The sequence below is a fragment of the Ewingella sp. C233 genome, assembly GCF_055407225.1.
In genome coordinates this window covers 2533478-2591148 of the sequence record NZ_JBUZRI010000001.1, presented here as the reverse complement: position 1 = coordinate 2591148, position 57671 = coordinate 2533478, and the positions used below count along the sequence as shown (strand labels likewise).

Sequence of the window (57671 nt, the reverse complement as noted above, 5' to 3'; positions counted from 1 at the left end):
TTCCTCCCTCCCTGACGCGTGCCGTACCCAAACGGCGCGCGGAATTTCTTGCCGGGCGCTATCTGGCGTCGGTGGTTTTGCCTTTCCTGGGTTATCCGCAATTTACTGTCAGTATGGGTAACGACCGCGCGCCGTGCTGGCCGAAAAACGTTCGTGGCTCGCTCAGCCATAACGCCACTACCGCACTTTGCACCGCGCAGCGTTGCGGCAATTCATCGCCTCCCGGCGGTGTGGGGATTGATGTTGAAACCCTGATGGACGGGCAGCAGGCGCTGGAGCTGTTGCCGATGATCGTTAACGGTGGCGAATATGAGCTGCTGCGCCGCCATCCGAATCTCCCACTTTCCACGTTACTGACCTTAACGTTCTCCGCTAAAGAGAGCCTGTTTAAGATGCTCTATCCGCAGGTGGGCAGACTGTTTGGTTTTGCGGATGCGCAACTGGTGGCGCTCGACGAGCAGGCGGGCCGCCTTACGCTGGAATTAGCCACCACGCTTTGCGCTGAACTCCGCGCCGGAATGCGCTTTGAGGGTGTCTACCGGCTGAGCAGTCAGGACGTTATTACCTTTTTTTATTCCTGATGCTTACGTCAATAAAAAGGGCGTCACCCGCACGGCATGACGCCCTTGTACTTTCTATTTTTCAGTTTCGCTTTCAGTTAGCCTTTCGTTTTAGAAATCGACATTCACCCCGAGCTGGAAATTACGTCCTGGCATCACGGCCAGTGCCTGATTGTAGGCATCCTGTTTGGTGTTGTCAGTCAACTGCCGGCTGCTCAGGTAATCCCAATATTTACGGTCGGTCAGGTTATACACACCGCCGTTGACTCTGACGTGCTTTGCCGCCTGCCAGTAGGCCGTCAGATCCACCATGCCGTAGCCCGGCACACGCATATAGTCGGTGGAAGAATCGGTCAGCGCCGAGCCGTTATTGGTGTAGCTCTGGCGGTTGGTTGCGGTAGCTTTCTTGCCTTTGACGAAGGTGGCGGTGACGGCTGTACCGTAAAGACCCGACGGATCATCCCATGCCATGCCGGCGATGGCTTTCATTGGCGGTACGCTGTCGAGATCCACGTATTTGTCGCCGTCATAACCCGATTTGGATTTCCCTTCGCTATACCCCAGCGCCAGCGTGGTGCTCAGGCCATTGACGCGGCTAAACCAGCTGCCGTAGTTGAGTTTGGTGCTGACTTCGCCACCGTAGATGTACGCTTTATCGCGGTTTTCAGCCTGATAAATCGTATAGATATTGGACGGTACATTGCCAAACATCGCCGGGTTCGCCGAGCGGGTATAACGGGTGTTGGCGATAAAGTTTTTGTAGGTGTTGTAGAACATGGCGGTTTTGAACGTCATGCCTTCGATCGCTTCGCCTTTCATGCCCCATTCGACGTTATTGCTGGTTTCGGTTTTCAGATCCGTGTTGCCGATCAGCGCATACTGCTGGCGGCCTGCGTAGGAGGAACCCAGATTCCATGAGCCGTATAACTGGCTGGCGTCAGGAAACTGTGCGCCGCGTTTGTATTGCAGGTAAGTCATCAGCTTCGGCGTGATGTCATACATAAAGCTGAGTGACGGCAGCACCTGGGTGTCGGTATTCGGTTTGCTATACAGCGTGCTGACTTCGGCACCGTCGAGCACCGTGCTGCCGGTGGTCAGCTCCGACAGGTTACGCGGTTTGGTCTTCTGATAGGCCACACGTACCGCCGGAACGACGGAGAAGTCATGGCCGTCGAGGTCAAACTTGATGTTGTCCTGCATAAAACCGCCCAGCGCATAAGTACGGCTGTCGGATTCCGGCTTCATGATCGAACTGTTGGTGGTGTCACCCTCTTCCTGACGGAACGGGCGCGAGGTCTGCGAAACGCGCGCGTTCAGCCCGGCGCTGAGTGCATGACGCCCCAGCGTTTTCAGCCAGCTGGTTTCGCCGCCATAGGTGTCAACGTCATAGTCGGAGTAGACCGTTTCCATGGTGGTGGCATCGGCAGGCATCTGCGTCAGGTCATGGGCCTGAGCCTGTTGGTAATACACTTTTGAGACCACGGCATCGACGTAATCGTTGAACGGCGTCCATTCATCTTTCAGGCTAAGCCCCCAGCGGCGGGTATTACTCTGCTGCCGGGCGGTACCTAAAATGGCGTTGCCCGCGTTATCCCAGCTGTCGTAATGGGTGTGGTTGACCTTCTCGTAATAATCGACCGTGCCGGTAAATTTATGCACGTCGTTGGGCTGCCAGATCCCTGACGTCATGACCGCCGTCGAGTGCCAGTTAGCCGGATAAGCATCCATTGTTCCGCTGTTATTGCGGGTCTCCTGCCCGTCGCGGCGGCTGATAGCGACCACGCCGCGCAGCGTTTCATCACCGGCTGCGGCAGTCATGCCGTTGTGCCAGCTGCGGTCGGAAGAGTCGTAATCTGACTGATAGCCGAAGTAGGTGGTTTTGTCGGGGGTCAGGTAGTCATCCGCTGATTTAGGCAGGAAGGAGACGGCACCGCCGATTGACGTGTTGGCGCGTTCTGCCGACGTCGCACCGGATTCGATCTCCACCTGGCCGTACATGTACGGGTCGATGTAATCGCGTCCGATCCCGGATGTCCCGAGGCCCGCCCGGCTGGCGTAACTGCGGCCGGTGGCGTTGGGCTGCGGGATGCCGTCGACGTCGATACCGACGCGGTTACTTTCCAGACCACGGATGTTGTAGCCGGTATAACCTGCACGGTCGAAGCCGCTTTTACCCGCTGACGAGCCGCCGCTGGATCCCGTTGCGCTGATCAGGGGTTCATAACGCATGATGGTGCCAAAATCATTGCCGCCTTTTTTCTGCATATCAGCGGCGGTGATGGTGGTTTTCGAGCCGGGCTTTTTGTCTTCTGCGACGGAGGTGACGGTCATCACTTCTTCACCGCTTTGCGCCAGATCCTGCGCCGAACGGACGACCGGTTTCTTTTTCACTGTGGCTGACGTCTGGGTTTTCCCAGCGTCAGTTTGATTATTGTCCTGTACGGTTTCCGCTGCGTTGGCATGTAAAGTCGAACTGAGGATGGTCCCCAGAAAAATAACGTTTTTGACGATTCCCTGCGCTTTAAAAGGTTTGAGCATTTTAGTTTTATTCCGCACTAATTATTAAAATATGCTCATCACTTGCTGCCTTTTTATCCGTCATCCTTACTAACGTGTGGCGAATAAAAAACAATCAGAATTTATGTTATCTGAAAGAGTTCTCAGTCCTGAGAAAGCCATTTATCCTTATAAAATATGAGTTTATTTTCGCGATGTCTCATTTGCGGCTTGTTGCGGATGATAATCGTTATCACTATAATGGCAAGTAAAATGTTATTCTGGATGCAATTTATAAACAAAACATCAACCACGTATCCGACAAGATTGATCGCAGCTCAGCGGCCACTGAAGATGACCATGCGGCTGTCTGAGATAGATATTTCAATGCACAAGTGACCCGAAGAGAGAGAAACGATGGAACAGAACCACGTAGAAAAATCGCCAACCGGTGCGCCAGTCAGGGTGAAAAACGAGCTGGCGTTTCGCCGCATTATTGTGAAGCAGGTTGAGACCATCGCCGGGTGCTTTAAGCGCATCGTACTGGAAGGGGAGCAGCTTCAGGGCTTCTCTTCAAAGGGTTTTGACGACCATACCAAACTGTTTTTCCCGGCCACGCCGGGAGACGAAGTGACGCCACCGACCGTCAGCGATGACGGCATTGTCTGGCCGGAAGGCCCGCGCCCGCAGAGCCGCGACTACACGCCGCAGAGCCGCGACTACACGCCGCTCAGCTTTAATGCAGAGAGTCAGGAGCTGACGCTCGACTTTTACCTGCACGACGGTGGCGTAGCCAGCCAGTGGGCGGAGCACGCCCAACCGGGTGACCCGCTGGTGATCGGTGGCCCGCGTGGATCGCTGGTGGTTCCTTTGACCTACGGCTGGCAGCTTTACGTGTGCGACGAGACCGGGCTGCCGGCGGTCAAACGCCGTCTGGCTGACCTGCGCGACGGCGGCGCTAACCCGCACATCACGCTGGTGGTCAGGGCAAAAAGCGCGCAGTGCGTGGAGTATTTGGATCCCGGCCCGGAAATTAGCGTCGAGTGGATCATCACCGAGGGGCGGAGCACGGAACAGGCTGACGCCGCCGTAATGAATAAGCTGCTAAGCCTGGCCTTGCCGGATGCAGATTACTTCGTCTGGCTGACCGGCGAAGGGCAGTTTGCGAAAACCATGAGCGACTATTTCACGCTGACGCAGGGCATGGACCCGACCTTTGTGCGCTCGGTGGCTTACTGGCATAGAAAACCTTAACCGGGACTGCGGCGAAAAATTCATGCTTACGCCATTTCAGCCGATACTCTTGTAATCGTCCTTTTTAAAAGAGATCGGCATGAAATACATCAGCGTTTGGGTCGTGGCTGTTAGCCTGCTGGCAGGGTGTTCTAGCATCGATAAACCGGTCGGTTCACCGGACTATCGCCCGCTCAACGCCAGCGGCGTCAGCGGGGAAGCCAGTTATACCCTGTCATTTATCGCGCCTATCGATCGTCACTCACGGGAAGTTACCTTCCGAAAAATCCACGACTTTTGCGGCGGCAAGTATGACATCACCGGTGAAAGCAACGACGGGCGCGAGGTTCACCTGTCGTTTTTGTGCGCCAGTAAACTGGCACCGCCTTCCGGCGCGATTTACATCAACCGCTCCAACGGCACTACGTGGTAACGCCCGCCGCTTAAAGTGCCGGCTGGTCAAGATAACGTGCGGCGAACAGCTGTTTCAGCTGAGTTAACTTCGGCATATCGTTGATGGCGATATACGGGTTATCCGGGTTTTCCGCCATATAGTTCTGGTGATAATCCTCGGCTGGGTAGAAGTGGTTCTGCGTTTCGATACGGGTGACCAGCGGTTTGGAAAACGCGTGGCTGTTATTGAGCTGCGTGATGTAGGCCTGCGCGACGTTGGCCTGTGACGCGTTCAGCGGAAACAGCGCCGAGCGGTATTGCGGCCCGCTGTCCGGTCCCTGACGGTCCAATTCTGTCGGGTTATGCGCCACGGAGAAAAACACCTGCAACAAGCTGCCGTAGGATATTTGAGTCGGGTCAAAGGTCACTTCGACAGACTCCGCATGGCCGGTGGTGCCGCTGCTGACGGTGCCATAATTGGCGGTTTCCGCCGTGCCGCCGGTGTATCCCACCACCACTTTCTTCACCCCTTTGACATGCTGGAACACGCCTTCAACACCCCAGAAACAGCCACCGGCAAACAGGGCGGTTTCGTTGTGAGAGGTGGCCGCGGCTTCATCCTGCGCAGGGGGAGCAATGACGACGGCCTCTTCTGCGCCACCAAATGACCAGGCGATGCTGCACCACAGCAACGCCGTGACCGCGATAAACACGCCCCAGACTCCCGAGCGGCGAAGGGACAATAAACCTGCACTGGATGTTTTCATGCTGAACCTCACTCGTGATTAACCAAAGGTGAAGGCGTAAGCCGTCACGCCGCTGTCTAAAAATTCGATGCTGAAAGTATGTTCGCCCTGATTGTCGGCCTGGCGGATTAACTGATACAGCCGCTGGTCAGTGACCACGCCGTCGCCGTCGGCTGAGATATCTGTTCCGTGCATGGCGCCGGGCGCTTTGCCATCGAGCAGGACTTTAAAACGCACTGGTTTGCCGTCTTTGCCCGGCCCTAATACCAGATGTAAATCTCTGGCCTGGAACTGATAGGCGATGCGCCCCGTTGCGGAATTGAGCTGAATACTTTCCCCGCCAATCGTCCAGCGGCCCGCCAGTCCCCATGAGTTGAGATCCAGCGCCGCAGGCAGGGTGTAATCGGCCGGGGCGTCGGACACTGCGCTTTCAGACACAAAATTCTCTGCCCGCATATAACCCAGGTAGGTCTCCGGCGAGAGTGCGCCTTGCGTATCCGCGGCCTGTTCAACGCCTTTGCCCTGCACGTCGCTTATGGACGTCGCAACATTTTTGGCGCCGGCTTCGCGCAGCAGTTGCTGGATCACCTGTTCGGACTGGGCATATTCCCCTTCACCGAAGTGCGTATGGCGGATTTCACCTTTGGCATCGATAAAGTAGTGTGCAGGCCAGTACTGGTTATTGAAGGCGCGCCAGATGCTGTAGTTGTTATCGATGGCAATCGGGTAGTTGATGCCAAGCTTCTTGGCTTCTTTGGTGACGTTACTGATATCACGCTCGAAGGCGAACTCCGGCGCATGAACACCAATGACGACCAGCCCCTGATCCCGGTACTTATCCGCCCAGGCTTTGACATAAGGCAGGGTGCGTAAACAGTTGATGCAGGAGTAAGTCCAGAAGTCGACCAGCACCACTTTGCCGCGAAGCGATGCGGCGGTCAGCGGCGGGGAGTTCAGCCATTGCACGGCGCCGTCGAGTGAAGGCATCGGGCCTTCGTCATCCAGCACCGGCATTCCCGTGGCACCGGTTTTTGCGGCCGCCGCCGGAGGATTTGCCGCGTTATTCACGCCAAATTTTGTCAGCAAGGTTTGCTCGATACCGCCGGTTGACGCGGTGGAGATCCGCGCCAGCACGCCGGTATCCAGCCCGAAGGCAATCGCCACTACGCCAAGCAACATGGCAGCGCCGAGCAGGCGACGGATCCATTCCCCGGCACCGAGCGAACGTTTCATCGCGCTGAACACTTTGCCCCCAATCAGCAGCGCCAGCGTCAGCGAGGTAACGGCCCCGGCGGCGTAGGCCAGCAGCAACAGTGTGGAGCCAACATTCGCCCCCTGAAGCGCAGCGCCGGTCAGCACCAGACCGAGGATAGGCCCGGCGCAGGGAGCCCACAGTAAACCGGTGGCGATCCCCAGTAAAAACGAGGTCCCCATCTGCGGCTTTTTGCCCACCGTCAGCGCGTTGGTCATGCGGTTACCCGCCGACACCAGCGGGTGCATCATCCGCTCACCAATGCCTGGAAACAGCAGGCTGATGCCAAAGAGCGCCATCAGCACCAGCGCCAGCCAGCGGCCATACTGATTGGCCTGCACGACCCAACCGCCGCCGACCGCAGCCAGCGTCGCGACCAGCGTAAAGGTCAGCGCCATCCCTGCCAGTAGCGGCAGGCCGGTGCGGGCGAAGGATTGGTCTGAACGGGCAAACACGAACGGCAGCACGGGTAAAATGCAGGGGCTGGCGATGGTCAGCACACCACCGAGGTAAGCCAGAATAAGGATCAGCATGGTCGTTCCTTAGTGCAGGGTAAGGGCGCGAAGTATTATTGTTTTGGGTGTTTACAGCTTTGGACGCTGCTATTGTGCCAAACCAACAAGGACTTACGAATGACGGCAGAATGACAAAAATGTCATCAATGCCTCTCTGCCTTTATTTTGCCCTGCCCGGAACCTTCTGAGATCTTATTAACGAAAAGTTTAACTCTGTCACGGATGTTTAACGTAAGGCGCTGAGCCTGTGGTTTCTATAATAACGTTGGTTTTTTTGTGGCAACTTACGCAGAGTCGTGAAGATGGGAGATGTGGTGAAACGGCGTCCACCACATGTTGGAAAAATTCGGTGAGGTTATTTAGCCAGGAGCTCTTTACGGACGATTTCTGCACCTGCACTTAAAGCATCCAGCTTGCCTCTGGCGACTGCGCGAGGTAAAGGGATCATGCCACAGTTGGTGCAAGGATAGAGTTTGTCGGCGTCGACAAACTGCAAGGCCTTTCGAAGCGTCGCGGCGACTTCTTCCGGTGTTTCAATGTTATTGGTTGCCACATCAATGGCCCCTACCATTACCTTTTTACCGCGAATAAGCTCCAGCAATTCTATTGGCACATGAGAGTTCTGACATTCCAGTGAAATAATATCGATATTAGATTTTTGCAGTTTTGGAAAAATCTCTTCATATTGTCGCCATTCGGTGCCCAGCGTTTTTTTCCAATCTGTATTGGCTTTGATGCCATAACCGTAGCAAATGTGGACAGCCGTTTCACATTTAAGCCCTTCGATAGCTCTTTCTAAAGTGGCAATGCCCCAGTCATTCACTTCATCAAAGAAGACATTAAATGCTGGCTCATCAAATTGAATAATATCGACGCCCACAGCTTCTAATTCTTTGGCTTCTTCATTGAGAATTTTAGCGAATTCCCAGGCGAGTTTTTCGCGACTCTTGTAGTGGTTATCATAGAGCGTATCGATCATGGTCATCGGCCCTGGCAGAGCCCATTTAATAGGTCGTGTGGTTTGCTGACGTAAAAACTTCGCATCTTCGACAAAAACGGATCTCTGTCGGCTTACCGGTCCCACCACCGTCGGCACGCTCGCTTCATAGCGGTTACGAATTTTAACCGTTTCGCGTTTTTCGAAATCAACGCCGCTAAGGTTCTCAATAAACGTAGTGACAAAATGCTGACGCGTTTGCTCGCCGTCACTGACAATATCAATACCTGCCTGTTGCTGATCTTCCAGACACAAACGCAGGGCGTCCAGTTTGCCGTCAATTAATTCCTGATCCTGCAATTTCCACGGGGACCAAAGCACTTCAGGTTGTGCCAGCCAGGAGGGCTTAGGTAAACTGCCCGCCGTCGATGTCGGTAATAATTTTTTCATCACAGGTGACCTTATATTTTTTAGTTAATCAAAGAACGGATTGCGCAGACCATTGTTCGAGAACAGTTTGATAGGGTTTAATGAAGTTCTCTTCAGTAAACTTCCCCTGCTCAATAGCCAGTTGGCTACGTTCTTCCCGATCGTAAACAATTCGGGTTAAAGAATAATCCTGGTAATTCAGGCTTGGCTGATACTGTTTTCCTGCTGCGGAATTAGCGTTGTAAATCTCAGGCCGGTATATCTTTTGGAAAGTCTCCATCGTACTGATGGTACTAATAAGCTCAAGATTAGTGTAATCACTGAGTAAGTCGCCAGTGAAGTAAAATGCTAAAGGCGCAACGCTATTTTTAGGCATGAAATATCGAGCCCGTAATCCCATCTTTGCGAAATATTCATCAGTCAGGGAAAGTTCATCCTGCTGATATTCGACGCCCAATACAGGATGTTCATTGCCAGTACGGTAATAGATGTTTTTACTTGAGACGCTCAGGCAGATAACGGGTGTTTTATTAAAGTTATCGTTATAAACATCAGAGCTAACGAAACGTTTAAATATATTTCCGTGCAATTCGCCAAAATTATCTGGAAAGCTAAACCCGGCTTTAGCCTTGTTGTGCTCTGGCAGTAAAACGCTAAAATCATAATCTCGTACATAAGAGGAAAAGTTATTTCCTAAAATGCCTGCGAAACGTTCGTTGGTTTTGTTATCAACAATGCTTGTTTTTAATATTTCAATGACCGGGAATGTATCAGTCTTACCTTCAATATTGATATTCAGCTGAGCCGTAATGATGTCAAGTTCAACAGAATAGCGATCCGCCGTGGGATTGTCCCAATGAGCCAGAGAATTAAAACGGTTGTTAATCATTATCAGGGTGTTGCGCAAGTTATCCTGGCGTTTCTCACCCCTTGCCAAATTAGCAAAGTTAGTCGTAATACGCGTATCTTCCGAGGGGTTGTAATTTTCGTCGAAACGAAGGCTCTTAATAGTAAATGTAATTTTTTTATTCATTGTGATCTGATGTCCCGACGTCTGATATAAAACGGTTTTTATTTCTGGTTTTTATCTCAGCCATCTTCATATTTTCTATTGTTAATAACAATGTACATTTATGCCTGAGTCATTGATTGAGGAAAAGTGATTTAATTTCATTAAACATGAGCCATATTCATGATCAGGTGTACGTTCAAAATGATGACAGAGCAGATGCACAGAGTCACCCGCTGAACAGCTGTACTAAAGCGATGAAAGAAAAGAGGGATTATTGAAGGGGTCTCTGGGTGAAGGCGGGCCGTGCAGCTCATTGCTTGCTTTCGGTCGTTTTAGTTGAGGAACTTAATCCCGATGCTCTTGAAACCGCCAGTTTACTGCGGTAGATGAGCATCATCTACCGGTAGACCGGAACTCTTTTGCAGGGTTATGCGGCAGGCAGTGTCCATAAGTACTCACGCTGTATTCATGATTTAAATCATCAATGATGATGCACCGGCATTGATACAAGTCGCCTAATGCGCTGCGGAGCACTTCGTAAGATGGTAGGGCAACCTGGCTAAAACTAACGTGTATTTCAACGTGCCTGAGCCAGGTTATTGGAATGCCATGTGTAGTGAGATGTGTCGATAATTTTTCTTTGTATGCGCTGAGTATTGAACGAGAGATTTTCCCATAGACAGTGACCTGTCCGGTTAAAAGATCAAACGTGAGTGTGTTAATGCTTTCAGCCATTGCACAGGATTTTAATCTTCCTATTGCCCAGTAACCCTCGTCATCGTTGTTACGGCTGTTGAATGAACCCACCAGGCCTGTGGCTATATTGAGTAACTCTTTTCTTCTCGCCATGTTTTCCCTTTTATTTGGCAACGCTCACAATCATCTAGGATGACAACCTCACACCTCAATATCAAATAACTGTCTCAGCGCCAATTTACTGCGTTAGGTTCTCATCACCCACCGGTAGCCGGGAACCCGCGTTAACCAACCGTGAAATTACGCCTTCAAGACCGTGACGCCTTTTTCTTCCAGGCTGTTGATCCAATTCTCATCGGTGCCGTTATCAACCACCACCGTGTTGATTAACGAGGGGCTGCCAATGACAAATGGCGATGCGGCGTTGATCTTTTCTGGAGACACCAGCACGACCGTTTCCGCAGCTCTGCCGGAAAATGCACGTTTGATGCACGCTTCTTCATAATCACCTGTGGTGAGTCCTGCTTCAGGATGAATGCCGGTGACGCCCATAAAGAAAATATCGGCATGAATGTGACCGATACCTTCAATAGCAGTCGCACCTACGGTGACGATTGAGTGCTTATACAGTCGTCCGCCAATCAAAATCACCTCGATACCCGGATGCTCTGTCAGCCCCAGCGCGATACTGGGACTGTGTGTCACCACGGTAATACACAGGTCGTGCGGAAGATACGTAATGAGCTCTGACGTTGTGGTCCCGCCATCAATAATCACCACCTGGCCTGAAGAAATTAGCTGTGCTCCTTTTTGAGCAATCCGCTTTTTAGCTTCTGTTTTTAGTGACCTACGTTCAGAAAATGTGGCTGCGGCTGAAGATGACGGCAAAGCGCCGCCGTGAACGCGTTGTAAACGTCCTTCGGCTGCAAGCTCGCGCAAATCCCGTCGAATAGTATCTTCGGAGACCTCAAACCGGATACTCAGATCTTTCGAAAGTACCTGTCCATCGGCCAAGAGTTGGTCAAGGATGAGTTGTTTGCGTTGACTGGTGAGCATGAGAGTATTCCTGCTGTTGCACGTTTTATCTTGAATATGCACGATGTTGCTGTTTATGATATTCACTCTACGTATAGGGAAGCCAGCATGCAACCAAAATGAGCAGAAATACACATCATTTAGGTTGCTTTATCACGTGGCTCTGAAGGGCATTTTATGAGGTTACAATGAATAAGAAACTGATTCTGATTGCAGGTCCATACCGCAGCGGCACTGACGGCAAACAAGAACTTATCGAAGCGAATCTCGCCAGGTTAGAAAATGCAGCGCTGGCGGTCTACCAGCGTGGACACGTCCCCGTTATCGGGGAATGGCTGGCATTACCCCTGGCGAAAGCGGCAGGTTCTGAATCTATCGACGATGAGATCGGTGAGTCTATGATCTATCCGGTCGCGCACCGGCTTATTACAAAATGCGATGCCATTTACCGTATTGAAGGCGTTTCTAAAGGGGCTGATATGGATATCGATATTGCCCGTCAGCACGGGCTAGCCATTTATACCTGTCTTGAAGACATCCCTGTAGCATGATTTTGTCTTCACACTGCCTGCAACTAGGCAGTGTGAAGTGCCGGATCAGGGCTATTGCCGACGTTACGTGTCCGCTTTAAGCCCCTTCAGGGCTCACTAAGCAATCCATAAGAATGTAATGTGCTTCTTTACGAATATGCTGATTAATAAGAGGCACAAGCCGTCTAAAATGTTCACTCGCACAATGCGCATCGAGTGCTGCATGGTCCTGCCATTCCTCTATAAAAATGAAATGTCCCGGATCCTTTTCATCAATATACAGATCATACGCAAGGCAGAGAGGCTCTCTCTTCGTTGCTGCTACCAGTTCACGGTATAGAGGGAGAACGGTTTCAATACTCTCAGGTTTTATGAAATCTTCGGCAATGACTTTTAACATTCGACACTCTTCATTAAAAACGGACAGGCGCACTATGTGGTAAGTACGTATTTTGGACAAGATTTCTTAGTGTTGTACGGACAATACGTTGGATCGCTGAAGATTATTCAGGGGGATTACCAGTACATCCCGTTAGATAGTCTGATGAACTGGTAATAGCTGAATACGCAAACTGAGGAGGGAATATGGGAAAGGACTGGCACAAAGCAGATGTTATTGCGGCACTTCATAAGGCAGGACGCTCGCTGCGCAATCGCGACTTGCGGGGCTAAGCGCATCAACATTGGCTAATACGCTGAGTCGGCCATGGCCCAAAGGTGAAATGTTGATTTCCAAAGCTCTTGGTGTGTCGCCAGCCAAAATCTGGCCAAGCCGCTATTTTTAACCCGGAGGTAAAGCCATCTTGCGAGTTGTCCGAGATAAGGCTGGCTTGATCAATAAGGCAGGTATTAAAAGGTGAATATATATTGAACGTTGCGAGTTTGGTGATTTGTTTTTTTTGCATTCAGACGTATAGCTTAATAAGTGAATATTTCTAAAAATAGATGAATTTAAATATTCCCTGCTCCCGGATTCAGAATGTTAATTTCTGAATCCGGGAGCAGGGAAATTCATCACTTCAATTCAAACGTGTATCAGGTTCACCCCGCCAGCCACACCTCTACCACATGGTTAGTCCCGTCATCGGTCAGCGGGATCATCCCGTCGGTCAGCGGTTGTTCATCCATGATGACCCGATACTCCCCTTCGCCGCGTTTAACCGTGATCAGATACTGGCTGCTGCCCTGCTGGTAAGTCAGGGTGACCTGCGGCCAGCTGGCGGGCAGGCGAGTGTTGATAGAGATAAACCCGCCGTGGCGTTTAATTCCTAGCAGCGACTCGGTGATCAGCCGGTAAGTCCAGCCGGCAGAACCAGTGTACCAGCTCCAGCCGCCGCGGCCGTTGTGCGGATCGACGGTGTAAATATCGGCAGTGATGACATACGGCTCGACTTTGTAGCGCTCAACCGCGTCGGCGTTCAGGCTGTGGTTGATTGGGTTGATAAGGCGCATCAGTTCCCATGCCCGTTCGATATCGCCCATCTCGGCGAAGGCCATTACCGCCCAGATCGCACCGTGAGTGTACTGGCCGCCGTTCTCACGCACGCCCGGCAGATACCCGCGAATGTAGCCGGGGTTCGGCCCGTCGCCGTTGAACGGCGGCGTCAGCAATTTAATCAGCCCCGTTTCATCGTCAACCAGCCGCGCATCGAGCTCTTTCATCGCTTGCTGGCTGCGCTGCGGGTCGCCCGCGCCGGAAATTACGGACCAACTCTGGGCGATAGCGTCAATCTGACACTCGTTGTTGAGGTGCGAGCCGAGCGTCTCTCCGCTGTCGAAATAGCCACGCAGATACCATTCACCGTCCCAGGCGTTATCGTGCAGATTCTGTTTGAGCGTCGCTGCCTGCTGGTGGCACAGCTCAGCAATGTCAGTGCGGTCTAGCCGTTCGGCCAGCGCCGCAAAGCGCTGAAGCACGTTGTAGAGGAAGAAGCCGAGCCAGACACTTTCCCCCTGGCCTTTGATGCCGACGTTGTTCATGCCGTCATTCCAGTCCCCGGCGCCCATCAGCGGCAGGCCGTTTTTGCCGAAGTTCAGGCCATGCCGGATGGCGCGCACGCCGTGTTCGAACAGCGTTTCATTCAGCCCGCTGGGCGTCGGCTGCTCGTAGAATGACTCCTCTTCCGGCGCCAGGAGCCGGGCTTCGATGTAGCCCACGGGCTGCTCTGCGATGCCGGTGTCACCGGTCACGTCGATGTAGTGACACATGGCCAGCGGCAGCCACAGGTAATCATCCGAGCAGCGGGTGCGCACGCCGTTACCGGATGGCGGGTGCCACCAGTGCTGGACGTCGCCTTCGGCAAATTGCCGTGAAGCACAGAGCAGGATCTGCTCGCGCATACGCTCCGGTGCAGCGTGGGTCAGTGACAGGGTGTCCTGCAACTGGTCGCGGAATCCAAATGCGCCGCCGGACTGGTAATAACCACTGCGCGCCATAATGCGGCACGCCAGCGTCTGGTAAATCAGCCAGCCGTTGGCCAGTAGATTGACCGCCGGTTCCGGGGTGGTTATCTGGATTTTATCCAGCACCTGATGCCAGTGATGGTGAATATTATCCAGTTCGCTGCGCACCGTGCCTTCATTGAGGAACTGACCAATCAGCTGCTCGGCCTCCTGCGCGTTTTGTCCCAGCCCTAAGGCGAACACAAAGGTGCGCTGATCACCGTCGATGAGGGTGGTCGCCGACTGCACGGCGCCGCAAGGATCCAGCGCCGCGCCGGTTTTACCCGACAGCCGCTGTTGCAACATGCCGGCCGGAGAGGCCGCCGAACCGTTGCGCCCAATGAATTCGCGACGGTCGCCGCTGACTGAGCAGTGGACGCCGGTTACCGCGAAGAAGCCGGTGCGTTCGGAGCCGTTACTGCCGTAGTGATTAGTCGCCAGCACGCTGCAACCGCGGTCGGCAGGGCCGGGACGGGTCACAATGTGCATGGCAGATTTGGCGCGCAGATCGGCCATGATCCACTCGACATAGCCGGTGGCTGACAGCTTGCGCGGCCGCCCTGAGTTGTTGCTCAGAGTGAGGATAAACAGTTTGACCGGCGCATGTTCGGCGACCAGCACCGTCAGCTCGCTGTCGATACCGCTCTGGCGGTGCTCGAAAATGCTGTAGCCGAAGCCGTGGCGCGTAAGGTAATCCCCGTTGCCACGCACCGGCAGCGGGGCCGGCGACCAGACTTCGCCGCTCTCTTCATCACGCAGGTAGAAGGCTTCGCCGGAGCTGTCACTGACCGGGTCGTTCTCCCACGGCGTCAGGCGGTATTCATGGGCATTCTCAAACCAGGTGTAAGCCTGGCCGCTCTCGGAAACCACCGTGCCGAAACTGGCATTGGCGATGACGTTGGACCAGGGCGCAGGCGTGTTTTTACCCTCGCCGAGCAGGATCTGATACTCGCGCCCGTCCGGCGAGAAGCCGCCGAAGCCGTTAAAGAAGGCCAGTTGTTGGGTGTCGAACTCGCGCGGTGTATGACGGTTCTCCGGCAGGTTAGGCAGTGTAACCAGCGGCGGCTGCGCGTTGTGGGGGGTCTGCAATTTCTGGTTCACCTGATCAAGCAGGCCGCCGTGACGGTCATCAATCAGGATACTCGCCACGCTCATCAGCAGGGTGCGATCCTCTGAGGTCATATGCTCGGCTTTACGCACGAAGATGCCGCCCGGTTTGTCGATGAGGCTCGACTCTGCACCGGCCGCCACGCGGCTCATGATCTCGTTGTGTAACTCCTGCTGATAGCCGCCTTGATCGTTACTGAGGATCACCAGATCGACGCTCAACCCTTTCAGGCGCCAGTAGTTGTGGGCCTGAATCAGACAGGTGACCATCAGCATATTTTCATTACTGGTCACTGACAGCAGGACGATCGGCAGGTCGCCAGAGAGCGCATAGCCCCACAGGCCGGATTGTCCGCGCCGGTTGCGGGCGAGAGTTTGTGCATCAGCACGCAATTCGGCGCTAGGGAACAGCACCGCGCTCGCCAGCCGGTTGAACAGATTGGCATCATCCTCGTTGGCGTTAATCTGGCGCAGCATCACCTGGCTGTGAGACCAGGCCATCTCAAACACGCGGTCAGCGATGTTGTGGTCGCGGTATTTCTCCATCAGCGCCAGACTGAGGTGCCGTTCTTCGGTGATGCCGTAGACCATGTCGATGATCAGCGGAATACCCGGTTTTAACACCACGCGCTGGCGGATGGCAACGATAGGATCAAGTACCGGCCCGGCGCTGTTACCCAGCGGCCCGGCGGTACGCAGTGCCTGCGGATCGGCGGCGGTCTGGCCACGTCCGATAAAGGCGGCGCGGTCGGTTTCGAACGAGGTTTCGCGGTCGGTCGGGCCGTGGATCGCCATCATGTGGAACAACCACGGACAGGCCTCACTCTCCTCACGCGGACGGCGATGACAGAGGATCCCTTCGCGATCGGCCACCAGTTCGGTCTGCATAAACAGGTTGCTGAAGGCGGGATGTGTCAGGTCGTTGGCCGCCGGTGCCAGTACCACTTCGGCATAGGTGGTGATTTCAATGGTGCGCGGCTGGCGGCCCCGGTGGGTCAGCGTCATGCGGCGCAGTTCGACGTCATCCTCCGGCGACACCACGATTTTGGTATGGATCGTCAGGGTACCTTCGGTGCGTTTGAATTCGACTCCGGCGTCGGTAAACACCGCCTGATACAGGTTGGCTTTTTTGCCCACCGGTTGCCAGGCGTTGCTCCACATCTCGCCGGACTGCGGGTCGCTGATGTAGCAGAAGGTCCCGCGGTTATCGCGGGTGACATCTTCGCGCCAGCGGGTCAGCGCCAGATTGCGCCAGGTGCTGTAGCCGCCGCCGGCCTGCGTCAGCATCAGGTGGTATTGGGTGTTGGAGAGTAGCTGAACTTCCGGGATCGGGCTGTCCACGCTGTTGAACTGGCGGATATCAAAGTTGGTGGCCTTAAGCCCCCCTTCGACTGACTCAAACTGACGGCGCGGACTGTAGAGTTCCACCGCGTCTGGCACCCGTTCCTGCAACAGCAGGCGGGCAGACTGGAAGGATGGGTTGGCGGCGAAGCGGTCAACCATCGGCGCATCGAGCAGCAGATGAGAGAGCGCGAGGAAACTCATGCCCTGATGGTGCGCCATGTAAGAGCGGACAATCACGTAGGTTTGCCCACGGTTGAGCCTCGACGGCGAGTGATCCAGTGCCTCGTAGAAGCCGTACTCGCCGCGTGCGCCCATGCTTTCGAGCTCAATCAGGTTATCGCAGGCCTTTTGCGGCTCAACCACCAGCGCCATCAGCGTGGCGTAAGGGGCGATCACCATGTCCTCGCCCAGACCGCGCTTGAGGCCCAGGCCCGGCACGCCAAAGGCGTGATATTGATAGTTGTGGTTCGGGTCAAACGACGCGTAGGCGGATTCAGAAATCCCCCACGGCACGCCGTGCTCGTTACCCCATTCAATTTGCCTGTTAACCGCCGCTTTGCACATCTGCACCAGCAGGGTGTCGGGATAGCCCGGCATCACCAGTTGCGGCATCAGGTATTCAAACATCGAGCCGCTCCATGACATCAGCGACGGTTGTTTGTCGATCACCGTAAACAGACGGCCCAGTGCGAACCAGCTTTTTTGTGGCAGCTGATTGGTGGCGATAGTGAAGTAGTTAGTGAGGCGGATCTCGGAGGGCAGCAGGTCATAACTGCCGCTGTCGAGCTTGCCGATGTCGCAGTTGTAGCCGACGCTCAGCAGGCTGGTGGTGCTGTTGTAGAGGAATTTGAAGTCCATGCGGGCGTGTTCGGCCAGCCGTTGTTCCAGCTCGCTTATCAGCACCAGCCGTTTGCGCGCCAGCGTCACCGTCAGGGCGATTTTGGCGCGGTTCAGCCCCGGCACTTTGCCTTCCAGCCGTGAGAGCCATACCAGAGAGGGCAGCACTTTTCCGGCCGGCTCCTGCTGCATCCAGCCAAACAGCAGCGCCCACTCCTGACAGAACTCGCTCAGTTGCAGTTGTAGCGCACTCAGCCAGCGATGCTCGCCCGTGGACTCATGCAGCAGCGTTGAGGTCAGCGTCAGCATGGCGTTCAGTTCACCAAACACCAGATGCACCGGCAGTGAACCGGCTTTCACCCAGTGCTGGCGCAGCGGTTTGAGGGTTTCGCGTCTGGCGGTGCCTGCGCCGCTTTCGACCAGATACAAGGTGTCTTCCAGACCGGCCAGTACGGTGGCGATATTCATCGCGGGCTGGTCGCGCATACCGGCAAAACCGGTGCTCAGCGTGAGCAGATGCCCGGCCAGATTGCCGCTGTCGACGCTGGAGATATAGCGCGGGTTGAGCGGCGTCAGCGAACGGGTGTCGTACCAGTTATAGAGATGACCCCGGAAGTGCTCGAGTTTGTCGAGGGTATCGAGCGTCTGCGTGGTGCGCAGCAGCAGCTCACCCTGCGTAATGTAACCGAAGTCCAGCGCGGTCATATTTGCCAGTAGCGACAGGCCGATGTTGGTCGGCGAGGTGCGGTGAGCAATCACCGGTTCGGGCACTTCCTGATAGTTATCCGGCGGCAACCAGTTCTCCTGCTGGTTAACGAAGGTGGCGAAGAACGACCAGGTTTCGCGACCGGTCTGGCGCAGGAAGCGGCGCTGTCTGACGTTGATATTGGTTTTCGGGCGCACCGGCGTTTTGCTCAGCCAGCTCAGCAGGCGCGGAGCCAGAAACCAAATGGCCCCCAGCGGCACGGCAACGGTCATCAGCAGCGGGTTGAAGTGCATGGTGAGTAAAATCAGCACCACGCCTGCCACCGGGTTTATCCACATGGCGCGGTAGAAGTTCTCCGGTGCCAGCGAAAAGCGCGATTTGCTGGCATCAAAACTGGTCCACTCCTGTAAATGTTTATGGCTGACCACCAGCCGCCATAGCGTCACCAGAATTGCTTTGAGTGTATAGCCGCTTTCATGCGGCAGCGTGGCCAGATACAGAACAATGTGCGACAGGCGGCTAAGCGTACCGGCGATCACACAGCGGATATGCTGAAGCAGCGGACGGCGCGGCCCTTTATTGAGCAAGTCCAGCACCAGCGCGATGGCGGTAGGAAGCAGGATCAGCGTGGCGATAAACGCCAGCCAGTATCCGGGGTTGGGCACCAGCGACAGGGCGGCGAAAATCATCACAAGCAGGCTGGGCGCGACCAGACTGCGGCGCAGGTTATCCAGCAGTTTCCAGCGCGATAGCGTACTGAGCGGGTTGGCAGCGCGGGTGCCGTCGGTCTGACGCACCCGCAGACGCAGCCAGTTAAATAACTGCCAGTCGCCACGGATCCAGCGCGAACGGCGCGATACATCCACCAGATAGTTGGCCGGATACTGCTCGTAAAGAACGACATCGCTGAGCATACCCGAACGGGCGTAGCAGCCCTCCAGCAGGTCATGGCTGAGCACCAGATTTTCCGGACAGGAGTTATCGGTGGCCTGCATAAACATATCGACGTCGTAAATGCCTTTGCCGACATACGAACCTTCACCAAACAAATCCTGATAAATGTCAGAGGCCATGGATGAATAAGGATCGTTACCCGGAATACTGCTGCTCATCGCAGCATAGCGGCCCTGTCCATAGCGCGGGATCTCCTCGGCCAGACGCGGTTGTAAAATGGCGTAACCTTCCACTACGCGGCGCAGTTGCGGGTCGTAAATCGGATGGTTAAGCGGATGGGCCATTGCGGAGATTAACTGATGCGCGGTCGCGCGCGGCAGCACGGTATCACTATCAAGAGTGATGACATATTTTACCGCGCTGAGCTGTTCCTGGGTGGCGCCCACTACAGTGGTGAACTGTTGCGCTTCACCGCGCAGCCAGCGGTTCAGTGCGCCAAGTTTGCCGCGTTTACGCTCATAACCCATCCACACGCCCTGTACGGCATTGAGCTGATTTTCCCGGTGCAGCAAGGTAAACAGGCGTCCGCCGCCGTCCGGATATTTGCGGTTGAGCTGGCTGATTTGCACACTGGCATACTCCAGCAGCAGGTCATCGGCCGGGCGAAACTGGGTGCTGCTATCGTGGAAATCGGCCACCAGGGCGAAGTAAAGATTCGCGCGAGCGTTACCGAGATAACACACTTCAAGGCCGTTGAGCAGAGCATCAATACCTTTTCGGCTGCCGAGCAGGCAAGGGACCGCCACCAGCGTGCTGAACTCCTGCGGGATCTCTTCGGAGAAATCCAGCCGTGGCAGCGGGTGCGGCGTACGGGTGCGGGTGGTGACTTCGCTCAGCAGGTTCATGATGAACTGGCTGCATACGATGACCACCGGAATGGCCAGCAGCCACAGTATCCAGTTCATGCCATGGGTGTGCGTGCGAAACAGCAGGTCGGCGGTCATGGCAGTGATGAGCAGGCTCAGGCTGCCCAGCCAGGAGAGCAGCGGTGTTTTGTTCAGCTGATAGCGAAAACGGCTGAGCGGTGAGAAATGCACCTTGAGATGTTTTTCCAGCGCTTCGCGGCCATTATTCACCAGAAAATAGCCGACATGCTGCATCCGGCTACCCGGCGGCGCGTGTTCGGTCAAGGCGATCACTTGACGGGCGACGCCCGCTTCGTCATACGGGCAGTGACGCGCCAGCATTTCAATGACGTGGCGGTAGTGATCGCGAGTGTCAAAGTGCATGGTCGGGTAAACCCCTGACGGATCCTGATGCAGGATCTTTTCGACCAGGCTCATGCTTTCGGCGAAGTCCGCCCAGTTCATTTCATTGAGCTGACGCAGGCCGGTGATGCTGTTGCTGACCGACAGCTGACTGACCGCCAGATGCTGGTTAAATCGGGCGATAAGTTCCGCCGTGGTCAGGCCCGCTTCCGCCAGACGCTGTTCAATCCAGGTCAGCGGCAGGGCCAGCATGGAGCCATGGCCTTGCAGGCGACGCACCAGTTCGGCCACAAAGGCGCTGGTTCGCGGCGGGTTAGATCGCGCCATATCAGCGATGACGATAATCAGCCGGGCCGGATCGTTCTCGGCCGAGTCCTGCATTTTATTCACCCAACGGTCCGCCAGATTGCGCTCCTGCTGGGCTTTGGCGACGTCAATACTCACGCGGCGCAGGTTTTCGATCAGTGCCAGACGCAGCATACCGGGCAGCGCCCACAGTTCGCCGAGTTTGAGCGGCGTAACTTTCTGGTAGGCGGCGATAAAGCGCGTCAGGGTGGCTGGGTCCCAGTGGCCGTCGCTGTGGGCGATGGCTTCGGTGGCGATATCATAAATACGCGGGCAGTTGTGCGGTGCGGCCAGCGCAGGCAGGCCTTTACCGAAGTTTTTCGGCAGCAGCTGACGCACCAGACGGATCTGCTCTTCAATCAGATAAAAGTTGTCGAGCAGCCACTCTCCGGCGGGGGCGATGCTGTTCTTCTCGCCAGTGCTGAGAATATGGCAGTTACGGGTCAGCAGCGCTTCATTCGCGGCCAGCCGTTTTAACAGGTAGTAAGGTGCTTTTTTACTGGAAAGCTTATGGGATTGCGCCAGCTTTTCACCATAACGTTCCATCTGGTCGGCAGAGAAAAGTTCTGCTGCAATGGGCGTGTTTTCCTGACTATCCCTGGTGGTGCGCGGCATTGCGCCCGGTGACACGGGGAGCTCTCTTCGATTCTTTAACCAGACACTGAAAGGGTTTTTCACGCGAACATTCCTTATGCGTACGCAAAAGGACAGATATCGGTATGGCTGAATGTGTACGTACGCTGAGTGAGTGAAGAACAAGCGGGGAAGCTTCACGGATGGACGGCACGGCGATAACCGGTTGGATTAAGCGTAGCAGTGAATGCCCGAAGGTGCGGGGTTATATCTCAGAGTTGCGAAGGGAGACAGGCTTGGTTTTGGGCACTTTGAACGCGCGGCGGGGGTCACCTGCGACAAATTCCAGGGTCGGGGAGTAGTAGTAGGGCAGCCAACCGCCGTAACTGTTTTCCCACTCCCAGTGAACAGGGCAGGGCCACAGAATGTCTTCAAACATGATGAAGTAGGTCCATCGTCCATGCGGACGGCGTGGTTTGGCAGTACTCATAGATTTAATGATGATGTGAATTCCGCTGAGGCGCAGGGCATATTTTGACCTGCATGGCCTCAGTATTCAAGCAGCAAGCGCATCGCCGGGGATTTAACCGGCTAATGGCTGTTGTAGATCATGCCCGAGGTCGAGTTTCGCCCTCTTCGGACGCATCCTACAGCGAGTTAGGACATCGCTGCCTGTTCATCGGGAAAGAATCCCTGCAAACTCCTCTCCTGACATGCCGTAGGGCTGTTTTTATGTCGCGGGGATTACCCTGGCCTCACTTTTTTTCGTACTATGCTTTAAGCAATTGAATCTGGCTTTAAGCCAATAAAAATATTGAGGATCACATGTACAAAGCATTGGTAGTAGATGACCATCCGGTGGTCAGACTGGCGGTAGGAATGCTGTTACAGCGTGGTGATATTGAGGTGGTGGGGGAAACCGGTAATGGCCTGGAAGCCGTTCAGTTGGCGAAAACCCTACAGCCCGATATCGTGATCCTTGATATTTCCATTCCTAAACTCGACGGTCTGGAAGTGATAGGCCGTTTGCGCCTGCTTGATGTGCCGATGAAAGTGCTGGTGCTGACATCGCAATCTGCCGCGACCTTTTCGGCACGTAGTCGTCAGGCCGGCGCGGCGGGGTTTATCGCTAAAACCGAAGAACTGGGTGACTTACTCGACGCCATTAAAGCCATTCGTGCGGGTTACAGCTATTTCCCTCATGACACTCTATCTTCCGCTCACTCAGGCTACTCTGTTCAACGGCAGCCGCTGGATGAGGCCTCTCAGTTGGCTTCGCTGTCGGATCGCGAAATGATGGTACTGATCTATCTGGCCCGTGGCTGGACCAATATGCAAATTGCCGATGAACTGATGCTGAGCAATAAAACCATCAGCACTTACAAAACCCGCCTGTTGAACAAACTGCAAGCCACGACGCTGATTGATTTGATCGAACTTGCTAAACGCCACGCTCTGGTGGAATAGCAGATGCCCCGTTTTACGTCCCTCCTGAGCAAAAGTCTGAATTTGGGCGTGATGCTGGTGTTTGCACTGGTACTGCTGCTGGTATTTGATGAAACACCCGCTCCGGCAGCCGAAAGTGCGCAGCCGCTGCAACTGCTCAGCCGTTCACCGCAGCATCCTAATCTTCCAGCATCGTTACTGACGCCGGAAGAAGATGCGTGGCTGGGACACAAGAAACGTCTGACCCTCGGAATTTCAAATCCGCAATATCCGCCGTTTGATATCATCAATAACCGGGGGGAATTTGAAGGGATCACCGCCGATTACGTCGGTCTCATTGAAGAGATGCTGCACGTCAAGGTGGAGGTGAAAATCTTTACCAGCCGCCGCTCAGCGCTGAAAGCCTTACAGAATAATGAGATAGACCTGCTTGGCAGCGCCACGCAGTTTGACCAGCATGGCGCTGACATTTTACTGTCCGAACCCTACGCCAGTGAGCAGTCGGTGCTGGTGACGCAGGCTAATGAAAAACGTGCCATGGGCCACTATTTGGCGGGCCGTACATTAACGATGGCTGAAGGCTTTCTGCCCGCCGACTGGGTCAGGGCACAGTATCCGCAGGCAAAACTGAGAATTTATCCTACCTACCAGGAAGCGGTGGGGGCGGTGGCTTTTGGTAAAGCCGACGTCTATCTCGGCGATCTTTATCCCATCAGCAAAAACTTCCTCAACAATATGCGGGTGTTGAAATTTGCCGATTTCCCGCCAAAAACTTTCTCCTTTGCCACCGCCAAAGGGGATCAGTTCCTGTTAGATATCATTAATAAAACGCTGGCAGCAGTCAGTACCGAGGAGCAGTTAAGTATTTTGCAACGCTGGCATATCGGGCGCAGTTCGATGCTACTCAGCCAGGACGTTTTCCAGCTCAGCGATGCCGAGAAAGCCTGGATTGCGCGCCACCCGATGGTGCGCGTGGCGGTGGTTAACGGTTATGCACCAATGACCTTCGTGGATGATGACGGTAACTACCGCGGTATCACCATCGACGTGCTGTCGCAAATCCGCCTGCGTACCGGCCTGAATTTTGAGATCCGTGAGGCCAGCAGCGTCGCTCACCTCAAACAGATGGTCAGCCACGGCGAAGCTGACATGATTGGTGCGCTGACGCCGAGTACGGACCGCAAACAGAAACTGCTGTTTACCCGCCCTTATATGACCAACGCCTTCGTGATGGTGGTACGCCAGCTCAACAACAATACGAGCGGCCCGTCAAACCTCCAGGAGATGCAGGGTAAGCGGCTGGCGGTGATTGAAGGGACGGGGATGATTGAAAAGATCCGCGAGCAGTATCCGCAAATTCAGCTGGTGATAGCCGAGAACGCGACTGAAGTGCTGGCAATGCTGCAAAAAGGGCAGGCCGATGCAGCGCTTAATACGCTGGTTAACTCCGAATACCAGATTGCACGCTATTACCGCAACAGCTTGCGGATTATGTCAACCGTCGGGACTGACCCAGCATACCTTTCGTTTGCGGTGCCAGACACCGACCCCGAGCTGCTGTCCATTCTCGACAAGGTGATGCTAAGCATTCCGCCGGATGAACTGGACGTCATCGGCAACCTATGGCGGCCAAACAACATGGTGGCGGGCGACAATTTCTGGCGCGAAAACCGTACCACGATTTACACGGCTATCGCCTTTGCGATGGCGCTGCTGCTGGTGTCGATATTCTGGGCTACGTGGCTGCGGCGGCAGGTTACGCTCAAAGAGCGGGCGCAGACGGCGCTGAAGGAGCAGCTGGAGCTGCGCAAAAAATTGCTGGAAGAGTTAAATCTGGCCAAAGAGCAGGCCGAAGACGCCAACCGGGCGAAAACCAGTTTCCTCTCGACCATGAGCCATGAGATCCGCACACCGCTCAATGCCGTGATCGGCATGTTAGAAATGTCGATCAAAGCGGCAGAACATGGGGGTGTGGATCAGCAGGCGCTGGAGGTGGCGTTTGGTTCTGCCAACGGTCTGGTGGAGCTGGTAGGGGATATCCTCGACATTGCGCGCATTGAGTCCGGCAAGCTGGAACTGAATCTGGAGCCGGCCAACGTGCGGGCCATTACTGAGTCGGTGATCCGCGTGTTCAACGGTCTGGCAGTGCAAAAAAGTCTGGCCCTTACGCTGACGCTGAGCGATGACTGTGATGCCGAAGTGAAGATCGACCCGCTGCGCTACAAGCAGATCCTCTCTAACCTGATTGGTAATGCTATTAAGTTTACGCATACCGGCATCGTCGCCGTCAGCGTCTCACTGCGTAATGTGGGCGACGGGGCACGGCGTGAAATTGTCGCCGAAGTGCGCGACTCGGGTATCGGTATTGCGGCCGATGACTTACAAAAGTTATTTGCGCCATTCACCCAGGTGGGCGATTACGGTCAGCAGGTGCGGCAGGGAACCGGACTTGGGCTGGTCATCAGCAAAACCCTCTGCGAAAAAATGGGCGGTTCCATTCATATTGACAGCCAGCCGGGGCTCGGAACACGTGTCGAGGCTCGGGTACAGGTTGAGTGGCTGCGCAGTCAGGCCGATGAGCCGGCGGCGAATGCCTCGCCGGTTCAGGCTCTGCCTGTCAGCTCGTCACCGCTGCGTATTCTGGTCATCGACGACTACCGTGCTAACCGCCTGTTGCTGATTAAGCAACTGGAGTACCTCGGGCATCAGGTCAGCGAAGCGGAAGACGGCACTGAGGGGCTGGATATCTGGCAGCAGGAGCCACGTTTTGACGTGGTGATCACCGACTGCAATATGCCCAATATGAACGGCTATCAGTTGGCCCGTGCGGTGCGTGACGCCGAGCAGCAGGCCAATGCAGTCCCTTGCATGATCCTCGGGTTTACTGCTAATGCGCAGGCCGAAGAGACGGCCCGCTGTCTGGCGGCGGGTATGGACGGCTGCCTGTTTAAACCGAGTACGCTGCGTGATCTGGCTGACTGGTTGCAGACGGTGGCACCGCAGGCTACGCAGGCACCACCGGTACCAGCCAGAACGCCGAAGGCTTTTATGCAGTCAATGGCCGCACTCACCGGCGGCGATAACCGGCTGGCCAGGCAACTGGCGCAGGAGCTGCAGCGCAGTAATGATGAGGACAGCCAGTTATTAGGTCAGGCGTTGCAGGCTCAGGATGCGGACACGCTGGCGGAGCTGGCGCATAAAATAACCGGTGGCGCGCGCATTGTCGGCATGGGTGAGCTGGTGGCGGCATGCGAAATGTTGGAATCCCTTTGCCGCGCAGTGCCGGTTGACTGTCAGCAGGTACAGCTGGCGGGCGCGGACCTTATGCGGCAGCTCGAGGCGTTCGGGCAGTTACTGACAGAGACGCTGGAAAGGCTGGAATAAACCTTCATCCTCAATTCCCTTCCGCAGGCATATTGATGCTTTTATTACAGGTGCCGTAAGGCACCTTTTTACCTATTTTCTGATGGGGTTGTAGGAAAATACTTATTCTCTCTTTTAAAGCACAGTTTAGCAGGTTAAATCCCCAGAGATGACGTAGGGTTATATCATATCCCGCGATGAGGTGTGACAATGAAAAAAAACAAAAAGATAGTGGTTATTGATAAGGAGGCTCACTCCCTGTCAAAAATATACTTTATTGCCGATGTGAGAAAATATCAGGTAATAACTTTGAGTGACTTTAATCAGGCTGGTGCAGTATTAAAGGAAGAGTTGCCGGATATTCTTGTTATAAATTGTGACTTATATAAAGGCGACGTTTCAGGTTTCATTTCTATGGTGAAGCGGATCTCCAGCCATATCCGCGTTATCGGCTGCTCATGGCGTACATCGGCCGTCTTTAAGCGTAAGGGCTCGCCTTTTACCTTAGACGCCTTTATTAAATTACCGATGGATGTGCGGAAGTTTTCTCTGGCGATGGAAGCCATCGAATATGACTACGCCATGTTTCCGCTGGAGATGTTCAGTCATCCTTGAAATAACGTCTTAAACAATGGAATGCAAAGAGGCAACGATGAGTAAAAAGGTATTGCTGGTTGACGATCACCCGCTGATTTGTTTCGGGGTTAAAACCTTTCTTACTGAACAGGGGTATCAGGTTATTGCTGAGGCCAGTGATGGCATTGAAGCATTGTTATTAGCGGACAGGTTTCATCCTGACGTGGTTATTCTGGATATTGGCATTCCAAAGCTCAACGGCATTCAGGTGATATATCATCTGATGGCGGCGGACTATCCGGTGGATATTATTGTTTTCAGCTCGCAAGAGCTGAATCATTATGTTCATGCCTGTATGCAGGCCGGTGCGGCCGGTTACGTACGTAAAAATGCCACGCTGAACACCTTACTGCATGCTATTGAATCGGCGTCTGTGGGGCACGCTCTCTTTCCCCACTCGGCACTTCACGGCGCGGATGGGGCCAGCCTTCACCCCGGAACGCTTTCGGCAAAAATTTCGCCGTGTGAGCGCAAAGTGATGAGCCTGTTATTGCAGGGGAAATCGAATAATGACATCAGCCAGTTGCTCAACCGCAGCCCAAAAACGACCAGTGCACAGAAGAAAAGCCTGCTGAGAAAACTGAATGTCTCGAGCTTTGCCGAACTGATCTCTTTAACAGCGTTTGAAAGCCTGAGGGAGTAAGCCGCCGGGGAAACTGCTATCTTTACCAGACACATTTCAACGGCCAGTCGGATAAAGGAGGCGGCACCATGCAGGGCATACCGGAGCGTTTCCCTTTCGACAAAGATTGTGCGCAGTTTAAAACCCTGCCGCAGTTGCCCGGCGTAGAGCTTTACCACGCGCATATCGACCAGTATGCCTTTGAGCCGCATTCACACGACGCTTTCGGCATCGGGACGATTGACCATGGCGCTGAGCGGTTTCGCTACCGTGGCAGCCAGCATCTGGCGTCAACCGGTTCGCTGGTGATGATGAACCCGGATGAGATCCACACCGGCCAGTCGGAGAGCGAAGGTGGCTGGTTCTACCGCATGATTTATATCGAACCGCAGGTGTTTGAGACGCTCACCGGTGAAAGCGGGCGGTGGTTTACCGAGGTCGTTAAACAGGATCCGCGGGCTGCCCGTCAGCTTTCACAGCTGCTGGGCGCACTCTGGCAGAGTGAGGATCCACTTGCCCTCGACAGCCTGATGCTTTCGCTGACCAGCCTGCTTCGTCCTCATTCCAGAGTTGCGCGCAAAGCCGCTGACGAACCGGCCCACCGGTTCGATATAGTGAAAAACTATCTGCGGGATAACTACACCCGTAGCATCCAGCTCGACGAGCTGGCGGCGCTGGTCTCTCTCAGCCCTTACCATTTTCTGCGCACGTTTAAATCCCAGTTGCACGTCACCCCGCATCAGATGCTGATGGCCATTCGTCTGAACGAAGCCAAGCGAATGCTCAGTCAGGGTATGCCTGCGGCACAGGTAGCTTTCAGCGCCGGGCTGACAGATCAGGCACATCTGACCCGCGCGTTTTCGCACCGTTATGGCGTCACGCCGGTGCGCTATCAAAAGCAGGTCTGTCCGGCCAGATAACCCTTCGGCTTCATTTCGTTTCATCCTCCAAACAGCAATTTCCTACAATACAGCCCGCGTCCGTCACTTTACGCTGCGCTGCATATAAAAGTTTCTCAGAGGTTAATGATGTTAAAAGGTGTGCTGTTTGCTCTGGCGTCCGGCCTGATGTGGGGGCTGATTTTTGTCGGTCCGATGATCGTCCCGGATTATCCCCCTTCGCTGCAATCCACCGCCCGCTATGTCGCGTTTGGTGCAATTGCACTGGTGATTGCGTGGTTTAAGCGGGATGCGCTGAGGGCGTTAAGCCGTACGGATTGGGTCGAAGCACTCAAGCAGACAGTGATCGGAAATTTGCTCTACTACCTGTGTCTTGCCAGCGCCATTCAGCGTACCGGCGCACCGGTGTCTACCATGATCATCGGTACGCTGCCGGTGGTGATCTCCGTGGCGGCCAATCTATTCTATGGGCAGGATGATGGACGCCTGCCGTGGAAAAAACTCACGCCGGCGTTGCTGGTGATTGCGCTGGGTCTGGTGCTGGTGAACGTGGCGGAGTTGCAGGGCAATAGTGAGCCGTTTGATGCGTGGCGCTATGGAACGGGGATCGCCCTTGCGGTCGTCGCACTGGCGTGCTGGACCTGGTTTCCGCTGCGCAATGCCCGCTGGTTACGGCAGAATCCGGATAAATCACCGGTCACCTGGTCAACGGCGCAGGGCGTGGTGACGCTGCCTTTAGCCCTGATCGGCTATGCGCTCGCTTGCCTGTATTTGTCATTGTCACACAGCGAATTTGCCCTGCCGCTTGGCCCGCGGCCCTGGGTGTTTCTTGGTCTGATGGTGGCGATTGGCGTGTTCTGTTCGTGGATTGGTGCGCTCTGCTGGAACGAAGCCAGCCAGCGTCTGCCAACGGTGCTGCTGGGGCCTTTGATCGTTTTTGAAATTATTACCGGTCTGGCTTATGCCTTTTTGCTGCGTCAGGCGTGGCCGCCTCTGATGACCGTTGGCGGCATTGTCTGTCTGATTGTCGGGGTGATCGTGGCGATGCGTATTAAGCCGCAGAAAGCCCCTGTCAGTAATAGTTAACGGTGAACACGGCCTTGCTGTTGGCCGGGCCTGCGGTGATTGTATCTTCCGTCTGAATATATCTGGCCTGGAACGGGATCGTGATATTGCTGACGCTGCTGTTGAGCTGCGGGAAGCTCATGTTTCCGGCAAAGTTAAACAGTGTCGGGCTGGTAGCCGTTCCTTGTGCAATCTGAATACCCACGCCGGTCGCCACATTCGGGTCGTTGTCCAGCTTCATAATGCCGTTGGCGCTGTCGATAATGCCGTAAGTCGGCACCATGCTCAGCGCCACCGAGTTACTCACCAGCGTACCTGCCGTGATATTGCCGTTGGTGTCATAGATTGGCGGGCTGCTGGCGTTGCTGTAGGCGCCCTGAAATGGCGGGCAGTTCAGCAGTTGGATCGGCACAGAGACCCAGGGCGTGGCGCTTCCCTTGCCAGTGAAATATTTACTGACCTCATATTTGCCCATCGGCACCAGCACGTCGGGTGTTTGGCAACTGTTGACGATCACCGAAATCGCCCCGCTGAAGTTGACCCGAAAAGGTGTATCGGGAAGGCCCGGAACCGGCGCGGAGGGTTGGGTGTTCAGCAGCACCGTGGGCAGCTGTGCACCGGTGATCCCCCCGGCACTGATGGGACCGGTTTTCACAAAATGGACGATCAGCGAATTACCATAATAAAAGCCATACAGTAAGTTAATAGGGACAATGGCGGTCCACTTGAGGAAAGGGGTGGTCGATATTGCGGTGCCCACGCCATTGCCGTCATTGTTGGTAATGGCGACACCAATACCTGGCACGGAGGTTTGGTAGAGCGCACCGGCATAGACGCCGCTCCAGCCTGGCACCAGCGCTGGGGCGTTGGTCAGGGTAAGGTACTGATCGATATTAAATGTTGGACCGCCATCGGTGGTGCAGTCAAGCCAGGGGCGGTTGCTGAAATTGACTCTCTGGCGGTGGATAACCGTGCCGTTTGACACATCGGCTCCCACTGAGATATTGCTGGTCAGTAAGGGTATGGTTGGCGACATCGGCCCCAGACCTGGCCGGTAGGTACAGGTATTGGCCAGTGCGGGCAGCGAAAGTAGCCCGCTCAGTACGCTAAGCAAAAGTAAGACGGTCTTGTTGGTGCTCATGTTCTTTCCTTACCCGGTAACTCGCTGTTGAGACGCTTGCTCAGACGCGATGCGTTGCGGTGGTTGGGGAGTCTGTTCTGCTGAGCAGGACGACGTGAATTGCTGTATCGAAGATGTTTTCTGGTTTTTTGCCTGCGGCATCAGGTGATAACGCACGCTGCACTGCGCACCGGCGCTGTCGGCCCATTTCACCCGCAGTTCCCCTTTCTGTTCGGCGACGCGGGCATAGACTTGTCCGGCCTGCCCGACGGAACCCACGCGGTTCCCTTTGCTGTCCAGCACGTCTGCGCCAAACGGCACCGGTTGCCCGTCGAACGTGGCGTTGATCAGTACCGGCATGCCCTGATGACTGGCGTAGGTCACTTTCACGACCGCACCGGAGTAAGGAGCGACGCGCTGCGTGGTGTTATCCAGCTCGACATCGGCGCGGGTACCTTTCGGGTCGATGCTGATTTCATTGATCTGATACGGGTTGAGGTACGGCACCGCCGCGTAGCCGAAGGCGTCAATCACCACGCCCGGATAGCTGGAAACGTGTGCGCCGCTGGCGCCTTTGGCCTCAACCAGCGCAAAAGTTTCTGCCTCATAAGGCGTCGCGGTGATGCCGCCGCTGTGGGCGATCAGCGTTCCGCTGGCGCCGGCGGAAACGCTGTGATAATTCCTGCCGCTGCTGTAACCGGCATTCAGCGCGCTGTAATGCGAGCGGTACTGGCCGTTCAATGCGCCACTGCTGCCACCGGTATTGCTGTGGGTACCTGAGGCGCTGTAGCTGTACTGGCTTTCACTGCCCGCGGTACCGGAAACCGTGGCCTGCTGGCCGTTATGCCCTTGACTGTCGCGGTTGAAATCCACCCGCATCTGCGGCGTATAAGTTTTGTCAGCACGCCCCAGCGGGAAGCTGAAGGTCAGCACGTAGTTGGTCTGATTCTGGCCGGTGCCGGACTGTGAACGTCCGGCGCTGATGCCCCAGCTCAGGCTGCGGAAGCGGTTGTTGTAGCCCATCTGATACTGCTTATCGCTGCCGTTTTTATTCCAGTAATTCTGCAATGAGCTGCTGATATAGAACTGCCCCCAATCGGCCGGTAAGCCCTGAGCTGCGGTAACGGTCAGGCGGTTTTTGGCGCGCGAAATGGTGTCGCTGCTCATGCCGCTCTTAAGGGCATCCCGCGTTTGCATCGCGGTGAGGAAATCCATAAAGCCGTTGGTGGAGAAACGGTAGGCCGCCAGCGAAATATTGCTGCTGGTTTCTGTCACCGCTTTGCTGTAGCTCACCCGGTAGCTCTGTCCTGAACTGCTGCGGCCCTGATCGTCAAGCTGCACGCGGGCCTGGGTGATATCTGCCGCCAGCGCGCCCACCGGCGTGCCCAATGCGCTGCCAATTTCTGCTGCGTAGTAATTCTGGCTGAGCTGTAAACCGCCATAGGCGGTGATGGCATTGGTGATACCACGCTGGTAGGTGCCCTGATAAAGCTGCGGATTATCACGCAGCGATTCACTGCGCAGCGTGCCTGCCAGCAATGAATAGCGGTCACTGCCGGGACGCAGCAGTTGGGCGACGGAGGCATAAGGCACCAGAAAACGCTGCTCGCTGCCGTCCGCTTCGCGCACGGTGACCTCCAGATCGCCGCCGTAACCGGTGGGATAGAGATCGTTAATCAGGAATTCGCCGGGCGGCACGGTAGTTTCATAGATCACCTGATTGCTCTGGCGCACCGTAACGCGGGCGTTGGTCCGGGCGATACCGTGAATATCTGGCGCATAGCCGCGTTGTGATTCGGGCAGCATGCGTTCATCGCTGGCGAGCTGCACGCCGCTAAACGGCAGAGTGTCAAAGACCTGCCCCTGCGTGCTTGACTGCCCCAGCAACAAGCGTCCGCGCAGCGCGGGTACGTCGTGCTGCACGTAGCTGTTGAGGGTGTCATAACTTTTCTGGCCACCGTCGCTGGCGCTGTAGGACCCGTTATGGCGCACGTACCAGCTGCCGACGTTAAACCCGGCGTTGATGCCCGCGTAAAGGGAGTTGTACTGATACTGTCCCGCCTCGCTGCGCCAGGCATTCAGGTTATAGCCGAGCATTCCGGCGGTGATGCCGCTGTCCCACAGGGCCGGGCTGACCGTGCCTCTGGCGCTCTTTTGCATATAGAACTGCGGGATTATCAGGTCGAGACGACTTTCGTTGCTGTCGAAAAGCACCTGCGCGTTGGGGATCGTTTTTTGCAAATCGAGGCAGGTTGCGCCGGAAGAAAGCCCGGACAGCGCCTCTTTCGGCAGCGTTTCCTCATTAAAATTGATGTTCTTAACGACGTCGGTTGTCAGGCAGGGGTAAACACTTTTATCGCCGCGTGTGATGAATTCAACCTGCTGATTACTCTGAGGTTCATCGTTAACATAAATCGCGACATGGTAGGTGCCGGGCGTGGCCGAGGCACCGTTGGCAAAGCGGGTGAGATCTACCTGCCCGCTGTTTTGCAGATTCAGGAATGCAGGGTCAAACTCCAGATTTTGTGCAATCTCCTGCGGGGCCTGGCCGGGTGCAACGGCAGCGGCGAACGCGGGCAATGAGGCGGCGATCAACACGCTCAATGTGGAGAGCCTTCTCGCAAAAAGAGGTAATGCTGTTTTTATTTTTTGTTGTGATGACATTACAGCTTTCCTTTCCATTATCTGCATTTTCGGCTAAGGCAATGAAACGTTGGATTATTTCACCAGGGCATCGGCATTCACGATGGCACCGTAGTCATTGACGGCGCTGAAGGTAATTTTGCTGCCGGCGGGAATGGCAGACAGACCTGAGAGGCGGAAATCCAGCGAGGAGAACGGCGCAATCATCTGCCCTTCAGCCTGACCCTGTTTGCCTGCCACGCGGGTTTCAAGTTTCACCAGCGAGACAAAATAGGGCGTTGGGTTACTGGCTTTCACGCCGCCAGCGGTGCTCTGCCAGGTGAGGGTTTTCAGCCCGTCGTTGGGGTTACCTGCCAGCCCGGCAGGGCGGAAGAAGAGTTTGATGCGCGAACGGAAAGCCATTTGCAGCAGATTTTCGCTGGACTGCCCTTTGGCTTTGGCTGGGATCTCCAGCACGTTGAGCCAGAAGACCGACTCTTTATCGGCGGGGAGCGACGCACCGGTGTAATTAATGCGCAGTGTCTGGCCCTTGCCCTGTTCGACGCGGTTAATCGGCGGCGTCAGAATAAAAGGCACACTGATGTTTTCGGGTTTGGCGTTGACGTCGCCGCTGTCAATCCAGCTTTGTACTAATACCGGAGAAACACCGACGTTATTTAATTTAACGGTGACTTCTTTTTCCGTGGACGGATAAATAACCCGTGTGCCGGTAATAACAATACTGGCCCATGACGAAACGCTGGCCAGACACAATACGAGTGCGCCCAGAGAGTGAATCCAGGTAGAAGAAAGGTTTTTCATTGTTTTCTCAATGCGTCGTGAAATTAAAGGGGTAATAATTACCCCTTTAATAACCGGGAATTATTTATACTGAACGGAATACACTACGTTGGTGACAACAGTACCTGCCGTAGTTGCGCCGTTGGCGTAATATTCAACAGCGTAAGGCAGGGTAGTCGAGCCAGAAGAGATATCTTTATACGTGGTGTTAGTCACCTGATTGGTGTTACCTACCTGAATCACATCACGTGAAGTGCTTGAGCCATCGCGCAATTGCAGCTGCACGTTGGTTGCATCACCGGTCATGTTGTTCAGGCGACCGTTGACGGCATCAACGCTGGCACCGTCTTCGAAGAAGGCAGAAGCGGTGGTCAGGGTGCCGGCACAGTTGCTCAGCGCCATGTTGAAGTTGGTGCTGCCTGCAGTCTGGCCAGCCGTGGTCAGTTGGTTGGTACCGATGGTTGGCAGAGTCACAGTGGCATCGGCGGCCTGGCCGTCAACAATCACGTCACACGTGGTGGCAGTCAGTTCACCGTTAAAAGTGATGGTGCCGGTAGAGGCTGCGTTTGCTGCGTTAAAGGCAGAAATGGCCGCGATCACAGATGCTGCTAATATGATTTTTTTCACTCTGTTAGTTCCTGTTAAATAATATCTTGGGTGCGCGAGTTTAATACCCCTGATAGCAGGGGTATCAATAACGGCTATTAATGACGTCGGGGGAATATATTAAGGGAGGGTGAATTATGCGCAATAGATGAGGAGATGCTTAGGTTGCATCCCACCTGAGGTTAGGATGCGTCCTACAAATAGGTCTGGGTTTCTTCGCCGGTTATCCTAAATATTCAATAATAGATAATCCACCGTTGTAATCAGTGCTGTAAATAATGCCCTGAGCATCAACAAATACATCGCAGGATTGGATCACCTGCGGACGTCCGGGGCGTTTGTCCATCATGATCTCGGGCGCAGCAGGAACCAGCGCACCGGTCTCTTTGGGCTGATACGGGTTGCTGATGTCATAGGCACGGACACCGGCATTCTGGTAGGTGGCGAAAATCAGCGTGGAGCTGATAAAGCTGCCGGGGCGGTTTTCATGCAGGTTATGCGGGCCGAAATGTGCCCCTTTTTTGATGTAATCGGCATCGTCTGGCTGCGGAAAAGTGCTGATGCTGATCGGGTTGGCCGGTTCACGGATATCAAACAACCAGATAAATTTCTCGCCATCTTCCTGATTGTCCAGCACTGCTTCATCGAGTACCACCAGCAGGTCGCGGTCCGGCAGCGGCAGCGCGGTATGGGTGCCACCACCAAACGGCGGGCTCCAGTTGCGGTGCGAAATCAGGCTTGGTTGGCTGCGGTCGCTGACGTCCAGCAGGGTCAGGCCACCGTCGCGCCAGCTGGCATAGGCCGTATCACCGCTGATTATGGCGTGGTGCAGCGCATAGCGTTTGCCCTCCGGCCAGTGCGGTTTTTCTCCTTCTGCCGTGTTCATCCCCGGTAACCACCAGCGGCCAGCCACTTCAGGTTTGCGCGGATCGGCTAAATCGAGGGTCAGGAAGATGTAGTCACTGTAGCCGTCGAGCAGCGCCGAGACATATGCCCAGCGCCCGCCGACGTACCAGATACGGTGAATGCCGATGCCGTTAAGCGGCAGAAAGCTGATTTCACGCGGCTTGTCGGGGGTCGAAATATCGAAAATGCGCAGACCGGCACTCCAGCCGCGATCCTGTACGTCCTGAACAGTCTCGCTGACCGAACGGGTGTAATAGACTTTTTCATCGGCAAAGCGCGTGTCGGCAAACAGGTCGCGGGCATTGATCACCAACAGCAAATCGTCGTGCGCCTGTAAATGCACATTCCAGGTTCCCGGCGGGGCCGCCACGTAGCCTGCGGCACGCGGTTTTTTGGCATCGCGCACGTCCACAATGGAAAAACCCTGCGACACCATATGACCAATGTAGGCATAACCACGGTGAACCATCACCTGCACGCCATCGGGTCTGCCGCCCTGATCGCTGTGGCCAATAAGACGCATGTTATGACTGTGATCGGGAGTAGGAAGTATCGGGGAAGCCATAGAAGTCCTTAAAATAACGTTATTTTCTCAGTCTTCACGGCTTTCAGGTTGTTGGCAATGAACGAAATAACATAAGTTAACACCAAAGAGTATTAGCCATCCGGATGCCTGAACGGGACAGTAGGACCATTAAGCATTTTGATCACCACTTTCATTGATTCAAGCAGGGGAAATCATGAGCGATACCGATATCCGCGTTGTTACCGGTCCGGCCAACTACTTCTCATACCGTGGCGCTATCGCACGGCTGTCCGATTTCTACACCGACGAACTGCTGGCGGGGGCGCTATGGGTATATGGTCAGCGCGCGCTGGATGCGGCAAAGCCGTGGCTGCCGGAGTCGTTTGATGCACCGGGCGCGAAGCGGGTGCTGTTCAGCGCGCATTGCAGTGAAAGTGAAGTGGCGCGCATCGTGGCGCAGGCCGGTGATGACCGCCGCGTGGTGATTGGCGTGGGCGGCGGCGCGGTGCTGGATACGGCGAAAGTCGTCGCCAGAACGTTGGGTTTACCGCTGGTCGCGATCCCGACTATTGCCGCCACCTGCGCTGCCTGGACGCCGCTTTCCGTCTGGTATAACGACGCCGGACAGGCGCTGCGCTATGAAATTTTCAACGATGCCAACCATCTGGTGCTGGTGGAGCCGGAGATTATTCTGCGCGCGCCGCAGGAGTATTTGCTGGCGGGTATCGGCGATACGCTGGCGAAGTGGTATGAGGCGGTAGTGCTGAGCCCGCAGCCGGAGCAGTTGCCGCTGACCGTGCGCCTGGGGCTGAATACGGCGCTGGCTATCCGTGATGTACTGCTGAACCAGAGCGAGGCGGCCCTTGAGGCGCAGAATCAGCAGCAACTGAGCCAGGATTTCCTCGACGTGCTCGACGCGATTATTGCCGGTGGCGGATTGGTCGGCGGATTAGGCGATCGCTTTACGCGCATCGCTGCTGCCCATTCGGTGCACAACGGGCTGACCGCGTTAGCGCAGACTGACCGCTTTCTGCACGGTACTAAAGTGGCCTACGGCATTCTGGTACAGTCGGCGCTGCTTGGGCAAAACGATGTGGTGCGACAGCTGGTCGCGCTGTATAAAAAGCTGCATCTGCCCACTACGCTTGCCGCATTGGACGTAGATATTCATCAGCCGTCGCAGATTGATGCAGTGATCACCCGTACCCTGCAAAGCGGCGAATCGATTCACAACCTGCCTTTTGCCGTGGATGCACAAACACTGCGGGCGGCTTTTGAATCTTTAGAATAATGATGTGATTGCGCCTTGGGTCACAAAGGTGGGGAGGGGGGCGAAATACTATTGGGGGGCAATATTTCGTTCAACTTTATCAAGGAATGACAATGAACAAATGCCTGATTGCCCTCTCACTTTTTCTGTTTACGTTGACTGCCACCGCAGCGAATACGCCCTGTTCGGGCAGTAAAGGTGGTATTTCTCACTGTTCTGGTGAAAAATTCATTTGTAACGACGGCTCAATGAGTCAGTCGAAGAAGAATTGTCAGGCCTATTAACTTACCACCGTAACAGCAGGAATTATGCCTAAACGCCCGGGATGTCAGAGTGGAAAAATTGTCCTGATACTTGGGATAATCGCAATATTAACGGGGTGTGTGGCAGACAGTCATTTGTGGGGATTGATCCCCGGATCGACCGATGTATGTGCGCACGGTCGCGACAGTCTTAGCGGAAATTGCCGGGACTAGCAGAGGACAGTAATAAAAACGTCAGGCTCAGTGAAACACTGATCTGACGTTTTTTTATGCGCGGTTATCAGGCTTTGTTGCCCGGCAGCAGAGACTGCGCGCATTTGAACACGTCTTCGCGGAATTTTTTCGAGGCGTCATCGAGATCCGGCGTGCTGGCCACATCGGCTTTGCCTGCGTCAATGGTTTCGTTCACGGCTACCGTGAAAGCATTGTCGTGTTGGGCGTTAATCACGTTGCCGACGCTGCCAAACAGAATGCGCATGGCTGAAATTTGGACCAGCAGTTCGCGGTTTACACGTTCGAGTTGATCAATACGTTTGGCCTGAATATCGTCGCTCATGGTTATCTCCTTAAAGGTTATGGCGCACACCTTAACAAAATATCCCGCACAAAAAAAACCGCCTTGCGGCGGCCTGGTCTGAATGACGTTTTATCGCACCATTTTTTGCATCTGCCCGCTGAGCTTGATGAGCTCGGCGTTCAGCGGCAGCAGGTGCTGCTGGATTGCGTTGTATTTATCGAGCGTCGCCTGCTTATCAAACTGTAAGGTATTGCCTGAGATCGTCACTTTTTTACCCTGAGATTTAATGAAGTCCGCTTTGGCGACCACCAGCGTCAGAACCTTCGGCAATAGCGTAAAGGCCTGCTCAGCCACTTCGCTCGGCTGCACCACCACTTTCTCATATGCCTGGTCATAGACGGCTTTCAGGTCATCCGGCTGTTTCAGTGCCGCATGGCGGGTATCGGCCTGCTTACGCAGAACCACCAGTTTTTCACGCCAGTTCGCGCTGCTTTCGACCATTTTTTGCAGGTCATCGCGTTTTTCCAGCAGTTTAGGTACGGTGACGGTTTCGTTCAGCCCGGCAAAGACCGGGCCGAGAGAGGCATTCATTTCGGTGTTCATCTGCTTATGGAAATCAGTGATCAGCGCGTAGTCATCGCTGTAAGGGCCAAACTGGTCGCGCTCTTCTTTCGTCAGCTGTGGCACCGACACGGTTTGTTTAGCCAGAATGCGCGTTTGCAGGAAATCGATGAAGGCTTTACGCTGCGCCGGTTCTTTATCCCCGCAGCCGCTGATAGCCAGAATCAGCGTTGCCAGCATCAGCGGCAGCATGAAATAACGGGTAAAACGGGTATTGTTGTTGATGTTATTCATTAAATCCTGTTCCTTGTTTGAAACGTCCCAGGTTACAAACATAGACTATACCCTGCATCGTTCAAGCTTTAGGTGTTGGCGGGAGCGTGATGATAAAAAGATAAAAATACAATGGGAGACTGGGGAAGCATGACTCGTTGCAAAAGTAGGTACGCCCTTTCCCTTGCTGCACTGCTGGTGCTCGCAGGGTGTAGCAGTAAAAAGCAAAGTGAGACAGCCGTGAAGCGCCCGGCCGATGTCAAAGCGCAAATTGTGCGTCTGATGCCCGCTAAAGTGCCGGACCGTCAAGGCTGGGCCACGGATATCACGGCTGCGTTTGCAGCGCAGAATATTCCGCCCACGACGGAAAATATCTGCTCGGTGCTTGCGGTGACTGAGCAGGAATCCAATTTCAGCGTTGATGCGCCGGTGCCGGGGCTTGGGAAAATTGCCTGGAAGGAGATTGACCGGCGCGCCGATGCGGTTCATGTGCCTAATTTCGTGGTGCACACGGCGCTATTGCTGAAGTCTCCAAACGGTAAATCTTACAGTGAGCGGCTCGATAAAGTGCGCAGTGAGAAAGAGCTGAGCGCCATATTCGATGATTTCATCAGTATGGTGCCGATGGGGCAGAAGCTGTTTGGCAACCTCAACCCGGTGCATACCGGCGGCCCGATGCAGGTGAGTATCGCCTTTGCGGAAGCGCACGCTAAAGGCTATCCGTATCCGGTCGATGGCACTATCCGCCATGAAGTGTTCAGTCGCCGCGGCGGGATGTACTTTGGCATTCTGCATCTGCTTGGCTATCCGGCCAGTTACAGCCAGCCGCTCTACCGTTTTGCCGATTTCAACGCAGGCTGGTATGCCAGCCGCAATGCGGCATTCCAGAGCGCGGTCAGCCGCACGTCGGGCATTCCGCTGGCGCTGGATGGCGATCTGATTAACTTCGGCACTGACAAACCAGGTTCGACTGAACTGGCCGTGCGGGTGCTGGGCAAGCGCCTGGGCATGAGCAATTCGGCTATCCGCCGTGCGCTGGAGAAGGGCGATCAGTCAGATTTCGAACAAACGTCCCTATATAAGCAGGTGTTTGCGCTGGCCGATAAAACCACCGGTAAGCGCGTGCCGCGAGAAATGTTGCCGGGCATCCAGCTGGAAAGCCCGAAAATCACCCGTAAGCTGACCACCGCCTGGTTCGCCAGACGTGTCGAAGAACGGCGGCAGAAGTGTATGGCCAACGCCGGGTGAGGCGTCGGTTACCTGTTGTTATTGTTAGCAGAGCAATAATCGTCAAAAACATCCTGATGAAAGGCGTATTATCAGATTCATCCCCTTGCAGAGCTAACGCCGCTAACCGCGAGTGCCGGAGATAAGCGCCGGGAAGGGGGAAAACCTTAAAAGCCCTGACATCATGTCAGGGCTTTTCTACATATGAATGTTATATGCTGAAAAGAAATGATTTTTTGTGATGCCGCAGGGCTATACAGTAAGCGCTTCATCTGCATAAATATCGCGTCAGTCCGACACTCTTTCTCATAGCGGAAACTTCCATGAAAAATGCAGCAGCCCTGGCGTTGTTGACCTTACTTCTCTACGGATGCGATTCGAACGCCAGTCCTGAACCGGTTAATCCGATATTCGCCAGCTATTCGACTATCTTTGGGTTTGAACCAATACGCGGTAATGTCAAAAGTTTCGTGCAGGAGCAGCGGGATGAAAAAGGCAGCGTCAGTTCACTGTTTCAGGCCAGCCTGGCGAAAAATGGCTGTTTTGAATCCTTAAAGGCCGTGGCTCCGCTGATGGATCTGAATATGGATCTGGTGAAAGAGGGTAACTATCTGGTTAACCGGGATGATAAGCAGAAACGCTATGCCCTGAAGGATAACTGTCTGCCTGACCGTAACCTCAGTGACAACATGCGCTATGAAAGCAATAATAAAGGGTTTATCACGGCAGCCATCAATGATGCAGACCCGACGAAAAACATCTATTTCGAGTACGACGCGTCAGGATTTCCGTCCAAAGTGGCACAACCGACCGCAACCGGCCCGTTTGTGGCGATAATCAAAGACGCTGAGTCTGAAGATAAGAAGCGTAATGGCACCATTCAGACGCGAATTAAAGATAAAGTGCTGGGAGAAGTCACCACGGTGTGCGAATACGACGACCATTTCAACGCCACGCAGTGCAAGATAAAAAGTAAATCTATGGGCGATGGCAAGAGTATGTCCAAAGAACTCGACAACCCGGAAACGACGAAAATCGAATATTATTGACCGCAGACGCCCTGCCTGCGCGGTATTGCGGGCGCAGGGCGATTTATTTTCGGGCTTCTTTCCGACTGCAAATAGACGTCCAGCGGTTTATAATGCTAAAGAATAAAGATCGTCTTATTAAAGATTATATGAAATAAAGCTTGCACCGAAAAGTTATCTATGTGTAAATAGCGTCAACGGTTTGTCGTTAAGACCTATTTATGAAAGACATTTTAGTAAAGCAGTTCCTAGTTCAAGTGATGTAACAAGTCTCTTCTCCGACGAATTTTCTTCTCTAGTGCCCCCATAAGTAACTCATAATAAAAACAGACCCTCATTGCCCTATGGCATCTAAAAAATAAAATCGAAGAAGGTATTTCTTATGTCTAATAAAATGACTGGTTTAGTAAAATGGTTTGACGCTGGTAAAGGTTTTGGTTTCATCAGCCCTGCAGACGGTAGCAAAGATGTGTTCGTACACTTCTCTGCAATCCAGAGCAACGATTTCAAAACCCTGGACGAAGGCCAAAACGTTGAATTTACCATTGAAAATGGTATGAAAGGCCCATCAGCCGGCAACGTAGTCGTACTGTAACATTTGTCTGTCATAATGGTTTTAACCTGCAATAGCGATGATGGGAATATCCCGGAGCAGACAGGAAAATAATTAAGACAGCGGTTACTGCGATATAAATAAACCTCGGTGAAAACCGGGGTTTATTGTTCTCTGAGGTTATATTTTTACCTCATCTGTTTACCAACAGAAAAGCCGGTTTACCCTTTATCCTCATTTGTATTAATGAGAATAAATAAAGAACCTGACGAGCCGATTTTTCTGTTGTGAAACGGTCATGCTCAGACTGCGCAATGTTGGAGTGTTCGATGAACGCTTGCGCCATAATATGACGGCCGGGAAAGCTACCGGCACTTATAAAATGAAGCTGCGCCCAGGCGCGGCTTTTTTGTGTCTTTTTTTTGGCTTTTCCTGTGATAAATCAGGCATAAAAAAAAGCCCGCACAAGGCGGGCAAAATAACAGGGTTCTACAGGGGTTTTCTACACAGGGACATCACACAACTTCTTGATGGCTCTACGTTACCAAACGCTCTGTATGGTTTTGTCATCGCTCGGTAAGGTTAGGGCAGAAGTTGTAAAAACCGGCGATAGAAACCTGCTTTGTCATCATCGTGTGGCTGCAGGCGCTACAGCACTTCCATTAACAGCGCCATCACATAGCCAATCGCCATCGAACCGCCCGCCATCGTTAACCAGAATAATGTGGCTTTCATTCTACCCTCCATGGAGTGGGCTGGTATTGCCCCGGTTTTTATCCGCCAGAATGTTGAGCATTCTGGATGCGACATATCGATTTCACGAAGCGATGATACCAAACCTATTTTCTTCGTGAATAAATGAGTGACAATCTTTTGACCTGAAGCTGGCTTTGGGCTGATGTGAGGTGTACAGAAATCAGTTCAGGGTATCGGCGGGGGCTGACAATTTGCTGTGTGCGCTGGAATCGAGAGTGGTTGTGCGCGGCTGGCCGCCTTCGTGGGCTTTACGACTCAGCTCTGATGCAACATCCCTGGCGGTGGATGGCTGGGCGGCAACACTGTTAAAGGCAAGGGTGCTGATAATCAGGGTAAAAAGTACGACGGCAGTGCAGTTCATTAATACGTGTCCGGTCAAAGTAAGAGGCAATGATGCAGAGGACAGCGTTCAGTGAAAACGATTTAAACCATAATAAACGGGAGCGAATTATGCTCCCGTTCATCATTTTAATGGTTTAGAAGGGCTGCCCTATGCGTGCTGGAGCGCATTATGCCCTTGCTCGAATTTTTTCGGTAGGCGAATTGTGGCAGAGAGCACTAAAGAGACCAGCAGCAGAACCGTGATGAAGGCGAAAGTCACAACGAAGCCACCGAACAGGGATGCAATCAGGGAGCCCATCACGCTACCGATACCAAAGCCCAGATACAGCAAGCCGTAGTTTTTGGTCAGGTTGTTCAGCCCAAAGAAGTCGCTGACCAGTGACGGATATACAGTGATGGTGCCGCCGAAGCTGAAGGCGACGCAGGCAACGGAGATAAAAAACAGGGTTTCATTCATGCTGGAGAACAGCAAGATGCTCATACCGACCAGTGAAATGACCTGCGCCATGGAGATAACGCGGATGCGGGCCATTTTATCTGACAGTATGCCGAGGATCAGGCGTCCGCTCAGGTTGGCAATCGCGATGACGGTCACGGCGTTAGCGGCGGTGATTGCATTCAGATGCACCATGCCTTCACCGATGTCTTTTGCCACCCCGATGACATACAGACCACTCATGCAGGAAGTCAGGAACATGAGGGCCAGCATCCAGTACTGCGGCATACGTACGGCTTCTGAGAGCGAGAAATCACGGCTGCTGGTCAGGTTGTCTTCATCACAGGTGACGGTTTGCGCGGCCTGTTTCGGTGCGTCCGTCATCATCAGTCCACCGATAATGATCATTACCATCGCCATCACACCCCATATGATAAAGGTGTTTTCCAGCGAATTGACCGCCAGTAAATGACCGCAGATGAACTTGAAGCCCAGACTGCCAAGGCCGTAAGCGCCGATGGCGCATGCGGAGATCATTCCTTTGCGCTCAGGGAACCATTTCACGCAGTTGGAAAGGGTCATCAGATACCCTGCACCGTCAGCCAGACCGACCAGCACACCGGCGCTGAGATACAACATGATGAGATTGTTTGAATGAGCAGTGAGGGCAAAACCAACCGCCATCATCACGCCAGCCGCCATGGTGACTTTCTTCACGCCAAAACGGTCCTGAAGTTTACCGGCGACGGAGGAAGCAATCGCCAGGCCGAGGCTCAGCAAACCAAAGGAGAACGCCACGCGGCTGATCGGCTCATCGAGCTTTTGCGACAACTGGCCGTTAAACAGACTCCAGGTATAAACGGAGCCCAGAGCAAATTGGGTAATGATGGTGCCGACGAGTGTCAACCAACGGGTACGGTTGTAATTCTGCATGCCTGATTTGTCACTCATAGTGGGTTCTCCCGGGCGAAGTAAAGTCAATTAATCTGTTTGTATGATAAATGGATCTTCACTCAGCGATCCGTTTGCGGCATGAGATGCCTTCGTGCGGGAATGAAATGCATTGGCAGAGGTATGAACAGCGTTTTTGGGCGTAAAATGCAGCGAAAATTGCAGTTAAAACGACTTCGCAGGCCAGTCAGGGCGCGGGTTTTGTTTGATCTTGGTCATGAATTGAGAGATTAGTTTTGGGGCTTTTACATTGCCACCGGGACATGAATATTTTTTCGCCAGCCTCTTCCCATCAAAAACGCAGGTGATAGGATGTGCCGCAACTTTCATGTTAGGAATAGTCTTATGTTCAGGTTGGGTGCTTTGATGGCGTTTTTACTGGCGTTCACTTCCTTTTCAGCCTCCGCGGTCACGGCGTATACATGTGTGCTGACGCACAACGTACAGGCAGCGGACGGGACAGAAACGGCGGATGTGGTCAATAAAGAGGCGCATGTCTTTGATGCAGGAAATACTTTCACCTTCTCTCCGGATGGGACCAAAATGATCACCAGCCCCGAACTGACAGATATTATCGGGCAGAATAACCAGCCCATGAAAGCCGGAGCCGAAGACAATCTGATGTATATTCATGTGAAAAATAGCTTCGTGGTTGCCACTGAGACCGAAGGTTATGTCTATGGCGACTGCGTGCAGGTCAGTACCAAATAGCCATACAGTGCGGGCAGACCGAACCCGGCCACTGCGCCGGGTTTTTTATTATCCTGTGACAGCACAATCAAAGTATTCATAAATAGAAACATTACTGCCACATCATTAGCACACTTCTGATAGTCGCCCCCGGACTTAGGGGCTAGACTTGCGCACTTTTCATCAATGCGTTTTCTCCACCGCGTAAGAAACTGACCAGAAAGGTACTTGCCCGCTTATGGCCCTACTTAACGACGAAATTCGCGACCATACCGCTGAGGCCGTCCTTTTCGTCCGCCGTGCCGTCATTGCCTTTGTGGTTGTGGTGCTGCTTTCGGCAATTCTGGTCTTCAACCTGTATCATTTGCAGGTGGGGATGCATGACTTCTACCAGACCCGCTCCAATCAGAATGACATCAAAATGCTGCCGATCGCCCCAAGTCGCGGGCTTATCATGGATCGCAACGGAGTGATCTTGGCGCAAAATATCACCCTGTATCAGATTGAAGTGATCCCCGGCAAAGTGGATGACCTCAAAGCCACCCTGCAGGCGCTGACGCCGATTGTCGATCTGACCAAAGATGATATTGATGCCTTCCATGATGTGATGTACCACGGGCGGAAATTCGCCGAAATCCCGCTGAAACTCGCGCTGACCGATGTGGAAGTCGCGCGGTTCTCTGTAAACCAGTTCAATTTTCCCGGTGTGTCGATCAGCACCTACCAGCAGCGGCAATATCCTTATGGTGCGGAACTGGCTCACGTTGTGGGTTATGTGTCGAAAATCAACGATAAGGACGCGAAGCGGCTTGATAAGGAAGGCATTGCTGAGAATTACGCTGCAGACCACGATATTGGTAAGCAGGGCGTAGAGAAGTACTACGAGAATATCCTGCACGGCCACACCGGCTATCAGGAAGTAGAAGTTGATAACCACGGCCACGTGGTGCGCTTGCTGCGTGAAGTGCCGCCACAGGCGGGTCAGAATATTTATCTGACGCTGGATCTTGGCTTGCAGCAATACATCGAAAAAGTGCTTAAAGGCCAGCGCGCGGCAGTGGTGGTGATGGATCCGCGCGACGGCGGCATTAAGGCGATGGTCTCAAGCCCGAGTTATGATCCCAATCCGTTCGTGAACGGCATCTCCAGTAAACAGTACAGTGCGTTGCTGAAAAACCCGGATCTGCCTCTCATCAACCGTGTGACGCAGGGGCTTTATCCGCCAGCATCAACCGTGAAACCTTTTATGGCGACGTCCGCGCTGTTTGCCGGAGTGATCACGCCACAAACAACCTTCTTTGGTGCGCCGACATGGACGCTGCCTGGCACCGACCGTCACTACCGTGACTGGCTGAAAACCGGCCACGGCCTGCTCAACGTCACAAAGGCCATCGAAGAGTCCGCCGATACCTTCTTTTATCAGGTGGCCTATGAGATGGGCATTGACCGCATCCATGAATGGCTGACCAAATTTGGTTACGGCCAGTCTACCGGTATCGACTTGGACGAGCAGTACAACGGCGTGTTGCCAAGCCGCGACTGGAAGATGCGCATACACAAAAAAGGCTGGTATCAGGGCGATACGGTCTCCGTGGGCATCGGGCAGGGGTATTGGGTCGCTACGCCGATTCAGATGGTGCGGGCACTGAGTGCGCTGGTAAACAACGGCAAGCTGAAAACCCCGCATCTGCTCTATTCCAGTAAAAGCGGTAAAGTGATCACCCCTTATGTTCAGCCGCCTGCGCCGCAAATTGCCGATCCCAAGTCGCCTATCTGGGGCATCGTGCGTAACGGTATGTTCGGCATGGCGAACTTCCCGAACGGAACCGGTTATAAACTTTTCCATACTGCGCCGTACCAGATTGCGGCGAAATCAGGAACCTCGCAGGTCTTCAGTTTGCGTGAGAACCAGATCTATAACGCCAAAATGACCCCCATACGTCTGCGTGACCATATCTTCTATACGGCGTTTGCACCTTATAAGAATCCGACGGTGGTGATGGCGCTGATCCTTGAAAACGGCGGCGGAGACGGCGTGGTGGCAGGTCCGACGGCCCGTGCGATCCTCGATCATATTTTCCTGCCGCCGGAAGTGGTGGCGAAATGCGATCCCGCCAAAGTGGATAACCCGGCCAACTGTGAACAAGACGTTCCTGCACCTAACGCGTTGGGCTTTAGTGAACACTGATCGTTCGTACATCCCCAGATCCTGCAACGTTGTAGGAAAATGACGACAAAAGGGGATTTAGGTGTCTCAAAAAGGTGACACTTAATTCATTGATTTTAAATAGTTTAAATTTTCCATCGATTATCTGTTGTTTTTCGGCGACGTTTTGGTGGATTTGTGCCTTAACCATTGGGATTTATTCAGATGCAGGCAAGGATGATGGATTAAATAAACGATTAAAAACAATGAATTATAAATTAATTGTGCATGTTGGCACATATTCTGCATAATACACGCAGTTGCTCATTAAATTAATTATGAAAGCCTGCGCTAATCCGCAAATAACGCCCATAATGCCCGAATGACGCCAAAGCAAGGTGCCTATCGTTCACCCCATCGATAATCGCGGCGAAAGCACGTTATCAAGCATCGAACGACACGTTGAGTGAGGCACCACCTTTTCCGGTTTGCCGAACGCCATTGAGGCATTCGGCAATGCCAACGGCGTAAAGCCCTCTGTTATTTTTTCCCGAATCCTCTCTAAACCCTCTTAATTCTGACTCTTTTCTGGCTGTAACTGCGTTACTCAGTTAGCATTTGCACATCGCCAGTGAATGAGATAAAAGCGTTGAAAAGAGGAAGATTATTTCCCGGATCCCTGCGTCAGTTAGTACTGATGGCTTTCCTGCTCGTGCTGCTGCCGCTGCTGGTGCTGGCCTATCAGGCGTATCAAAGCCTTGACCACCTGAGCACGCAAGCCGCTGAAATCAACCGCACCACGCTGACCGATGCCCGCCGCAGTGAAGCGATGTCCGGCGTGGCGCTGGAAATGGAGCGCAGTTATCGCCAGTACTGCGTACTGGACGACCCCACTTTATCCCGCTTGTACCAGACCCAACGTAAACGCTACTCCCAGATGCTGGACGCCCATGCGTCAGTGCTGCCTGATGTACGTTATTACCAGACACTGCGCGCTCTGCTCACACAGCTAACCGATCTCAAATGCGCGAATAATGCGCCAGATTCTGCGTCTTCCGGCGAGCTGGAGAATTTTGCCCGTTCCAACGCGGAAATGGTTCAGGCCACCCGCGAAGTGATCTTCTCCCGCGGCCAGCAGTTGCAACGGGCGATTGCCGAACGCGGACAATTTTTTGGCTGGCAGGCACTGGTGCTGTTTTTACTCAGCGGCGCGCTGGTCCTGCTGTTTACCCGCATGATCATCGGTCCGGTTAAGGGCGTGGAGAGGATGATCAACCGCCTCGGGGAAGGACGTCCGCTTGGCAATGCCGACAAATTTAAAGGTCCGCGCGAGATCCGCTCACTGGCGCAGCGCATTGTCTGGCTCAGTGAGCGTCTTGCCTGGCTGGAGTCCCAGCGGCATGAGTTTTTGCGTCATATTTCCCATGAACTGAAAACGCCGCTGGCCAGTATGCGTGAGGGCACGGAACTGTTGCAGGATGAGGTTGCAGGGCCGCTGACGCCGGATCAAAAAGAGGTGGTGGCGATCCTCGATGACAGCAGCCGCCATCTGCAAACCCTGATCGAACAACTGCTCGACTACAACCGCAAACTGGCTGACGGCCCGACGGAAAAAGAGCGGGTTGATCTGCGGGAGATGATTGAAAGCGTGGTGGCGTCGAACAGTTTGCCTGCGCGTGCCAAGCATATTCGCAGCGAGGTCAGCATTGGTGCCAAATCCTGCTGGGCAGAGCCGACCTTACTGATGCGGGTGCTGGATAATCTCTACTCCAATGCGGTGCACTATGGCGCTGAATCCGGTACCATTTGGATCCGCAGTCAGCAGCTGGAAAATCGGGTGATTATTGATGTCGCCAACAGCGGTACCCCCATTCCAGATGCAGAACAGACGATGATTTTCGAACCTTTTTATCAGGGAAGTCAGCAACGCAAAGGCGCTGTCAAAGGCAGTGGTTTGGGGCTGAGTATTGCACAGGACTGCATACGCAGGATGCGTGGTGAATTAAGGCTGGTGACCGTTGAGGGCACTGACGTCTGTTTTCGTATTGAATTGCCATTAACTGCTGAGAAAAACCCATAAATGATCTCATCTTCATGCAGGAGCGCCTGATGGGCGCTGTGACTCCTTTTTTATTGCCACTTCAGCAATGGCTGAATGCTACTTTTCGTCGTGCCGCGATGGCGCTTATCACCGCTCCCGCCTTACTGGTGGGGTGTACGCCGCATTCATCCAGTGATACCTATTACCGCCCGGTCGAGGATATGATCCCGACCACGAAAGTGGTGGATTTTCGCCTTGCACCTTGTGAAACCTTATGGACACTGGATGACAGCGATGCCATGACCAACTCGCTTTACTGGCTGCGGGCGATGGATTGCGCCGATCGCATGAGTGATACGCAGGCGCGTTATCAGGCCCAGCAGATTAAGCCGACCAGCTGGGATACCGTGTTTAAGCAAAGCATTTTGATCTCTGGTACCGATCCGGACTTGCAACAACGGCGCGCTTTGCTTACGCATGTGAATCAGTACCGTGCGCAGATGCCCGGCGCTATCCGCCCGCTGGTGCAACTCTGGCGCGAACGCCAGACGCTGCAAGTGACGCTGGGCGATGAAAAAGGCCGTAACGCGCGTCAGCAAGAAGTGGCTGAGAATAAACTTGAGCTGATGACGCAGCAACAAACTGCTCTTCAGGCGAGCCTGACGGACACTCAGCGCAAACTGAAAAACCTGACAGATATCGAACGTCAGCTCTCCTCGCGCAAACAGATGCAAAATGATGCACCGGACGGTGACAGCAGCGCACCTTTACCCGTCAAGCCGGAAGAGACCTACACGTCCCCGGACAGGGAGAAAAACAGACCATGACGCTACATAAAGCTGCCAACCTGTTGTTGGTCGATGATGATCCGAGCTTGCTGAAACTGCTGGGAATGCGCCTGACCAGTGAAGGTTTTCGCGTCACCACCGCCGAAAGCGGGGCGGAAGCTCTGCGTCTGCTCAACCGCGAACGCATTGATCTGGTGCTGAGCGATCTGCGCATGGATGAAATGGACGGTATGGCGCTGTTTGCCGAGATCCAGAAGCATCAGCCCGGAATGCCGGTGATCATTCTGACGGCGCACGGCTCGATCCCTGACGCCGTGGCCGCCACGCAACAGGGCGTGTTCAGTTTCCTGACCAAACCGGTTGACCGCGATGCGCTCTACAAAGCCATTGATGCGGCTCTGGCGCTGTCATCTCCGGCCGGAGACGAAAGCTGGCGCGAAGCCATCGTCACCCGTAATCCGTCGATGATACGTTTACTCGAACAGGCCAATATGGTGGCGCAGTCAGATGTCAGCGTGCTTATTAACGGCCAGAGCGGCACCGGCAAAGAGGTGCTGGCGCAGGCCATTCACGCCGCCAGCCCGCGCGGAAAAAAGGCCTTTACCGCCATTAACTGCGGCGCGTTGCCGGAGCAGTTGCTGGAGTCTGAACTGTTCGGTCATGCCAAAGGTGCCTTCACCGGTGCGGTAAGCAGCCGAGAAGGGTTGTTCCAGGCCGCCGCCGGTGGCACGCTGTTTCTTGATGAGATCGGCGATATGCCGCTGTCGTTACAGGTCAAGCTGTTGCGGGTATTGCAGGAGCGCAAGGTGCGCCCGCTCGGCAGTAATCATGATATTGACGTCGATGTGCGCATCATTTCAGCCACTCACCGTAACCTGCCGAAGGCGATGGAGAAGGGCGAGTTCCGCGAAGATCTGTTTTACCGCTTAAACGTGGTCAGCCTGAAATTGCCGACGCTCACCGAGCGCGCGGAAGATATTCCGCTGCTGGCGGTGCATCTTCTGCGAGTTTCCGCGTTGCGTCATAAACCCTTTGTGCGCAGTTTTTCCACCGATGCCATGAAGCGGCTGATGGCTGCCAGCTGGCCGGGCAATGTGCGTCAACTGGTGAATGTTATCGAGCAATGCGTTGCGCTGACGTCGGCGCCGGTCATCAGTGAAGCGTTAGTGCAACAGGCGCTGGAAGGGGAAAACACGGCGCTGCCAACTTTCGTTGAAGCTCGTAATCAGTTCGAACTGAATTACCTGCGTAAGTTACTGCAGATAACCAAAGGCAACGTCACGAACGCGGCGCGTATCGCCGGACGCAACCGTACCGAATTTTACAAGTTGCTCTCCCGTCATGAACTGGAAGCCGCCGACTTTAAAGAGTGATAACTCTGCTCTGCTACTATGATACCTTTAGCGCCTGCCTGTACGTTGAAGACGGCAGCGCGAATATGAACCATGCTGCCGCTCAGGAAAGGCGCAGAGCAAATGAATGATGATAAGGGTCCGCCATGAAGAAAATTGATGCGATTATTAAGCCGTTCAAACTCGACGACGTGCGCGAAGCGCTGGCTGAAGTCGGGATCACCGGGATGACCGTCACGGAAGTGAAAGGTTTTGGGCGTCAGAAAGGCCATACCGAGCTGTATCGCGGCGCGGAGTACATGGTGGATTTCCTGCCAAAAGTGAAGATTGAGATCGTGGTAGCTGACGACATCGTAGACACCTGTGTCGAAACCATCATGACCACTGCGCAGACCGGTAAAATCGGCGACGGTAAGATCTTTGTCTTCGACGTCTCCCGTGTTGTGCGGATCCGCACCGGTGAGCAGGACGAAGAAGCGATCTGATTCGCGGTTATGGATTGGAAACGAAAAAGGCTGACATGGCGTCAGCCTTTTTGCTTTTAGCCGTTCGGTCTTAAATGACTTTATGCGGGCCGAAGCATTCGTAGTGAATTCTGTCTTCGCTGATGTTCATTGCCAGCAGTTGTTTCGCCGCGAACTGCATAAAGCCGACCGGGCCACACAGGTAGCATTGGGTCGTCGGGTCAGCCAGCTGGCTTTGCAGCTTGCCGAGATCCATCAGACCCTGATACTGATAATTTTCGCCCGGCAGATCGAGTTCCTGCGGAAGGTTATACCAGACATGGTTTTCCAGCTGCGGCAGGCGTGCGCCGAGCGCTTTCACTTCTGCGGCAAAGGCGTGAACTGCGCCATTTTCGGCCGCATGAATCCACTGTACTGGTGCCTGATGGCCGCCCGCTGCCAGCACATTCAGCATACCGAGCATCGGCGTCTGACCAACACCGGCTGAGATCAGTGCGACCGGCGTGTGCGGGGTGACATTCAGGAAGAAATCCCCGTGGGGTGCGGCAAGATGAACGATATCGCCCTGCTGCGCGCAGTTGTGCAGGAAATTCGATACCGCACCCTGATCTTCACGTTTCACCGCGATGCGGTAGGTTTGGCCGTTCGGTGCCTGCGTCAGAGAATACTGACGGATTTCCTGATTTTCCAGCAAAGCGTCGCGGATATAGACCGCCAAATACTGCCCCGGCTGGAAATCCGCCACCGGCAGGCCATCGACCGGCTCCAGCACGAAAGAGGTGATCAGGCTGCTTTGCGGCTGTTTTTCTTTGATGCGGAATTCACGGGTGCCCGTCCAACCACCGTGTTTTTCGGCACTTTCCTGATAGATATCGGCTTCACGGTGAATAAACACGTTCGCCAGTACGCCATACGCTTTGCCCCAGGCATCCAGCACTTCCTGACCCGGACTGAACATTTCATCCAGTGTGGCAATCAGGTGTCCGCCGACGATGTCGTACTGCTCTGGTTTGATGGTGAAACTGGTGTGTTTTTGCGCAATGCGTTCTACCGCAGGCAGTAGCGCCGCCAGGTTTTCAATATTGATCGCATAAGCACAGATGGCGTCAAACAGCGCCTGACGCTGATCGCCATTGCGCTGATTGCTCATATTGAAAATGTCTTTCAGCTCGGGGTTATGAGCAAACATACGGTCATAGAAATGCGCAGTGAGTTTCGGACCGGTAGCGGCGAGCAAAGGAATTGTGGATTTAACAGTCGCGATAGTTTGAGCATCAAGCATGGTGTTCTCCTTTTCCCTTCGCCCTTGAAGTTAATCAGCTGCCACTCCAATGTCTTTAGGGATATTGTTTAAACATGTATTTTTAATGCATCTTATAGAAAGTGAAGATTCCTGTAAATAGCCTTGTGAGTGTTAAGGTTTTGTTAAACGTGGGGCGGAGTCACAAAGCTGAAAAATATGCATCTCGTGCTGAAGAAATCTCCCTTGATTATGCAGAGTGTTTAGCAGATCAAAGCCTTGCTACCACTGGAGCCAATCGTTTGCCTAAAAACCTTTAACTGACCCTATCCGCAGGCGGCTTAAACATTTACACTGTGGCGCAGAACCCGGAAGGGGCATTTAATTTTTAGTTTGTTGAGTCAGGAGATGCAGATGTTAAAGCGTGAAATGAACATTGCCGATTATGATGCTGAGCTGTGGGCAGCAATGGAAAAGGAAGTCGTTCGCCAGGAAGAGCATATCGAGCTGATTGCGTCAGAAAACTACACCAGCCCGCGCGTGATGCAGGCTCAGGGTTCTCAACTGACCAACAAATATGCCGAAGGCTATCCGGGTAAACGCTACTACGGCGGCTGTGAGTATGTAGATATCGTCGAGCAGCTGGCTATTGATCGCGCGAAAGAGCTGTTTGGTGCAGACTTCGCTAACGTTCAGCCACACTCTGGCTCACAGGCCAACTTTGCGGTCTATACCGCACTGCTGCAACCGGGCGACACCATTTTGGGGATGAACCTCGGGCACGGTGGTCACCTGACGCACGGTTCACCGGTAAACTTGTCCGGTAAACTGTACAACGTGGTGCCTTACGGCATCGACGAAAGCGGTGACATTGATTACGAAGACGTGAAACGTCAGGCTGAACTGCATAAACCAAAAATGATCATCGGTGGCTTCTCTGCCTTCTCCGGTATCGTTGATTGGGCAAAAATGCGCGAAGTGGCTGACAGCGTTGGCGCTTACTTCTTCGTGGACATGGCACACGTTGCCGGTCTGATTGCCGCAGGTGTTTACCCTAACCCGGTTCCACACGCGCACATCGTGACCACCACCACCCATAAAACGCTGGCTGGCCCACGCGGTGGTTTGATTCTGGCGAAAGGCGGCAGCGAAGAGTTCTACAAAAAACTCAACTCTGCGGTATTCCCTGGTGGCCAGGGCGGCCCGCTGATGCACGTGATTGCCGGTAAAGCGGTAGCACTGAAAGAAGCGATGGAGCCTGAGTTCAAAACCTACCAGCAGCAAGTGGCTAAAAACGCCCAAGCGATGGTAGCAGTCGTGATGGAACGTGGCTACAAAGTGGTTTCTGGTGGTACACATAACCACCTGTTCCTGATGGACTTGGTTGACAAAAACCTGACCGGTAAAGAAGCCGATGCCGCACTTGGCCGTGCCAACATTACCGTCAACAAAAACAGCGTACCTAACGATCCGAAAAGTCCGTTTGTGACGTCAGGCGTGCGCATCGGCACTCCGGCTGTGACCCGTCGTGGTTTCAAAGAAGCGGAAGTTCGCGTACTGGCTGGCTGGATCTGTGATGTTCTCGATAACATCAATGATGAAGCGACCATTGAACGCGTGAAAAATAAAGTTCTCGATATCTGCGCCCGTTTCCCGGTTTACGCATAATCGCGTAAAACCGAACCGGCCCTGTTTCGAAAGCCAAATCAAACCCGCTCAGGCGGGTTTTTTTATGGATATAGATCATAACTGTGAAGCGCTTTGCATTCTTCCCTCCTGAACACGACTGCTGATTGCTAGCCACTGTGACCTCTGTCAAAGTATTGCCCTCAAACCGGAGGAACTATGGTATTGCGTTCAACGTACTGGCTGGCACTCAGCTATTTCACCTATTTTTTCAGTTACGGTATTTTCCTGCCCTTCTTTGGCGTGTGGCTTAAAGGCGAGGGGATCTCTTCTGAAAGCATCGGTTTATTGCTAGGAGCAGGGCTGGTTTCACGCTTCCTCGGTACTTTGATTATTTCCCCCGCCATCAAAGATCCCGCTCATTTAGTCAACGGGCTGCGCATTCTGGCGCTGCTGACTCTGGCGTTTGCCGTCGGTTACTGGTTCGGTAACGGCTGGGCGTGGCTGATGATTAACATTGCCGGTTTCAGTCTGTTCTTTGGCCCGCTGGTGCCGCTGACCGATGCCCTCGCCGGAACACTGCAACGGCAAATTAATATGGACTACGGCAAAGTCCGCGTCTGGGGGTCGATTGCTTTTGTGATTGGTTCGGCACTGACTGGCAAGCTGGTCTCTGTCTACGGCCACAACGCTATCCTGTATTCGCTGACCGTAGGCGTCGCGGCGATGCTGCTCGGCATGTTGCTGCGCCCAAGTGTCAAACCGATAGGGGAGAAGCGCGAAAGCTCGGCCCCGGCGATTTCATGGAAAGCCTTACTTAGCGAAACGCCGGTCTGGCGTTTTCTGTTATGCGTGACGTTGCTGCAGGGGGCGCACGCCGCTTACTACGGTTTCAGCGCCATCTACTGGCAGGACAAAGGTTATTCCGCATCGGTGGTGGGTTATTTATGGTCACTCGGCGTGGTGGCAGAAGTGCTGGTCTTTACCTTCAGCAATCAGCTTTTCCGCCGCTGGAGCGCGCGGGACTTGCTGCTACTCTCAGCATGCTGCGGCGTGGTGCGCTGGGTGATGATGGGCGCCTTTATTGAATTACCGTGGCTGATTCTGATACAGATTCTGCACTGCGGCAGCTTTACGGTGTGCCATCTGGCGGGGATGCGGTTTATTTCCTCACGACCACGCGATCAGGTGATCCGTCTGCAATCGGTTTACTCGGCGCTGGCGATGGGCGGTGGCGTGGCGGTGATGACGATGGTGTCAGGCTTCCTGTTTGAACACCTGCATGCAGGGCTGTTCTTTGTGATGGCCGCGGTGGCGACACCGGCCATTATTCTGCGGCCAAAAGTGACGCCAAGCGCAATGGCTTAAGGCGCTTCGAGCAGCGAGCGGATACGTTTTCGCTGCTCTTTGGCCAGCGGCAGTTGGGTGTGGATCACCAGAGGATCCGCATCGGTTATCTTGGTGGCGTAGGGGGTGACAATCATCGCCACGCCGCCCGGCGCACCATGCTGCTGAAACTCCGCCAAGGTCTGGTATTTTATGTTGAGGGGCAGCAGGGTTGCTTCGCGGATTTGCTGCTCCACGGCCTCTTCGAGCTGAGGATTATCATGGGTCAGCAGCAAAATCTGTTTCTCCTGCAACGCATTGCCCTGCATCAGCCACGCGCCAAAGGTAACGGCCACCAGGCCGACCTCCTCTTCAGAAAGATGAATGTGGTACTCCTGCTGAAAATCCTCCAGCGCTGCACGCGTGGTGCGCACCAGCCGCGGGTACATACGCGTCACTTCGTCCTGCAATAAATTATCGATACCGATAGCAAAATGGCAGCGCTCAATCGCCGGGCCTAAATGTGCGAACAGTTGGCGGATTAACCCTTCGTCGCTGCTGAATTTCATACCAGCGACATCTTGAAAACTCTCCACCACCCGCTCAATCTGGCGCATCAGGCGCCTATCTTCGTCAGAACCCGAACTGTGATAGCTGTGATTTTTCAGCAACCGGAGCAGCAGAGTGAAAAAGTCACGCTCGCCTTCGGCAAGCTTTCCCGCACTGAGCTGCTGTAACTGGCTGAACAGATGGCTGGCAGCGAGGTACTCCGGCTTTTCGCGCAGCCACTGGGCTTGCAATGTATCGAAGGCAACCGGGCTGAACGGTGTGTCGCTCTGCGCGGCATTTTGCCACAGACAATATTGCAGATAGAGGTGTAGAAATTCCTGATCACGTTCGCTGAACTCACGGCCAAGCTGCGTGGCGCATTGCTGAATAAGCCTCGTCAACTGCTGGCGGGCGCTGTCATCCGCCACGTAGTGAGGCCGCAGGGCCTGATGGAGCCAGGATGTAAAATGGTTGGCGATAAACCGGGGCGAGGTACGCAGGGCGCGGCGTAATCCGTTGAAAAGACATAGCCGCTGGTCTAATAATTTACCCTGTAACTGGCAGGCGTCTTCGCCATAAGGGAGAATATCCAGATGGTGTAAGCGCTGGATCTCACGGGTGACCTCGGCAATATCCTGCCGGGTTGTCGGAAGATCTGTGCCATTGATTTGGCTGATCGTCTCCAGTTGCACCGCCGGTAACGGCGCATACAGCATCAACAGAACATGGCAGCGTCGTTGTTGACCGGAGAGCTCAGGCACGGGATTAGTGTCCAGGCTCATAGAATTATCGGTGACCATTAAAAATGAAATTATAAGTCAAGCATAGCAAATGCGTTGTTGCGCAACGGGTGGAAGTTCACGGTTTTACACCGGGTTACAACTCAGATCACAGATATTTCTTTCGATTGCTTAATCGATTATAAAAAAGCTGTTACTTTGTAACATGTGAATGCGACGATTGACTGATTTTACGGGCCTTAATCATGGAAAAGACCTCTCTTTACGCCAGGAACCGGCGTGCTTCCCGCTTTACTTTCTTACTGCTGAGCAGCTTTTTGGTATTGCCGATGGCGGCTTCGGCCCATCCACACAGTTTTATTGATATGCAAACCACGCTGGTCACCCGGCAACAGCAGCTGACCGGCCTGAAAATGGTCTGGACCATGGATGAGATCACCTCGGCGGACCTGCTGTATGACGCGCAAAAAGCCAAAACGGATTCGGATATCTGGAAGAAACTGGCGGCCGAAGTCATGGCCCGGGTTCTGAGCCAGCACTACTTCACCGATTTTTATCGCGATGGTAAAC

Annotated in this window: 47 protein-coding genes and 1 pseudogene (2 of these 48 running past the window's edge); 26 read left to right on the top strand and 22 right to left on the bottom strand. The window is 54.0% G+C overall.

What is annotated here, in order from left to right:
- On the top strand, positions 1-581 hold the 3' portion of the coding sequence (locus ACZRKO_RS11715; RefSeq protein WP_463737337.1) for a 4'-phosphopantetheinyl transferase family protein. The gene continues 136 nt to the left of window position 1, outside the view; only the last 581 of its 717 coding nucleotides appear in the window; the start codon falls outside the window, past its left edge; it ends in the stop codon at positions 579-581.
- Between the two features lie 90 nt (positions 582-671).
- On the opposite strand, the gene ACZRKO_RS11710 is transcribed toward ACZRKO_RS11715, so the two are convergent.
- A complete protein-coding gene (locus tag ACZRKO_RS11710; RefSeq protein WP_463737336.1) occupies positions 672-3098 on the bottom strand; it encodes a TonB-dependent receptor domain-containing protein in 2427 nt (808 codons plus the stop codon).
- A gap of 375 nt (positions 3099-3473) precedes the next feature.
- Between ACZRKO_RS11710 and ACZRKO_RS11705 the strand changes: the two genes are divergently transcribed.
- Together ACZRKO_RS11705 and ACZRKO_RS11700 are read left to right on the top strand one after the other, a co-directional pair.
- Entirely contained in the window at positions 3474-4310 is an 837-nt protein-coding gene (locus ACZRKO_RS11705; protein ID WP_463737335.1) for a siderophore-interacting protein, read from the top strand.
- Positions 4311-4389: 79 nt separating this feature from the next.
- Positions 4390-4722 (top strand): hypothetical protein, encoded by a 333-nt coding sequence (locus ACZRKO_RS11700; protein WP_463737334.1) that lies wholly within the window; start codon positions 4390-4392, stop codon positions 4720-4722.
- A 10-nt stretch (positions 4723-4732) separates the two neighbouring features.
- Here the strand turns inward: ACZRKO_RS11700 and msrA are convergent, their stop codons facing one another.
- From msrA to ACZRKO_RS11670, 6 genes are all read right to left on the bottom strand, one after another.
- Positions 4733-5449 (bottom strand): peptide-methionine (S)-S-oxide reductase MsrA, encoded by a 717-nt coding sequence (gene msrA / locus ACZRKO_RS11695; protein ID WP_463737333.1) that lies wholly within the window; start codon positions 5447-5449, stop codon positions 4733-4735.
- Positions 5450-5467: 18 nt separating this feature from the next.
- The gene (locus tag ACZRKO_RS11690; protein ID WP_463737332.1) at positions 5468-7213 is read right to left on the bottom strand and encodes a cytochrome c biogenesis protein DipZ; all 1746 of its coding nucleotides are present in this window, start codon (positions 7211-7213) and stop codon (positions 5468-5470) included.
- A gap of 337 nt (positions 7214-7550) precedes the next feature.
- On the bottom strand, positions 7551-8582 hold the full coding sequence (locus ACZRKO_RS11685; protein ID WP_463737331.1) for a methionine synthase: 1032 nt from the start codon (positions 8580-8582) through the stop codon (positions 7551-7553).
- 28 nt (positions 8583-8610) lie between these two features.
- Positions 8611-9594, bottom strand: coding sequence for a DUF1852 domain-containing protein (locus ACZRKO_RS11680; RefSeq protein ID WP_463737330.1), 984 nt, complete (start codon positions 9592-9594; stop codon positions 8611-8613).
- 372 nt (positions 9595-9966) lie between these two features.
- Positions 9967-10422 carry a hypothetical protein gene (locus tag ACZRKO_RS11675; RefSeq protein ID WP_463737329.1) on the bottom strand — a complete coding sequence of 152 codons (456 nt, stop codon included), beginning with the start codon at positions 10420-10422 and terminating at the stop codon, positions 9967-9969.
- A gap of 147 nt (positions 10423-10569) precedes the next feature.
- Positions 10570-11325, bottom strand: coding sequence for a DeoR/GlpR family DNA-binding transcription regulator (locus ACZRKO_RS11670; protein ID WP_463737328.1), 756 nt, complete (start codon positions 11323-11325; stop codon positions 10570-10572).
- Between the two features lie 167 nt (positions 11326-11492).
- On the opposite strand from ACZRKO_RS11670, the gene ACZRKO_RS11665 reads away from it, so the two are divergent.
- On the top strand, positions 11493-11855 hold the full coding sequence (locus ACZRKO_RS11665) for an NUDIX hydrolase (RefSeq protein ID WP_463737327.1): 363 nt from the start codon (positions 11493-11495) through the stop codon (positions 11853-11855).
- Positions 11856-11931: 76 nt separating this feature from the next.
- Here ACZRKO_RS11665 and ACZRKO_RS11660 read toward each other — a convergent pair whose 3' ends face one another.
- Complete coding sequence (locus tag ACZRKO_RS11660) at positions 11932-12234, bottom strand: putative quinol monooxygenase (protein ID WP_463737326.1); 303 nt, start codon at positions 12232-12234, stop codon at positions 11932-11934.
- 185 nt (positions 12235-12419) lie between these two features.
- Here ACZRKO_RS11660 and ACZRKO_RS11655 point away from each other — a divergent pair.
- Positions 12420-12619: pseudogene (locus tag ACZRKO_RS11655) on the top strand (helix-turn-helix domain-containing protein).
- 256 nt (positions 12620-12875) lie between these two features.
- Here ACZRKO_RS11655 and ACZRKO_RS11650 read toward each other — a convergent pair.
- Together ACZRKO_RS11650 and ACZRKO_RS11645 are read right to left on the bottom strand one after the other, a co-directional pair.
- Positions 12876-21455: a glycoside hydrolase family 94 protein gene (locus ACZRKO_RS11650; protein ID WP_463737325.1), complete on the bottom strand. Its 8580-nt coding sequence runs from the start codon at positions 21453-21455 to the stop codon at positions 12876-12878.
- A gap of 160 nt (positions 21456-21615) precedes the next feature.
- Positions 21616-21840, bottom strand: coding sequence for a hypothetical protein (locus tag ACZRKO_RS11645; RefSeq protein WP_463737324.1), 225 nt, complete (start codon positions 21838-21840; stop codon positions 21616-21618).
- A gap of 335 nt (positions 21841-22175) precedes the next feature.
- Between ACZRKO_RS11645 and ACZRKO_RS11640 the strand changes: the two genes are divergently transcribed.
- From ACZRKO_RS11640 to ACZRKO_RS11615, 6 genes are all read left to right on the top strand, one after another.
- Positions 22176-22817: a response regulator gene (locus ACZRKO_RS11640; protein WP_463737323.1), complete on the top strand. Its 642-nt coding sequence runs from the start codon at positions 22176-22178 to the stop codon at positions 22815-22817.
- Positions 22818-22820: 3 nt separating this feature from the next.
- Positions 22821-26180, top strand: coding sequence for a transporter substrate-binding domain-containing protein (locus ACZRKO_RS11635; RefSeq protein WP_463737322.1), 3360 nt, complete (start codon positions 22821-22823; stop codon positions 26178-26180).
- Between the two features lie 189 nt (positions 26181-26369).
- Entirely contained in the window at positions 26370-26774 is a 405-nt protein-coding gene (locus ACZRKO_RS11630; protein WP_463737321.1) for a hypothetical protein, read from the top strand.
- Positions 26775-26811: 37 nt separating this feature from the next.
- Positions 26812-27438 (top strand): response regulator, encoded by a 627-nt coding sequence (locus ACZRKO_RS11625; protein ID WP_463737320.1) that lies wholly within the window; start codon positions 26812-26814, stop codon positions 27436-27438.
- Between the two features lie 68 nt (positions 27439-27506).
- Entirely contained in the window at positions 27507-28337 is an 831-nt protein-coding gene (locus ACZRKO_RS11620) for an AraC family transcriptional regulator (protein ID WP_463737319.1), read from the top strand.
- A 108-nt stretch (positions 28338-28445) separates the two neighbouring features.
- The gene (locus ACZRKO_RS11615; protein WP_463737541.1) at positions 28446-29402 is read left to right on the top strand and encodes a DMT family transporter; all 957 of its coding nucleotides are present in this window, start codon (positions 28446-28448) and stop codon (positions 29400-29402) included.
- Here ACZRKO_RS11615 and ACZRKO_RS11610 read toward each other — a convergent pair.
- The 5 genes from ACZRKO_RS11610 to ACZRKO_RS11590 form a co-directional block, all read right to left on the bottom strand.
- Positions 29389-30522: a fimbrial protein gene (locus ACZRKO_RS11610; RefSeq protein WP_463737318.1), complete on the bottom strand. Its 1134-nt coding sequence runs from the start codon at positions 30520-30522 to the stop codon at positions 29389-29391. The genes ACZRKO_RS11615 and ACZRKO_RS11610 overlap by 14 nt on opposite strands.
- A 9-nt stretch (positions 30523-30531) precedes the next feature.
- The gene (locus ACZRKO_RS11605; RefSeq protein ID WP_463737317.1) at positions 30532-33165 is read right to left on the bottom strand and encodes a fimbria/pilus outer membrane usher protein; all 2634 of its coding nucleotides are present in this window, start codon (positions 33163-33165) and stop codon (positions 30532-30534) included.
- 54 nt (positions 33166-33219) lie between these two features.
- Complete coding sequence (locus ACZRKO_RS11600; RefSeq protein ID WP_463737316.1) at positions 33220-33945, bottom strand: fimbria/pilus periplasmic chaperone; 726 nt, start codon at positions 33943-33945, stop codon at positions 33220-33222.
- Positions 33946-34005: 60 nt separating this feature from the next.
- On the bottom strand, positions 34006-34551 hold the full coding sequence (locus ACZRKO_RS11595; RefSeq protein WP_463737315.1) for a fimbrial protein: 546 nt from the start codon (positions 34549-34551) through the stop codon (positions 34006-34008).
- Positions 34552-34753: 202 nt separating this feature from the next.
- Complete coding sequence (locus ACZRKO_RS11590; protein ID WP_463737314.1) at positions 34754-36001, bottom strand: LVIVD repeat-containing protein; 1248 nt, start codon at positions 35999-36001, stop codon at positions 34754-34756.
- Between the two features lie 175 nt (positions 36002-36176).
- On the opposite strand from ACZRKO_RS11590, the gene ACZRKO_RS11585 reads away from it, so the two are divergent.
- Together ACZRKO_RS11585 and ACZRKO_RS11580 are read left to right on the top strand one after the other, a co-directional pair.
- Positions 36177-37253 (top strand): oxidoreductase, encoded by a 1077-nt coding sequence (locus ACZRKO_RS11585; protein WP_463737313.1) that lies wholly within the window; start codon positions 36177-36179, stop codon positions 37251-37253.
- Between the two features lie 92 nt (positions 37254-37345).
- Positions 37346-37516 (top strand): YdcA family protein, encoded by a 171-nt coding sequence (locus tag ACZRKO_RS11580; protein ID WP_463737312.1) that lies wholly within the window; start codon positions 37346-37348, stop codon positions 37514-37516.
- Positions 37517-37775: 259 nt separating this feature from the next.
- On the opposite strand, the gene ACZRKO_RS11575 is transcribed toward ACZRKO_RS11580, so the two are convergent.
- On the bottom strand, positions 37776-38051 hold the full coding sequence (locus ACZRKO_RS11575) for a hypothetical protein (protein WP_463737311.1): 276 nt from the start codon (positions 38049-38051) through the stop codon (positions 37776-37778).
- A 90-nt stretch (positions 38052-38141) separates the two neighbouring features.
- Positions 38142-38867: a DUF3053 domain-containing protein gene (locus ACZRKO_RS11570; protein ID WP_463737310.1), complete on the bottom strand. Its 726-nt coding sequence runs from the start codon at positions 38865-38867 to the stop codon at positions 38142-38144.
- 129 nt (positions 38868-38996) lie between these two features.
- On the opposite strand from ACZRKO_RS11570, the gene ACZRKO_RS11565 reads away from it, so the two are divergent.
- The 4 genes from ACZRKO_RS11565 to ACZRKO_RS11550 all read left to right on the top strand — a co-directional run bounded on the left by ACZRKO_RS11565 (position 38997) and on the right by ACZRKO_RS11550 (position 42234).
- Entirely contained in the window at positions 38997-40094 is a 1098-nt protein-coding gene (locus tag ACZRKO_RS11565; protein WP_463737309.1) for a DUF1615 domain-containing protein, read from the top strand.
- 302 nt (positions 40095-40396) lie between these two features.
- A complete protein-coding gene (locus tag ACZRKO_RS11560; protein WP_463737308.1) occupies positions 40397-41122 on the top strand; it encodes a YnfC family lipoprotein in 726 nt (241 codons plus the stop codon).
- Between the two features lie 361 nt (positions 41123-41483).
- Positions 41484-41696, top strand: a complete 213-nt coding sequence (gene cspE / locus ACZRKO_RS11555; RefSeq protein ID WP_034788110.1) for a transcription antiterminator/RNA stability regulator CspE — start codon at positions 41484-41486, stop codon at positions 41694-41696.
- A 256-nt stretch (positions 41697-41952) separates the two neighbouring features.
- Entirely contained in the window at positions 41953-42234 is a 282-nt protein-coding gene (locus ACZRKO_RS11550; protein ID WP_463737307.1) for a hypothetical protein, read from the top strand.
- A 68-nt stretch (positions 42235-42302) separates the two neighbouring features.
- Here the strand turns inward: ACZRKO_RS11550 and ACZRKO_RS11545 are convergent, their stop codons facing one another.
- The 3 genes from ACZRKO_RS11545 to ACZRKO_RS11535 form a co-directional block, all read right to left on the bottom strand.
- A complete protein-coding gene (locus tag ACZRKO_RS11545; protein WP_463737306.1) occupies positions 42303-42464 on the bottom strand; it encodes a hypothetical protein in 162 nt (53 codons plus the stop codon).
- Between the two features lie 106 nt (positions 42465-42570).
- On the bottom strand, positions 42571-42771 hold the full coding sequence (locus tag ACZRKO_RS11540; RefSeq protein ID WP_463737305.1) for a hypothetical protein: 201 nt from the start codon (positions 42769-42771) through the stop codon (positions 42571-42573).
- A 129-nt stretch (positions 42772-42900) separates the two neighbouring features.
- On the bottom strand, positions 42901-44139 hold the full coding sequence (locus ACZRKO_RS11535) for an L-lactate MFS transporter (protein ID WP_463737304.1): 1239 nt from the start codon (positions 44137-44139) through the stop codon (positions 42901-42903).
- Between the two features lie 345 nt (positions 44140-44484).
- On the opposite strand from ACZRKO_RS11535, the gene ACZRKO_RS11530 reads away from it, so the two are divergent.
- The 6 genes from ACZRKO_RS11530 (at position 44485) to glnB (ending at position 51641) form a co-directional block, all read left to right on the top strand.
- The gene (locus tag ACZRKO_RS11530; protein WP_463737303.1) at positions 44485-44850 is read left to right on the top strand and encodes a hypothetical protein; all 366 of its coding nucleotides are present in this window, start codon (positions 44485-44487) and stop codon (positions 44848-44850) included.
- A 217-nt stretch (positions 44851-45067) separates the two neighbouring features.
- Positions 45068-47017, top strand: coding sequence for a penicillin-binding protein 2 (mrdA, locus tag ACZRKO_RS11525; RefSeq protein ID WP_463737302.1), 1950 nt, complete (start codon positions 45068-45070; stop codon positions 47015-47017).
- Positions 47018-47615: 598 nt separating this feature from the next.
- Positions 47616-49055: a sensor histidine kinase gene (locus ACZRKO_RS11520; RefSeq protein WP_463737540.1), complete on the top strand. Its 1440-nt coding sequence runs from the start codon at positions 47616-47618 to the stop codon at positions 49053-49055.
- 29 nt (positions 49056-49084) lie between these two features.
- Entirely contained in the window at positions 49085-49843 is a 759-nt protein-coding gene (gene qseG / locus ACZRKO_RS11515; RefSeq protein ID WP_463737301.1) for a two-component system QseEF-associated lipoprotein QseG, read from the top strand.
- On the top strand, positions 49840-51177 hold the full coding sequence (glrR, locus tag ACZRKO_RS11510; RefSeq protein ID WP_463737300.1) for a two-component system response regulator GlrR: 1338 nt from the start codon (positions 49840-49842) through the stop codon (positions 51175-51177). The genes qseG and glrR overlap by 4 nt, the downstream gene beginning before the upstream one ends.
- A gap of 125 nt (positions 51178-51302) precedes the next feature.
- On the top strand, positions 51303-51641 hold the full coding sequence (gene glnB / locus ACZRKO_RS11505) for a nitrogen regulatory protein P-II (protein WP_169405210.1): 339 nt from the start codon (positions 51303-51305) through the stop codon (positions 51639-51641).
- 70 nt (positions 51642-51711) lie between these two features.
- On the opposite strand, the gene hmpA is transcribed toward glnB, so the two are convergent.
- Positions 51712-52902 carry an NO-inducible flavohemoprotein gene (gene hmpA, locus ACZRKO_RS11500; RefSeq protein ID WP_463737299.1) on the bottom strand — a complete coding sequence of 397 codons (1191 nt, stop codon included), beginning with the start codon at positions 52900-52902 and terminating at the stop codon, positions 51712-51714.
- 372 nt (positions 52903-53274) lie between these two features.
- Between hmpA and glyA the strand changes: the two genes are divergently transcribed.
- Positions 53275-54528, top strand: a complete 1254-nt coding sequence (glyA, locus tag ACZRKO_RS11495; RefSeq protein WP_463737298.1) for a serine hydroxymethyltransferase — start codon at positions 53275-53277, stop codon at positions 54526-54528.
- 177 nt (positions 54529-54705) lie between these two features.
- The gene (locus tag ACZRKO_RS11490) at positions 54706-55854 is read left to right on the top strand and encodes a 3-phenylpropionate MFS transporter (protein WP_463737297.1); all 1149 of its coding nucleotides are present in this window, start codon (positions 54706-54708) and stop codon (positions 55852-55854) included.
- Here ACZRKO_RS11490 and csiE read toward each other — a convergent pair.
- Entirely contained in the window at positions 55851-57143 is a 1293-nt protein-coding gene (gene csiE, locus ACZRKO_RS11485; RefSeq protein ID WP_463737296.1) for a stationary phase inducible protein CsiE, read from the bottom strand. The genes ACZRKO_RS11490 and csiE overlap by 4 nt on opposite strands.
- Before the next feature lie 203 nt (positions 57144-57346).
- On the opposite strand from csiE, the gene ACZRKO_RS11480 reads away from it, so the two are divergent.
- A protein-coding gene (locus ACZRKO_RS11480) for a DUF1007 family protein (protein WP_463737295.1) crosses the window boundary here: on the top strand, positions 57347-57671 show its 5' end (the start). It continues 347 nt past the right edge of the window; 325 of the gene's 672 nt are visible here — the first part of the coding sequence; it begins with the start codon at positions 57347-57349; its stop codon lies beyond the right edge, outside the window.

Bases quoted from the DNA above. Each gene is read 5' to 3' on its own strand.
- cspE (WP_034788110.1), top strand. From the start codon at position 41,484: ATGTCTAATAAAATGACTGGTTTAGTAAAATGGTTTGACGCTGGTAAA.
- ACZRKO_RS11700 (WP_463737334.1), top strand. From the start codon at position 4,390: ATGAAATACATCAGCGTTTGGGTCGTGGCTGTTAGCCTGCTGGCAGGG.
- ACZRKO_RS11550 (WP_463737307.1), top strand. From the start codon at position 41,953: ATGCTCAGACTGCGCAATGTTGGAGTGTTCGATGAACGCTTGCGCCAT.
- ACZRKO_RS11535 (WP_463737304.1), bottom strand. From the start codon at position 44,139: ATGAGTGACAAATCAGGCATGCAGAATTACAACCGTACCCGTTGGTTG.
- ACZRKO_RS11625 (WP_463737320.1), top strand. From the start codon at position 26,812: ATGAGTAAAAAGGTATTGCTGGTTGACGATCACCCGCTGATTTGTTTC.
- qseG (WP_463737301.1), top strand. From the start codon at position 49,085: ATGGGCGCTGTGACTCCTTTTTTATTGCCACTTCAGCAATGGCTGAAT.
- ACZRKO_RS11630 (WP_463737321.1), top strand. From the start codon at position 26,370: ATGAAAAAAAACAAAAAGATAGTGGTTATTGATAAGGAGGCTCACTCC.
- ACZRKO_RS11635 (WP_463737322.1), top strand. From the start codon at position 22,821: ATGCCCCGTTTTACGTCCCTCCTGAGCAAAAGTCTGAATTTGGGCGTG.
- hmpA (WP_463737299.1), bottom strand. From the start codon at position 52,902: ATGCTTGATGCTCAAACTATCGCGACTGTTAAATCCACAATTCCTTTG.
- ACZRKO_RS11540 (WP_463737305.1), bottom strand. From the start codon at position 42,771: ATGAACTGCACTGCCGTCGTACTTTTTACCCTGATTATCAGCACCCTT.
- ACZRKO_RS11565 (WP_463737309.1), top strand. From the start codon at position 38,997: ATGACTCGTTGCAAAAGTAGGTACGCCCTTTCCCTTGCTGCACTGCTG.
- ACZRKO_RS11590 (WP_463737314.1), bottom strand. From the start codon at position 36,001: ATGGCTTCCCCGATACTTCCTACTCCCGATCACAGTCATAACATGCGT.
- glrR (WP_463737300.1), top strand. From the start codon at position 49,840: ATGACGCTACATAAAGCTGCCAACCTGTTGTTGGTCGATGATGATCCG.
- ACZRKO_RS11680 (WP_463737330.1), bottom strand. From the start codon at position 9,594: ATGAATAAAAAAATTACATTTACTATTAAGAGCCTTCGTTTCGACGAA.
- ACZRKO_RS11575 (WP_463737311.1), bottom strand. From the start codon at position 38,051: ATGAGCGACGATATTCAGGCCAAACGTATTGATCAACTCGAACGTGTA.
- csiE (WP_463737296.1), bottom strand. From the start codon at position 57,143: ATGAGCCTGGACACTAATCCCGTGCCTGAGCTCTCCGGTCAACAACGA.
- ACZRKO_RS11615 (WP_463737541.1), top strand. From the start codon at position 28,446: ATGTTAAAAGGTGTGCTGTTTGCTCTGGCGTCCGGCCTGATGTGGGGG.
- ACZRKO_RS11530 (WP_463737303.1), top strand. From the start codon at position 44,485: ATGTTCAGGTTGGGTGCTTTGATGGCGTTTTTACTGGCGTTCACTTCC.
- ACZRKO_RS11690 (WP_463737332.1), bottom strand. From the start codon at position 7,213: ATGCTGATCCTTATTCTGGCTTACCTCGGTGGTGTGCTGACCATCGCC.
- ACZRKO_RS11580 (WP_463737312.1), top strand. From the start codon at position 37,346: ATGAACAAATGCCTGATTGCCCTCTCACTTTTTCTGTTTACGTTGACT.
- mrdA (WP_463737302.1), top strand. From the start codon at position 45,068: ATGGCCCTACTTAACGACGAAATTCGCGACCATACCGCTGAGGCCGTC.
- ACZRKO_RS11490 (WP_463737297.1), top strand. From the start codon at position 54,706: ATGGTATTGCGTTCAACGTACTGGCTGGCACTCAGCTATTTCACCTAT.
- ACZRKO_RS11710 (WP_463737336.1), bottom strand. From the start codon at position 3,098: ATGCTCAAACCTTTTAAAGCGCAGGGAATCGTCAAAAACGTTATTTTT.
- ACZRKO_RS11620 (WP_463737319.1), top strand. From the start codon at position 27,507: ATGCAGGGCATACCGGAGCGTTTCCCTTTCGACAAAGATTGTGCGCAG.
- ACZRKO_RS11675 (WP_463737329.1), bottom strand. From the start codon at position 10,422: ATGGCGAGAAGAAAAGAGTTACTCAATATAGCCACAGGCCTGGTGGGT.
- ACZRKO_RS11605 (WP_463737317.1), bottom strand. From the start codon at position 33,165: ATGTCATCACAACAAAAAATAAAAACAGCATTACCTCTTTTTGCGAGA.
- ACZRKO_RS11545 (WP_463737306.1), bottom strand. From the start codon at position 42,464: ATGTCGCATCCAGAATGCTCAACATTCTGGCGGATAAAAACCGGGGCA.
- ACZRKO_RS11560 (WP_463737308.1), top strand. From the start codon at position 40,397: ATGAAAAATGCAGCAGCCCTGGCGTTGTTGACCTTACTTCTCTACGGA.
- glnB (WP_169405210.1), top strand. From the start codon at position 51,303: ATGAAGAAAATTGATGCGATTATTAAGCCGTTCAAACTCGACGACGTG.
- ACZRKO_RS11585 (WP_463737313.1), top strand. From the start codon at position 36,177: ATGAGCGATACCGATATCCGCGTTGTTACCGGTCCGGCCAACTACTTC.
- ACZRKO_RS11705 (WP_463737335.1), top strand. From the start codon at position 3,474: ATGGAACAGAACCACGTAGAAAAATCGCCAACCGGTGCGCCAGTCAGG.
- ACZRKO_RS11660 (WP_463737326.1), bottom strand. From the start codon at position 12,234: ATGTTAAAAGTCATTGCCGAAGATTTCATAAAACCTGAGAGTATTGAA.
- ACZRKO_RS11610 (WP_463737318.1), bottom strand. From the start codon at position 30,522: ATGAGCACCAACAAGACCGTCTTACTTTTGCTTAGCGTACTGAGCGGG.
- ACZRKO_RS11570 (WP_463737310.1), bottom strand. From the start codon at position 38,867: ATGAATAACATCAACAACAATACCCGTTTTACCCGTTATTTCATGCTG.
- msrA (WP_463737333.1), bottom strand. From the start codon at position 5,449: ATGAAAACATCCAGTGCAGGTTTATTGTCCCTTCGCCGCTCGGGAGTC.
- ACZRKO_RS11665 (WP_463737327.1), top strand. From the start codon at position 11,493: ATGAATAAGAAACTGATTCTGATTGCAGGTCCATACCGCAGCGGCACT.
- ACZRKO_RS11600 (WP_463737316.1), bottom strand. From the start codon at position 33,945: ATGAAAAACCTTTCTTCTACCTGGATTCACTCTCTGGGCGCACTCGTA.
- ACZRKO_RS11645 (WP_463737324.1), bottom strand. From the start codon at position 21,840: ATGAGTACTGCCAAACCACGCCGTCCGCATGGACGATGGACCTACTTC.
- ACZRKO_RS11640 (WP_463737323.1), top strand. From the start codon at position 22,176: ATGTACAAAGCATTGGTAGTAGATGACCATCCGGTGGTCAGACTGGCG.
- ACZRKO_RS11670 (WP_463737328.1), bottom strand. From the start codon at position 11,325: ATGCTCACCAGTCAACGCAAACAACTCATCCTTGACCAACTCTTGGCC.
- ACZRKO_RS11685 (WP_463737331.1), bottom strand. From the start codon at position 8,582: ATGAAAAAATTATTACCGACATCGACGGCGGGCAGTTTACCTAAGCCC.
- glyA (WP_463737298.1), top strand. From the start codon at position 53,275: ATGTTAAAGCGTGAAATGAACATTGCCGATTATGATGCTGAGCTGTGG.